We start from the raw sequence: 55,728 nt of genomic DNA on the forward strand, positions 1-55,728 counted from the left end.
CTTGACGACCATAGAGCATTGGAACCACCTGATCCCATCCCGAACTCAGTAGTGAAACGATGCATCGCCGATGGTAGTGTGGGGTTTCCCCATGTGAGAGTAGGTCATCGTCAAGATTAAATTCCAACCCCCCTGTCTGCTCACGCAGACAGGGGGTTTGTTTTTGTGCGCGAAAAAATATTAAGCAGCTTGTTATTATCTGACTTCAGATGGTCAGGTCCGCTAAAGGGGGCTGATTCACTTGCGGTTAATCATATTTTGGCCGTTGCTCGAATCGAAAATATAAAAAAACCACCTCAAAAGGTGGTTTTTTTTATGGTGCTTCTTAATCACCGTAGTAAATACAGCCACTTGTGCAAGTTTCATGGATGCGAATTGCAGACAACTCTGGAAGCAGTGGCTTGAGTTGTTGCCAAATCCATTTTGCCAGTACTTCGCTGGTCGGATTTTCCAATCCAGGAATATCGTTTAGATAGTTATGATCAAGTCGCTCGTATAGCGGTTTGAAAATGGCTTTAATTTCCGAGAAATCACGTATCCAGCCAGTGGCAGGATCAACGTCGCCGCTTAAATGGATCGCAACCTTGAACGAATGGCCGTGTAAACGGCCGCATTTATGACCTTCTGGGACGTAAGGTAGCTTGTGCGCCGATTCGAAGGTGAATTCTTTGAAAATTTCCACAGTGTTGATTGCTCTTGAAAAGGTGGCTATCGCCTAAGGGACGAATGCAGGCCTGCAGTTTAGCAGCTAACCCCATAGGTGCGGAATTCGCCCTTACGGTCACGTTGTTACCAGGCTTGTAAATTCAGTTTCATTTAAGCCTGCATCGCTATGATCAAATGTTTGCGATACTGCAAGCAGGTGATCAGGCGGAGGCCAGCGAGACAAGTGATGACAGTGAATGTGCAAGTTGGCAGGGTTGCTGCGCTGATGCTTTGTGTATTCTGCTCTTTGGCCTCTGCACGTGATTTGGGGCAGGACGAAGCCTTGCGTTTACGTCAGCAAGGCGCGATTTTGCCATTGGAGCAACTCTTGCAACAGGTTCTTCAGCGTTACCCGGGCTCAAAGCTTCTGGAGGCCGAGCTGGAGGAAAAGCACGATGTTTATGTTTATGAAGTCGAGTTGTTAACTTCGGCTGGAATTGTGCGTGAAATAAAGCTTGATGCCAGTGATGGCCGTTTGCTCAAAGATGAGGAAGATGATTAATGAGGCTGCTGTTGGTAGAGGATCATGTTCCCTTGGCTGATCAACTGATGGCGAGTCTCTCTCGCCAGGGTTACGCGGTTGATTGGTTGGCCGATGGCCGTGATGCTCTTTATCAGGGTAAAAGTGAACCTTATGATTTAATTATTCTCGATCTTGGACTGCCCGGGCTGTCAGGAATCGAGGTGCTCAAACAGTGGCGCACTGAAGGTCTGTCTATACCAGTACTCATTTTAACCGCGCGAAGTTCTTGGTCAGAGCGCATTGACGGTCTGAAAGCAGGTGCTGATGACTATGTCACCAAACCTTTTCATCCTGAAGAGCTGCAATTGCGTGTGCAGGCCTTATTGCGGCGCTCTCACGGCCAAGTGAATCAACCGCTTCTGAAATCAGCGGGCCTTCAGCTCGATGAGTCCCGTCAATGCGCAATCAATCATGGCGAAGAAGTGCAATTGACGGCTTCCGAGTTTCGCCTGCTGCGTTATTTTATGCTCCATCCTCAGCAAATTCTTTCCAAAAGTCATCTGGCAGAACACCTTTACGATGGTGAGACGGAGCGTGACTCTAACGTTCTGGAAGTCCATGTTAATCACTTGCGTCGCAAGCTCGGTCGAGCGGTAATAGAAACACGCCGTGGGCAAGGGTATATTTTTGGCGCTGGTGATCAGTGAAGTCCATTCAGCGGCGTTTGAGCCTGGGTTTAATCAGTGCGCTGTTGATTGCCGGCCTGGTGGTGGGGCAAGTCAGCATCTGGCTATTTGAAAGCGGTCTTCAGCGCTATTTGGAGTCAGGTCTGCAAAACGACAGTGAAAACCTGTTGATTGCGTTGAGCCGAACGCCTCAAGGCTTGCAGTTGGATGAGCGTCGAATATCACCTGCCTATCAACGGCCTTTTTCAGGCCATTACTTCAGTATTGCCTTCGGTGATACACATTGGCGTTCCCGCTCGTTGTGGGATGCACAGTTACCTCAACCCAGCCATCCGGGATTGGATCGAGCGCTGGAGCCTGGGCCGGACGGTCAGATGCTGCTTGTTTTAAACAGCATTTATCAGCGCTTTGGTCAAACAGTCTCCATCACAGTGGCTCAGGACTACACACCCATTCGAGAAAGCTTCCAGCAAGTTCAGCGGGTGGGTTTAAGCATTTGGGTAGTTGCCCTGATCGTTATCTTGCTACTTCAAAGGTTGACGGTGCGAACGGCGTTACGGCCATTGGAAACTGCCCGAAAACAGATTGTCCAATTACAGGCGGGGCAGCGTTCGCAGCTTGATGAACAGGTTCCTCAGGAGCTTGAGCCGTTGGTGACGCAGATAAATCACTTGTTGATCCACACTGAAGACAACTTGAAACGCTCGCGTAATGCCATTGGCAATTTAGGGCACGCATTAAAGACGCCATTGGCAGTGTTGTTCAGTCTGGCGAAGGACCCGCGCCTTGCTGCTTACCCCCAGATCCAGAGCACCCTGAGCGAGCAGCTTGAATACATACAGCAACGCATGAGCCGCGAGCTGAATCGTGCTCGCCTGGCGGGTGATGCGCTTCCAGGCGCTCATTTTGAGGTGGATGCTGAACTGCCCGGCTTGATGGCCACACTTGGCATGATTTACGGCGAGCATCTCGATCTGAAATTTAATGTCCCTTCAGGTCTTCACATGCCATGGGATCGTGAGGACATGCTCGAATTGCTCGGTAATTTATTGGATAACGCCTGCAAATGGGCAGACGCTCAGGTTGAGCTAAGAATCGTCCAGAGAGAAAACGAGTTTGAAATTGAGGTACAGGACGATGGCCCAGGCATTCCCGAATCAGAGCGAGACCAGGTGTTCAGTCGAGGAACTCGGCTAGACGAGCAAACCGATGGTCATGGTTTGGGGTTGGGCATTGTGAGGGATGTCGTAGAAGCTTGGGGAGGGCAGATGCAGCTGTCTACGGGGGCATTGGGCGGGTTGTCAGTGTTGATCAAGTTGCAGATGCGCCCCCGATAACGGTGACGGGTCATACAAGACCAGTCACCGTTTACGCTGATCGTATTGCTTAGACGCGAAATTGATCCATCAAAGTCTGCTGTTGATTCGCCAGAGTGTTCAGAGACTGGCTGACCCGTGCAGATTCGTTGGCCTGCTCGGACAAAGACTCCGTAACATCACGGATAGTGGCCACATTGCTATTGATCTCTTCGGCCACTGCACTTTGTTCTTCCGCGGCGCTGGCAATCTGCAGGTTCATGTCCGTAATGACCGTGACGGCTTGACCGATCTGTTGCAGAGCCGTTACCGCCTGACTCACTTGCTCAACGCTGCCTTGGGCTTGGCGATGGCTGTTGCTCATTGAGCTGACGACTTCCTGAGTGCCTACTTGCAACTGTTCGATCACTTGCCGAGTTTCTTCGACCGACTCTTGTGTTCGGCGGGCCAGGTTGCGAACTTCGTCAGCTACTACCGCGAAACCTCGGCCAGCCTCACCTGCACGCGCTGCTTCAATGGCCGCATTCAATGCCAGTAAATTGGTCTGCTCGGCAATGGCACGAATGACTTCCAGTACCGAACCAATTTTTTCACTATTAGCCGCCAGCCCTTCAACTTGAGTCATGGCCACGTTCATGTCTGCAGCCAGAACATCAATGCTTGATGTGGTTCGATCAATGATGGTCAGCCCTTGACGCGTTGCTTCGTCTGCATCCCGCGCAGCTTGTGCGGCTTGGGCCGCGCTGCGGGCAACATCTTGTGCTGTGGCACTCATTTCATGGGATGCAGTGGCAGCCTGATCAACCTGACGGTACTGCTGCTCCATGCCTGCGCTGGTCTGGGTAGCGATGGCTGCTGACTGATCAGCCGTGTTGCGAGCATCCTGCACTGAACGCTTAACCTCAGCAATAATGGGTTGTAACTTGTCGAGGAAGCGGTTGAACCAGCCGGCCAATTGGCCCAATTCGTCCTTTTTGTCATAGGCCAGACGTCGTGTCAGGTCGCCTTCACCGCTGGCAATGTCTTCCAGCATATTCGCAACGCCCAGAATCGGACGTGTGACACTGCGAGCCATCAGCCATATCAATAGCAAGCCGATGACCGCAGCAAGCGATCCCAAACTGAGTTCAATCAGTGCGCCATCGCGATTTCGTGTTTCTAGTTCGACTTGCAACGCTTGGGCGGGGCCTACCAGCACTTTTTCAGGCACGTCCAGCAATACGCCCCATGGCTTGCTGCCGGGAATAGGTTTAAACGGTGTCAGTATTTTAAGGCGTTCATGCGCATGCAGGCTTTGCGGCTGATCGCCAGTGGCCATCAACTTTATCAGTTGTGCGCCATCCTCGACGTCTACTTGATCAAGGCGCTGTGCCAGTTTGCTCGCATCCTTGCTGAATCCGGCCACTATGCCTGCCGAACTGACAATACTGACATTGGTTTGCCCGTCATACAGCTTTTGACTCGCCAGTTTGCTAATGGCTTGCAGGCTATTGAGGTTGATATCAACCGAAAGCGAAGCGATCAGCTTGCCGTTGACCAGCAGTGGAAAAACGATGCTGGTCATCAACACGTTCTGACCATCGATCTCGTAAAAATAAGGCTCGATAATGCACGGTTTCAGTGTCTCTCGAGGGCAAGTGAACCACGAGTTATTAGCTTGCCCGCTAGGGCCGGTGCTGGTGTCTGCCAGATCGGCTTCCGGCAAGGCCATCGATGTCAGTGTGCCGGGCGTTGGCTGCGACCAATAGAGAGAAAAGCGGCCTTTATCATTGCTGCCTAGCTCTTTTTGATGGTCAAACAACGCATCCTTGCTATCCAGTGCGTTGGCTTCAAACACCAGGGACAAGCCAAGCAAATCAGGGTTGGCTTGTAATGCCGCCTTTACCTGACGCGTCAGGTCTTCACGCAGGTCAAATGCATCCAGAAAACGCTTTTCCGATTGCTCACGCAAAAACAGGACCTGGCGTGCGAAACCATTGCCGTATTGATAGGCATCCATAAACTGGCGGCTGATTGCCAGCGCCTGAGCTTCACCTTGGGCTTCAATGCGTGCCTTGGCCGCCTCATTGAGCATCTGTGTGCTCGAAGCCTCTACAAGCTGTGTGGTGTAATCCATGCGATAAAGCGAAAGTCCTACCAGCAGAGCTACGATACTGAGGAGGCAAAGACCGGAGAGGAGGGAGATTTTCCACTGGATGGAAAGCTGTCGGACCGACATGGAGACATCCTAAATAGAGGCTTTGACTGTTAGCGGCCGCCAGCGGTTTTTCTTTACTGCAATCTCTGCTTTTAAGCGTCTGCATTCATCGTTGATAAAATCCTTAAACTTCCGGGATTCAGGGGTCAGGACTCCTTGGCGAACATGCGGTGGAGGCCTTCAGGCTTCACTTTGACAAGGCGTCCATGCTGCTGCAAAGTGTGCGCCCTCAAATAAGTCCTTCCTTCAGATCCGGCGACTGAAACAGCAGTCTTGCGTCCGGAGTTTCCCGCTTTACGGTGTTTTATCGTGGTGCGCTCTATGAGGTTGTAAAGATGAATGCAGTAATTGCAGCGGTTGGCATCATGCTTGTGCTCAGCCTGTCCCGTGTGCATGTGGTGATTGCTCTGATCGTGGGGGCAGTCGTTGGCGGCCTCGTGGGCGGCTTAGGCATTGAGGCAACCCTCAATGCGTTCAATAGCGGACTTGGCGGTGGGGCTCAAGTCGCTTTGTCTTACGCCATGTTGGGAGCTTTCGCGGTCGCTATCGCTAAATCAGGTCTGGCTCATGCCTTGGCCGATAAAGCCCTGCTCATGGTCAACAAGCAGCACGCTACCGGTGGTAACCGGATCAAATGGCTTTTGATCGGCTTATTGCTGGTGGTTGCGATTTGCTCGCAGAACATCCTGCCGATACATATCGCATTTATTCCTTTGCTGGTTCCGCCTCTACTGTACGTGTTGACCAAATTAAAAATTGACCGGCGCTTGATCGCCTGCGTGATGACGTTTGGTTTGATCACGCCTTATATGTTTTTACCCGTAGGCTTTGGCAACATCTTCCTCAATCAGATTTTGCTCGCGAACGTGCGCAATAGTGGTGTGGATGTCAGTCAGGTCAATGTCACCCACGCGATGGCCATTCCTGCGCTTGGCATGTTATTTGGCTTGTTGGTAGCGGTGTTTATCAGCTATCGCAAAAAACGCGAGTATGACCTGGTCAAGATTGAGCAGGTCGAGCAGGTCGCGGTCAGGTACAACCCGCTGACACTGATTGTGGCTGGGGTTGCTATTGCCTCCGCATTTATCATCCAGCTGTGGCTGGGTTCTATGATCATCGGTGCTCTGGCGGGTTTTTTGATTTTCTCGGCTTCAGGAATTGTGCGGTGGCGTGAGACTGACGACCTGTTCACTGAAGGTATGAAAATGATGGCCATGATTGGTTTTATCATGATCGCGGCCTCAGGTTTTGCCGAGGTAATGAAGGCGACGGGTGAAGTTAAGTCTTTGGTAGAGACTTCCGCCGGCTGGATGAATCACAACAAGGGAATTGGCGCACTGTTGATGTTGCTGGTCGGGCTTCTGGTGACCATGGGCATTGGTTCGTCGTTTTCGACTGTGCCCATTCTGGCGGCGATTTTTGTGCCCTTGTGCGTGCAGTTGGGGTTTAGCCCGATGGCCATTGTTTGTATCGTCGGTACGGCAGGTGCCTTGGGTGACGCGGGTTCACCTGCGTCAGACTCTACCTTGGGGCCGACCTCCGGCCTGAACATTGACGGCCAGCATCACCATATCTGGGACACCGTCGTGCCTACATTCCTGCATTACAACTTGCCGCTCCTGGCCTTTGGCTGGGTGGCGGCAATGGTTTTGTAAAAAAGCGAGCTGCAGCAAGCTTTCACGGCAGCTGTATCCGACCGTTCTCACCAGGAACGGTCGGCCAATCTCCGGCCGCCCAGCGCGCTCTGGCCTGATCTATCAGCGCCGGATTACTGGCCACAAAATTCCAGTTCATGCGCCTCCGGCCCTCCAGTGCAGCGCCTCCAATCAAGACCAGATGGCAATCACTCTCTGCGAATAATGTAATTTCCTTCGCAGAGGGCAGTAGCACCAGGCAGTGGGGCTCGATAGCTTGGTCGTCCAGTAGAACATCACCTTCCAGTACATAGAGCGCTTGCTCAGCATGTTCCGTCGGGATGAGGAGCGTGGTGGCTGTCTGCATATGCACCTCGGCGTACAGAGTAGGCGAGAGCACGGGTACAGGTGAAATCAGACCAAACCCGGTGCCTGCGATCAGACAAATCTGGACACCTGAGCGGTCACTGACGGGCAAACTGTCGGCAGTGTGATGGCTGTAGAGCCCCGGGCCTTGTTCATCTTTTTTGGGGGAGGCCAGCCATACTTGCAATCCATGTAAGGTTGAACCTTGAGCCCTCAATGCGCAGGGTGTTCGTTCAATGTGGGCAATCGCGGCACCTGCCGTCATCCAGCTGACTTCGCCAGGGTTGACGAGCTGGTCCGAACCCAAGCTGTCCTTGTGTTGGAGTTGCCCTTCAAATAAATAGGTCAGGGTCGACAGGCCGATATGTGGATGCTGCCGAATATTCATCCCTTGGCCAGGCCAATAGTGTGTTTGAAGCATATGATCGAAAAATACGAAAGGCCCAACGCTGCGGCATTTGGCTGAGGGCAGGGGGCGCAGGATCGGTTGGCCTTCGACTTCTTCAGCTCGGGGGCGAATCACGGTCAAGGAATCCATCGTGCATTTCCGGCAGAGGGGGGCGTTGAGCATAACCCAACGCCTTACGACCCTGTTTCTGGATTACTGACTGAAAGCACCCTCAGACAGATGAGTCTCAATGGTAATTTCGGCGGTGGTCATCAGTTTATGCACTGGACACTTGTCAGCCACTCTGTGCAGCTCTTCGCGTTGAGCATCGGTCAAAACGCCTTTAAGTGTCAGTTTGACATGCAGCGCGTATTTGCCCTGCTGCTCCTCACTGGCGTCGTGTTTGACTTCCACCGTGACCCCGGTCAGCGGAATATCCTTCTTTTGCGCATAGAGCTTGACCGTCAGTGCTTTGCACGCGCCCAGAGCGGCATCGAAATAATCATGGGGAGAGGGGGCCGAGCTTTCGCCGCCCATTGTTTTGGGCAAATCAGTGAACACTTCGTGCTCGTCAATCTTGATGCTGTGGCGAAAGCTGTCGTGAGACACGGTATTTACGGTAACAGTCATGGCAAACCTCACAGTGGCAGAGATAAAGGTCCTGATCTTTATAGAGCATGTTGCGCGTTGTGCGTTCCCTTTGATCGCTTGCTGAACCTGTAAGCCTCGCCGCAGGTCTACAGAGACTACGGGAGAGGAGAGTTAAGGTGCGATTGAAACACTCTGTGCTGGCTTTGGCGCTGTTGACTGCAAGTGCATGGGTTCAAGCCAGGGACTATGCCTACAGTGATGCCCACCTTCACTACGTCGACTTCTTCCAGGAAACCGAGGGCATGAGTACGTTACTTAAGGCCATGGCCAAAAATCGCATTGATCATGTGATGATTTCCGGTATTCCGGTCGCCAAAAAATGGCACGAGGACGAACCCAAGCGTCCACGTTATTACGCCGGCGACGATGCTGATGCCTATTGGTATAGCGCAACGGATGTTTGGGTTGCGACGGCGGTCAGGCAGTTGACTGCTGAGCAGCGGGAGCATTTTCATCCGTTTTTGTCAGGGTTTAATCCAAATGACAAAAACTCGGCGGCTCACATACAGCGCATGCTCGATCTGGATCCTGGGTTGTGGCAGGGCATCGGTGAAGTCTTCACGCGCCATGACGACCTGACGGCCCTCATTTCCGGTGATACTCCGCGCGCTAACAATGAAGCGCTGAGCAAGGTCTACGCACTGGCCGCCAAGTATGATCTACCCGTTTTAGTGCATTCCAACATTACGTCCAAGCGAGAGCGCAATCCGCTGTATCTGGCCGAGATTGAGGAGCCGCTGACCTTGCATCCTGATACCCGATTCATTTGGGCACATGCCGGCACCAGCGCCGAAATTCATCGGCACCAGACGCAAATGCCGTTTTTGCTGCCCGAGCTGACACGTCTATTGGCTAAATACCCAAACCTGTATATAGACCTTTCCTGGAGCATGCTCACTCCGTATCTGCTGGATGAAAACGGTAAGGCCAGGCCTGAATGGGTCACGCTGGTAAAGCGCTTCCCGGACCGATTTATGCTGGGGTCAGATGTGGTGGGCCGCTTTGACAAACTGGGTGAGGAATTAAAGAGTTTTAATCCCTTTCTCGATGCTTTGCCTGAAAGCGTCGCACATAAAGTAGCCAAGGATAATTTCGTGTCCGTGCTGCCAAAGCAGCGCTAACCGGTTTTTTACAGACCAAAAAAAAGCCCCGAATAGTCGGGGCTTTTTCATGTCGCGAGCGGACGGCTTATTGGCCAGTCCAGCGCTTCAGTACCAGAGTGGCGTTAGTCCCGCCGAAACCAAAGCTGTTGCTCATCACATTGTTCAACGTGACGTCTTCGCGAGTTTTGGTCAGGATCGGCATATCGGCAACGACCGGATCCAGTTCTTCGATGTTGGCAGAACCGGCAATGAAGTTGCCTTCCATCATCAGCAAGCAGTAGATCGCTTCGTGAACGCCTGCGGCGCCCAGGGAGTGACCCGACAGGCTTTTGGTCGAGCTGATGGCAGGCGCTTTGTCGCCAAACACCGCACGAACACCTTCCATTTCCTTGGCGTCGCCTACCGGAGTAGAGGTGCCATGAGTATTGAGGTAGTCGATCGGGCCATCAACAGTGGCCATTGCCATCTGCATGCAGCGGATAGCGCCTTCGCCGCTTGGGGCCACCATGTCGTAGCCGTCGGACGTTGCGCCGTAGCCAACGATCTCAGCATAGATTTTGGCGCCGCGAGCCAGGGCGTGTTCCAGTTCTTCAACGACAACCATGCCGCCGCCACCGGCAATAACAAAACCGTCACGGTTTTTGTCATAAGCACGGGATGCTTTTTCAGGCGTGTCGTTATATTGAGTGGACAGGGCGCCCATGGCGTCGAACAGGAACGATTGGCTCCAATGTTCTTCTTCGCCGCCGCCGGCAAAAACGATGTCTTGTTTGCCTAGCTGGATTTGTTCAACTGCGGTGCCGATGCAGTGAGCACTGGTAGCGCAGGCAGAAGAGATCGAGTAGTTCACGCCCTTGATCTTGAAGGGCGTGGCCAGGCAGGCGGACACGGTGCTGCCCATGGTCCGCGTTACGCGGTACGGGCCAACACGCTTGACGCCTTTTTCACGCAGGATGTCCAACGCTTCCATCTGGTTCAAGGTTGATGCGCCGCCGGAACCGGCGATCAGGCCGGTACGCGGGTTGGAGACTTGCTCCTCGGTCAGACCCGAATCAGTAATGGCGTCTTTCATGGCCAGGTAAGCGTAAGCCGCTGCGTGGCCGACGAAGCGATAAATCTTGCGATCGATCAGCTCTTCGAGAGGCAGGTCAATGGAGCCGGAAACCTGGCTACGCAGACCCATTTCAGCATATTCCGGATTGAATCGGATGCCAGGTCGACTTGCACGCAGGTTAGCGGAGACGGTCTCTTTGTCATTGCCCAAGCACGAAACAATGCCCAGACCAGTGATAACGACACGACGCATGCGGATAACCCTTAGAAGTTTTCAGTGGAAGTAAAAACGCCGACTCGAAGGCCTTCGGCGGTATAGATCTCGCGACCATCTACGCTCACCGAACCATCGGCAATGGCCAGGTTCAGCTTGCCGCGCAGAACGCGTTTGATATGAATGTTGTAGGTGATCTTTTTGGCGGTTGGCAACACTTGGCCGAAGAACTTCACTTCGCCTGAACCCAGTGCGCGACCGCGGCCCGGCAAACCTTGCCAGCCGAGGAAAAAGCCAACCAGCTGCCACATGGCATCAAGGCCCAGGCAGCCCGGCATGACTGGATCGCCTTCAAAGTGGCAAGCAAAGAACCACAGGTCTGGATTGATATCCAGCTCGGCGACCAATTCACCTTTGCCGTACTTGCCACCCTCGTCACTGATATGGGTGATGCGATCAACCATCAGCATGTTAGGGGCGGGCAGTTGCGCGTTACCCGGGCCAAAAAGTTCGCCGCGGCTACAGCGCAGCAGATCTTCCCGAGTAAAGGCGTTTTGTTTGGTCATGCGAGCTCCTCAATAATCCCATGCGGCAGGTGGGGCAATTCTTCCCGACCAACTGAAACGTGCATGTTTCAGTTCGCCAGCCTACACATAGACTATTGCGTTGTAGTGAAAGTCACAGCGTCAAGGACAAGAATGTACACTTGTTCACTGAAAATTTAAATCAGGCCGGTTCAGGGGCCCATCAGGGTGCCTAAGACTGCCGCACTTTTGTATTTAACGCCAGTAATTAGCCATAAATCACTGGACCCAGCGTTGCAGAATTTGTTCAAGATCAGCCCGTTTGAACGGCTTGGCGAGGTAATCGTTCATTCCGGCTTCCAGGCAGGCTTCTCTATCCCCCTGTAAAGCGTTGGCCGTCAGGGCGATGATAGGAACAGTGGCGCAGCCCGGTAATTGGCGAATTTGCCGGGTTGCTTCATACCCGTCAATGATCGGCAGCCGGCAATCCATCAAAATAGCGGCGTAGCGCTCTGTGTTCGCGCAATGAATGGCCTGGGCGCCGTCACTGACCACGCGCACCTCGTAGCCCAGCCCGACCAGTACAGCCTCAATGACGGTTTGATTGACCCGATTATCTTCGACCAGCAGGATGGTGCGGCCCGCCATTTGCCTTGCCTGGGCCGTTAAATCGGGCCGGTTGGTCAATGGTGCAGAGTGGTGAAGCTCCAGCGGAATTTCCAGCGTGAACACGGAGCCTTGAGCTTTTTCACTCTTGGCATGCAGAGTGCCACCCATGCGCTCTGCCAGCGTACGAGCAATGGGCAGCCCCAGTCCGGTCCCGCCATAGCGACGTGAAATGGAACTGTCCGCCTGCTGGAATGCGTTAAACATCGATTCGAGCTTGTCGGTACTGATGCCGATACCGCTGTCGCGCACCGTACAGCTAAACCAGATCAGCTCATGGTCCAACGGCTGCCAGTGCGGTTCGATGCTGATCTGACCCTGCTCGGTAAACTTCAACGCATTGCCGATCAGATTGACCAGGATTTGCCGAATACGGGTGGGGTCACCCAGAACGTGCAGGTCGTGCAAGCCCTCGGGAAGGGTTAACTGCAACTGCAAACCGCGTTGCCCGGCTGTGTGCTGGAATGCTTGAGCACAGTTGCTGACCAGTTCTGCGAGATTAAACGGAATGTTTTCGAGCTCAAGTGCCGAACGCTCGATTCTCGAGAAATCGAGGATGTCGTTGATGACTTTTAGCAGGTGTTCGGTTGATTCCGAGGCTAGGGCAGCGTACTCGGCCTGCTCCTCGGTCATTTCAGTGGTTTCCATTAATTGAAGCATCCCAAGTACGCCATTCATTGGGGTGCGTAATTCGTGGCTCATCATTGCCAGAAAGTCAGTTTTCGCGCTGTTGGCTCGTTCGGCTTCTTCGCGTGCCTGAATCAATTGAGAAATAGCGGATTGTTGTTCGCGGCTGGCTTTGGCCAGGCCGTCGGCCAAATTGTTGATATGTTGGGCCAAGCTGCCTAACTCGCCGTCATCGACCACGGGCAAGGGTGTTTTGTAGTCTCCTCGCTGGATGGCATTGACGGCGTTGCTCATGGCCATGATGGGGCGGGACAGATTGGAGGCCAGACGGCGTGCGAGTAAATAGGTAAAGCCAAGGGCAAAAAGGGCCAGAATCACGGCCTTCAGCAGAATCTCCTGCTGACGCTTGCTGAATGCCTGGTTGGACATGCCCACCCGTACCTTGCCCAAGTAATCCTCGTCCGGCGCCGAAGCCTGCCGGTTGCTCAATACAAAAGCGTTACCCGCGGCGTTTCTTTGCAAACGAACCGGGGCCTGAAAGACTTCTGTCGGTGCGGCTTGCTCCTGAGGTAACAGGGGTTGCTCAGCATGGACCAGTACATTGTTGTTACGGTCCTGTACCTGCACAAATTGCACATGCGGTGTGTTGAGCGAGGCTTTTACCAAGGTATCCAGTACTTGTGCGTTACCGGTGATTACGCCGTATTCCGTTGCAGGCGCCAACTGGTTGGCTATCAATTGGCCGGTATGGTTCATCTCTTGGCGCAAGTCTTGAATGCGCACAAAAGTAAAAAAACTGATCAATAGCAACGTCAGTAGAAGCGCCGGCCCGAGGCTCATCATTTGTGTACGGGTGTGAATGTCCCAACGGCGGCGACTGATCATTTACACAGCGCCCCATCAGTCTTGCGCATGGCCCCGGATGTATTGCCCATGTGTTCGCTCATCCTTGACGATGAAGTCAGCCAATTTCGTGGGCAGGACGGCTGCCTCACTCTGTTAAGTTGCTGGCAGCATGGTAACTGAGCTGACTCACTTTTCCAGCCAAAACCCTTCATTTACAGTATCTGAAACGTTCAAACTCTCGCCTTGCAGGATGTGCTCCGTATAATGCGGCCATTGCCAACGGCTAGATAGATGACGGGACTACAGATGACTGAACAGCGCTCTATTGCGGTCTTGGGAGGCGGAAGCTTTGGCACCGCCGTGGCCAACTTGCTGGCAGAAAATGGCCATCGCGTACGTCAATGGATGCGCGATCCTGCACAGGCCGAAGCCATCCGGCTTAATCGAGAAAACCCCCGTTACCTTAAAGGCATCAAAATTCATCCTGGGGTTGAGCCGGTTACAGACCTGCAAGCGACACTCGATGAATGTGATCTGTGTTTTGTGGCGTTGCCTTCCAGTGCCTTGCGCAATGTGCTGGCCGAGCATGCCGAGCGCTTGAGCGGAAAAATGCTGATCAGTCTGACCAAAGGGATTGAAGCACACAGTTTTAAACTGATGAGTGAAATTCTCGAGGAAATAGCCCCGCAAGCCCGAATCGGCGTTTTGTCCGGGCCTAATCTGGCGCGTGAGGTGGCGGAACACGCACTGACAGCAACCGTGGTGGCCAGTGCTGACGAAGCGCTGTGCACGTGTGTTCAGTCGGCACTGCATGGCCGTACTTTCCGGGTATACGCCAGTGCTGACCGATTTGGTGTGGAGTTGGGCGGGGCGTTAAAAAACGTTTACGCGATTATGGCCGGTATGGCCGTGGCGCTGGGTATGGGTGAAAACACCAAAAGCATGCTGATTACCCGCGCGCTGGCAGAAATGACCCGATTTGCGGTCAGCCAGGGGGCCAATCCGATGACTTTCCTGGGGCTGGCCGGTGTCGGTGATTTGATAGTGACCTGTTCATCCCCCAAAAGTCGTAATTATCAAGTGGGTTTTGCCTTGGGGCAGGGCTTGAGTCTTGAAGAAGCTGTCACGCGTTTGGGTGAAGTCGCTGAGGGTGTCAATACGCTCAAGGTGCTCAAGGTGAAAGCGCAGGAATTGAATGTTTACATGCCACTGGTTGCCGGCTTGCACGCAGTCCTTTTTGAAGGCCGCACACTTGCGCAAGTCATCGAGTTACTGATGCGCGCAGAGCCCAAGACCGATGTCGACTTTATCTCTCCGAGTGGTTTTAACTAAGCGAAGGAGCAGCACATGAATGATTCCAAAATTGCCCCGAAGTACGAGCCCATTGTTTTGCGTGTGCTGTGGATGCTGGTCTTCCTTTTGGTCTGGCAAGTCGCACAGTTGGTGCTTGGCGGGCTGGTGCTGGGGCAACTGATATTCCGTCTGGTTTACGGTGCTCCCAATGGCGGGCTGATGAGCTTTGGCGACAGCCTGAGCCAGTACCTTGCGCAAATAGGCCGTTTTGGCAGTTTTCACACTGAGCAAAAACCTTGGCCGTTCGCTGATTGGCCGACTGCGCGTGCGCCAGAAGGCGAGGCACCTTATGTGGCCAGCACCGAGAGCAAGCCATGAAACTGTGGGTATTACGTCATGGAGAAGCTGAGCCATACGCCCGACGAGATGCTGAGCGCGAACTGACTGCCCGAGGGCGTGAACAGGTGCGGCGCAGTGCGGCTCAACTAGTGGGCAAGCCACTGGATCGCATCTGGGTCAGTCCCTATGTGCGGGCGCAGCAAACCGCCGCGCTGGTGTGTGAAGTGCTGGGGTTTACGGGGGAGGTGCAAACCGTGCCGTGGCTGACCCCGGACAGCGAACCCAAATATGCCGCCAGCCGACTCCCTGATGATGGGCATGTACTTTTGGTGAGTCATCAGCCTTTCGTGGGCGATCTGATCAGCCTGCTTCAGTTCGGTCATTTACGTCAGCCACAGCCCATGCAAACAGCCAGCCTTGCAGAACTTGAAGGTGAGTGGCCCTTGGCCGGCAGCATGACATTGCGGGGAGTGGTTAATCCCTGACATTCCCACAAGGAGCCAAAGACAGGTTCCAGTACGGGGTGGTTGCATAAAGGGCGGGGAGTGAAACATAGTTCAGGTCATGCCGCCCCTAGCACTCTCTGACCAAGGAATGCCCTATGAGTATGTGGACACGCCCGCCCGATCTGGCACACCTCAACGCGATGCGTAAAAACACCATTTGCGACGTGCTCGATATCACGTTTGATGCGTACGACGATGAGTCAATCACGGCCAGCATGGTGGTTGACCATCGCACTCATCAGCCTTTCGGCTTGCTGCATGGTGGCGCGTCCGTGGTTCTGGCTGAAACCTTGGGTTCGATGGCCAGTTATCTGTGTATCGATCCCCAGAAGTTTTATTGCGTGGGACTTGAGGTCAACGCCAACCATCTACGCGGTGTGCGCAGCGGTCGGGTCAGTGCTGTTGCTCGGCCGGTCCATATGGGCCGCACGACCCATGTGTGGGACATTCGCCTGACAGATGAGAGCGGCAAACTCAACTGCATCTCCCGACTGACCATAGCGGTAGTGCCGTTGGGTGATGCGCCGCCAGCGCGGTGATAATGGTCATGTCGTGGCCGGAGTGGCGTCACTCATGGCGTATCTATAAGTTGTTATAAAGAAATTTCCTACAGACAATAAGGCGTACTCCTACATATGGACGCCTTGTATGTCTCGGCAGGTTTTTTTCGCCCACGCCAACGGCTTTCCATCGGCCACCTACGCTAAATTGTTCGATGCCCTCGCTCCGGACTATGCCGTCACTCATTTACCGGTGCATGGGCATGATCCACGCTTTCCCGTAGACAACAATTGGCACAACCTGGTGGATGAGCTGATTTTTCATCTGCAACAGCAAAGCGGTCCAGTATTGGGTGTAGGCCATTCACTGGGCGGGATGCTGCACCTACACGCGGCTTTGCGCTGTCCGCATTTGTACAAAGGTGTGGTCATGCTGGACTCACCGGTTCTGACCTTGATGGATCAGTGGGTGATTCGCGCTGCCAAGCGATTTGGTTTTATCGACCGTTTGACTCCAGCCGGTCGTACCTTGGGGCGTCGTGAGGAGTTTTCCGATCACGCGGCGGCCAGGGACTACTTTGCCAGCAAGTCGCTGTTTCGCAGTTTCGACCCCGATTGTTTTGAGGCGTATCTGGCGCATGGCCTGCACCCGGTTGCAGATCGCTTGCGCTTGCGCTTTGACCCTGCAACAGAAATTAACATCTACCGGGGGGTTCCTCACACCAGTCCCGGCAGAGCGCGCTCCCTGCAAGTGCCCTTGACGGTGGTATCCGGTCGAGACAGCCGTGTGGTCATGCGGCATCATGCCAAGGCCGTAGCGCGCATGCCCAACGGCGAGTCAATGAGTGTGCCCGGCGGGCATATGTTCCCGCTGGAGCAACCCCATGCCACTGCGGCCTTGCTAAAAGACATTTTTGCCCGCTGGGCGCTTCGCCATTCTGGACATTAAAGAGCCTATTGCATGAGTTTTGTGGTTGAAGAAATTCGCTTGAGCCTGCCGCATATCGAGCTTGCTGCGCATATTTTTGGCCCCGAAGACGGGTTGCCCGTCATCGCCCTGCATGGCTGGCTGGACAACGCCAACAGCTTTGCGCGGTTGGCACCCAAGCTTGAGGGGCTACGTATCGTCGCACTGGACTTCGCCGGGCATGGTCATTCCGATCACCGGCCCTGCGGAGCAGGCTATACCCTGGCGGACTACGCCTTTGATGTATTGCGTGTGGCAGAGCAACTGGGCTGGAAGCGTTTTGCTCTCTTGGGGCACTCTCTGGGGGCGATTGTGTCTGTCGTCATTGCTGGCGCATTCCCCGAGCGCATCACGCATTTGGCACTGATTGACGGCATTTTGCTGCGTAGCGGCCCTGCAGAGGATGCAGCCCAGCAAATGGGCAAAGCACTGCAGGCGCAGCTTAACCTCAACAATAAGCACAAATCGGTGCACCCAACACTGGAGCGGGCGATTGAAGCGCGAATGAAAGGCATGGTCGCGGTCAGTCGAGAAGCGGCAGAGCTTTTGGCCTTGCGTGGGCTGATGCCCGTCCCCGGCGGCTATAGCTGGCGTAGCGACAGTCGCCTGACCTTACCATCGCCTGTACGCATGACTGACGAACAGGCCATGTCGTTTGTTCTGCGAGTGGCGTGCCCGGCGACATTGATCGTAGCTGAACAGGGCATGCTGATTGATCATCCCGAGTTGCTGGATCGTCTACCCTTCACCCTTGAACGGTTAGCCGGGGGGCACCATTTGCACCTGAATGACGAGGCGGGCGCCATCCTTGTTGCAGACTGTTTCAATCGGTTCTTCGCTGCTCCTTGACTTGCGGCAACCAACTGCCGAGGCTTGGCGGGTTGAAATGGGAGACAACCATGATAGATCTCTATACCGCTGCGACCTCGAAAGGCCATCCGGTCTCTATCGCATGGATGCACAATGACACGCCAGCACTGCGTGGCATGCGCCGATGAAACATTCTGCCCGCCTCATCCTGACGCTGGGTTTGGCCTGTTCAAGTCCTCTACTGTGGGCCGCTGATGTTCCCGGCAGCCTTGACTTGCCGGGTATACCGCGCCTGGCCGACGCACAAATCGTTGATTACACCGTTCGCCCTGATGTTGAGCGTATCTACCCGATGGGCTCAATTCGTAAAATCAGTGGTCGATTGCGCTTTGAAGCACAACTCAACACCCGCGGTCAGACCACCGCAGTAACTTACGAATTGCCAGCTGAACACAGTGCAACCGAAGCGTTCACCGCTGCGCGTGAAGCCCTGCAAGCACAAGGTGCCGAATTGCTGTTCTGGTGCCAGGCACGGGATTGTGGTGAAAGCAGCCTGTGGGCAAATGAGGTGTTCGGTAACTCAAAACTGACGGGTTCAGATGAGCAGCAAACCTATTTGTTGTTGCGTCGGGCTGCCCCCGAGCAGAACCAATTGATTGCCTTGTATGGCATCGATCGGGGCAACCGCAAAGCCTATCTGCATGTCGAACAAATGCAGGCGAGCACCGACCTCGGTGAGCTGTTGCCTACCTCGGCCACCTTGCAACGTCAGTTGAAAAGCACGGGCGAGCTGGACTTTCCTAAACTGACAGGTGAGCCAGATGCGCAGTGGCTGACCTTGATTTCACGCGCATTGAACCTTGATACCACCGTTAGAGTCAGTTTGACTGGCAGCCAAGCCTCTGTATGGCGCGATGCACTGATCAACAAAGGTGTACGGGCCGCTCGTATGGAGTTGGGCAACAGTCAGGCCAAAGGCTTGCATATCGAGTTACTGCGCTAGTCATACCGCTACGACGGCTGCACTTGGCGTAGCCGTCGCTTCTTAATTTCACGTTGTATTTTCTGCGGAACACACATGGTCAATAACGATCGCCTGCTGGTGCAGATCCTGCTTCTGGTGTTGTTTGGTGCCAGTCTGTGGGTGATGGCACCGTTTTGGTCGGCTTTGTTCTGGGGCGCGGTGCTGGCGTTTGCCAGTTGGCCGTTGATGCGTTTGCTGACACGCGCCCTTGGGGGGCGAGAGTCAATGGCGGCGGGTATCCTGACGTTAGGCTGGATGCTACTGGTTGCGGGGCCCCTGGTGTGGTTGGGGTTGAACCTGGCCGACCACGTGCGCGATGCCACTACCTTTGTGAAGGACGTTCAGCTCGAAGGTCTGCCTGAAGCGCCAACATGGCTGGCCGGTATTCCTTTGATTGGCGAACGTCTGGTGGGCATGTGGGACACCATCGACGAGCAGGGCGCAGCCTTGTTGGTGACCATCAAGCCTTATCTGGGGCAGGTGGGTAATTGGTTGCTGGCACGCAGTGCACAGATTGGGGGTGGCATTCTGGAGCTGACGCTCAGTATTGTTTTTGTCTTCTTCTTCTACCGTGACGGCCCACGTCTGGCCGCTTTTGTTCACGGGCTGCTCGAGCGCCTGATCGGCGAGCGCGCTGATTACTATCAGGAATTGGTGGCGGGAACGGTCCAGCGTGTTGTTAATGGTGTCATCGGTACGGCTGCTGCCCAGGCCTTGCTGGCGCTGATCGGCTTTCTGATTGCCGGCGTGCCGGGGGCACTGGTGCTGGGGCTGGCCACCTTTTTGCTGAGCCTGATTCCCATGGGGCCGCCGCTGATCTGGATTCCAGCCACGGCATGGCTGGCCTGGAAAGGCGACTACGGGATGGCAATATTCCTGGGTATTTGGGGCACGCTGATCATTAGCGGTGTCGACAACGTACTCAAGCCTTACCTGATCAGTCGAGGCGGTAACTTGCCTTTGGTCATTGTCTTGCTGGGAGTATTCGGCGGTTTGATCGCGTTTGGCTTTATTGGCCTGTTTATCGGCCCGACCTTACTGGCCATCGCCTATAGCCTGCTGGTGGACTGGAGCGCCAGCCAGCAGAATAAAGACAAGGTGTAACTTAGCCGAATTTGGGGCCGGAGCGGGTGTTGTTACCCTTGGCCAATCGGTCGTAAAGCACCACATTGACCGTGGCTGCGAGATTCATGCAGCCATTGGTCGGGATATAAATAACGTCTTCGCACCACTCCAGCACGTCTTTGCCCAGAGACCCGTCTTCCGGACCGAAAATATAAATTGCCCGATCCGGGTGAGTGTACTCAGGCAGTGAGCGCGCCCCTTCAACCATTTCGACCGCGACCGGAATGCAGCCCAGAGGAATGATCTTTTTAAGGTCATCAATGCCGATCAGGGGAATATCCTGATGGACTTTCTTTGTATCGGTGATGAAATCCCGGGCGCGTTCATAGCGCTTGCCTGTGTAAAACACGGACGCCACGTTATAGCAGCCAGCCGCGCGCATCACCGAACCGACGTTTTCCGGTGATTTGGGGTTGTATAAACCAATGCAGCTGTACCTTTTGTTTGCCACGTGCCGTTGCCCTTCATAAAAAAGACGGGAGTATAACGGCACAGCGTCGACAGTCGTCCCGATTCAGATCAAATAGGCACACAGTACGTCGTGAAAATACGGGTCAAGCGGCCCTAATCCGTTTTTTTGCCGTGCGCATCAGGCGTAGGCCCAGCATCAGCGCAGCGCAGGTCAGGCCCACAATCAGCCCTTGCCAAAGACCACTTGGACCATTGGCCTGGCCAAGCCAGTCAGTCAACCCCAGCGCGTAACCGACCGGCAAGCCAATGCCCCAATAGGCAAACAGCGTCAGGATCATGGTCACGCGGGTATCCTGATAACCGCGTAGCGCGCCGGCGGCGGTCACTTGAATGACATCGGAGAACTGATACAGCGCAGCAAACATCAACAGCATGCTCGCCACTTCAATCACCTTTGGGTCGGCCGTGTACACCGTCGCAATTTGGCCGCGTAACAACACAATCAGGCTCGCAGAAATGCACGCCCATACTAGCGCCGTGCCCATGCCTGCACCGGCGACAAAGCGCGCCTCTCTAGGCTGCCCGCGGCCCAAAGCCTGGCCTACGCGCACGGTGATTGCCATGCCTAGCGAATACGGAATCATAAACACAAGCGAGCTGAAGTTGAGCGCAATCTGATGGCCCGCCACAACGGTAGCGCCCAAGCTACCGATCAGCAGCGCAATCACGGCAAAAATGCTGGATTCGGCAAAAACCGCGATGCCGATGGGCAGACCCACATTGAGCAAACGCTTGATAACTGCCCATTGTGGCCATTCAAAGCGGCTGTACACCTCACTCGATTGATAAATCGTTCCGCGAAAAGTCCACACCACCATGCCCAGCGCCATAAACCACATGACAATGGCCGTCGCCCATCCGCAGCCCACGCCACCCATGGGCGATACGCCAAAATGTCCGTAAATGAAGATGTAGTTGAGCGGGATGTTCAGGGCTAGCCCACAGAGGCCGAGTACCATGCTTGGCCGGGTTTTGCCCAGGCCATCACTGAAGTTACGCAACACGCAATAGAGGCCTACGGCTGGCATACCGCTGGCAATGCCGTGTAAATAGCCCATGCACGGCTCAATCAAGTCAGGGGCGACGTTCATCACATGCAGCAGCGGCTCTGCGCCGATCAACACAAAGGCTGCGCACAGCCCGGTCATCACCGCCAGCCAGAGGGCCTGACGCACGATGGGTCCAATATCACTGTGAGTGTCAGCGCCGAAGCGCTGAGCGACTTTTGGCGTAGTCGCGAGCAAGATGCCTGACATCAACAGAAACACCGGCACCCAGATTGAGTTGCCCAATGCTACGGCAGCCAGATCGCGAGGCCCGACACGGCCCGCCATAACGGCATCGACAAAACCCATCGCGGTGGTGGCGACTTGGGAAACGATGATTGGCAACGCTAGCGCCAATAGCGCGCGCACCTCGGTTGTAACCCGGATCACCCGGTTGGCGCCCTTGGAAGGCAGGTTATGTGTTACAGAATTCACAAGCGAGTATCCACAGTATTTAACGCACAAAACCGACAATTCTACGCCTGCCTGGACGGTCGGCAAGTCTTGAGTTCAGGGGGTGAATACTCCTGTGCTTAAGGCGCAAGCCCATAGCGCAAGCGGGCCTTGGATTTAGGATTGGTGATGCGCGCAATGATGGCGCACTGGGGGCACCAGTGGTTGCTGCGAATCGTCGCCAGCGCAGCCCTCCAAAAATGGCCCCGATGGCAGACCCACTCCAGGGGCGTCGAATTATTGGTGTAAGCGGTCGACAAACATTGACCGCCTCTTTTTCTTGCATCGGCTTGCGCCGTCTCAAGGGTCAGGCGCTTTTTATCGTTTGCGCAAAGAGGGCACCAGCCGCCACGTACTACACGCTTGCCCAATGCTTGCCACTCATGGCCTTGTTTGCAACGGAAGCCATAACGCTCACCCACGCCTCGGTAGGCACCTTGACTCAAGCATTCGCCGCCGTGGCTGGCAGCTATGGCGTGCAGTCGTTCGAGGCCATTGGGCATCAGGTATTGTTCGCTTCTTTGCAACCAGGAACACCGCTTGCACCAGCTGCCGCGCAACACTTCATGACCTTGAGCGTTCCACTCGTGGCCCTTGGCGCAACGAAAAGGGTAAAAGTGAGCACTGTTTTCATACACATGGGCCAAACATTCGCCACCGCGGGCGGCAGCGGCCTGGCGAATCTTGTCCATTCCGTCTTGCAGACGCAGGCGATGGCTGTGGGCACGACGCATGCATAAGGGGCAGGCAGGAGATTTGGCAACGTGACGCCCCCTGCGTTGCCATTGGTGCCCACAGCTGCATTTGAACGAATACAGCGCTTGCTCTCCCTCCCATTGAGTCGACAGGCACGTTGCTCCGACCGACTGTGCAGCCAGATGTACTGCCTGCAAGCGCGCTTCCCCGGCACACTGTTTGCAACCCGTCACATTAGCCCGCAGCAGAGCAGACGGGGGCGTAGAAATCACATGGCCCTGCTTGCAGTTAAAACAATGCGCCACGTGCCAGCCGCGCCACGTCGTTTCGGGGCTGGAATAACCCAATCGGTCAACCACCTGACGCAAGCGTTGGGAATGGTCTAAAACAGCATGTAATGGATTCAAGTCGTTCATAGTGTTTATTGTTTTTGGTTATTTACGTTATACACACGGCATGTAGTACGGCTGCACATGTGAGCGGGAAGGCGCATGTAAGAGCACCCGTGGTCGGGATATTTACAGGGTGGAGGAGGGCTTGATTCTGAAGAAATCGTATAAAACCAATACGCAGATGTTTATGGCAAATGAAAGGGTGAACAAAAACGCAAACAGGCGGGCCATGCCCTTGTAAAGAGTGGCTAAGGGCACACCAAAAATGATGATGGTCACGTTATGGAAATAGAATTCCACTGTGTAGACTGCGGCAAAAATACAGCCCAGCAATAAAGAAGTCCCCGCTGTCGAGCCCCAGTTGTTTCTAAGGGATACGAAATATTTTCGCTCGTGGCGAAATAAAAGTATCGGGATAAGTATCGTGCAGGCCGCGATTAATGCCGTGTCAGTGATCTTGCCGGACGGGAAGAAATAATTGGTTGCGATCACCAGTGCAGTGTAAAGAATCACAAACAGAGTCTTGGTAGGCATCAGTGTCGCTCTCTTTTTTATTAGGGTGGCGATGGAGGATAAAGTTGTCGGATGGGTAATGGGTTATCAATTCCTGTTGTTGCGTAGCGCCCTAATAAAGTCATAGGCGAAGAAAACACAGGCTGTTGCGACAACAGAGGTGCATAGCCAGATGGCGACCAGTTTTCCTATCTGTAAGTCATCGGTTGCATGAGGCGACCCCGTAATGCTGACGGCAAGGATGTAAACAAAGGCTTTGGCTGTGAAGAGGGCGGTGATCAACACACCCATAAAAACAGAACATCCCAGTGTGGAAACCCAGTTTTCGCTGATTGGCCTGAATTTTTTTTGATGTCGTCCAGCTATTAGCATTGGAATGAGTGCCGCAATAGCTGCGCAAAACGCCATGCCCATCATTGAGGGTAAAGGAATAAACACAATGATTATTATGCTCATGGCCAAATGCAGAATGTAAAACAGGAAGTTGGTTTTCATAGGCTTTCGCAAGGGAAATAATGGATTGTTGCGTCTGGGTAGACGTTCTAGTGTTTAAGTGCGCGTTTAGGGCCGCTATTGCTCAGGCTTCCAGCCTGGTCTGTCTGCGTCATAACCTTGTGTTGGATGGGGCGGGAGCGGGTGGTCTTGCATTAGGGTGGGGAAGCGTAAGTCTGAATTAATTAGGAGTTGCTGATAGAGGTTGTTATATATCGTGTACAGTTGCTCGCTGGGTTTATACCACATAGCGTTATGAGGTGAAGTCTTTGCATTAAAGACTCGTCGCATAATACGTCCTGAGGTGTTGTGGCCTTGTGAAAGAGCAATTTGGTAGTGTTTTAGTGCTTTAGGGAAGTTTGGTTTAATTAGTTCGTGGTAGGTAGCGAGCTCGTAGTTGGCTTGGCCATATCCTTGATCGGCAGCACATTGTGTGAGCTGTAACCCTAATGGTTTATTTTTTCCTATATATATGTATAGTTTTCCAAGCTCTGTAAGTGCAGCCGGATTACCCATTCTTGCGGCCTTGTCTAGAAATGTCAGACCATCTGTGGCTGGATTTTTTACACCCGCCTTATTTCCAATGATTGCCCCCATATTGTAAAAGCCTTGTGGGATATTGAGTTCAATCATGCGCTGATAAAGGTCGATAGCCTTTTGGGTGTCTTTTTCTACACCTCCGGGCCAATCGGTTCGATAGAGGGCGGCCAAGTTATGCATAGCCTTCCAGTGATCGCGCTCTACAGCTTTGCTATACAACTCAACGATGCGATCCCATGGTCGCAAAGTGTCCGGCTTTGCCAGTAGTGCGGCTTCTTGATACCAAGCCTCCGCTAAAGGGTCGAGTGAAGGTAAATAGTCCTTTTCATGAGTGCATACAAAAGGGCGTAATTCTGCCATTACAGGAATGCCTGTAATTAAAAGCAAGAAAAGCATAAAGACACTGAATAGTTGCATGACTATTCCTTAAGGTGGTCGCAGTATTTTGGGTGTTTCATGGATATTCTTTCTCTATTGGTAGTGTTGTTGAATTCGACTATCTTATGAATCAGTTTGCAGAGGAGCTATGAGTTAGGCTTCCAGTTAGGTCTCTCTGCGTCATAACCTTGGGTTGGATGGGGCGGAAGAGGATGGTCTTTCATTAGGGTAGGGAAGCGTAAGTCAGGTTCATTTTGGAGTTGTTGGTAAAGATCGTTATAAATTCTATTCAGATCATCGTTGGGTTCATACCACATCGCAAATTGTGGCTTTGTTTTACGGTTGAATATTCGTTTCATTAAAAATGCGGCGCCATCATGACCTTGCGCAAGCGCTTTTTGGTAATGGAGTATGGCTACTGGAAAGTTTCTTTTCACTATTTTATAGTATGCAGCAAGCTCATAATTTGCGTGGCCATATCCTTGCTCAGCAGCACACTGTGTATACAGCAGTCCAAGTTCGTCTTTGTTGCCTATATATATGAGTTGCTTGCCGAGTTCTGTGAGTGCAGCAGGATTGCCCATTCTCGCAGCCTTGTCCAAAAAAGTCAGACCATCTGTGGCTGGATTTTTAACACCAGCCTTATTGCCAATGATTGCCCCCATATTATAAAAGCCTTGTGGGATATCAAGATCAATCATGCGCTGATATAGGTCGATGGTTTTTTGTGTGTCTTTCTCAATACCTCCGGGCCACCCTGTTCGATAGAGGGCGGCCAAGTTATGCATGGCTTTCCAGTGATCTCGCTTTATAGCTTTGCTATATAATTCCACTATGCGATCCCAAGGTCGCAAAGTGTCCGGTTTCGCCAGCAGTACGGCCTCTCGATACCAAGCATCTGCTAAAGGGTCAAGTGGAGGTAAGTAGTTCTTTTCATGGGCGCACACAAAAGTTTTGGAATCAGCCATCACTTGAACTCCGCAAGTTAATAAGAGAATCAGGGCGATATTTTTTAATGAGCGCATTAGTCCACCGTAAATGCAGGACTGTAGGGTGTGGCTATGTCCCAGAAACGTTGTAGATGCGAATTAAGAGGGATGCCTTTTATCTGAGCTCGCCAGTTTGCATCCATTTGTTCAGTCCAGAACTTGAAGTTTTCAGAAGTTGATGTGTCAACCTCACCCGCATGCATCCCCCACAACTTCTCCCGCAACGACTTCGCCAACACCGGATGAGGATGCGCAATCCCCAATTCCGAGTCGCTGTGCATACTGCGGATATTGATATTGGCGGAACTGAGCAAGGTATAAACGTCATCCACCAACATCAGTTTTGAATGCACGTAGATGTTTTTATATCGAGCTTTAGTTACTGGCGCGTTGAGCTGTACTTCGGCCTCGGCCGACATGGGCAGAGGCGGTGCACTTCCCGGAGCCGGGTCGCTGGTGGCGAGGGTCGCAATGATGATTTTCAGGCCGGGGATTTCCCTGAGTTCGTACGGCTTTTTGTCCGCATCCGTTTTGGCGGCCAGTTCGGCGATCTGTTCCGGGGTCAGGCCGTCCAGTCGTTCACCTACTTCAGGTGTAATGCCCTGCTCAAGCAAGGCGTCGACCTTGGCTTGCAGTTTCTGGATTTTCTCCTGGTGGGCAGGGAGCTGGTAGGGCTGGAAAGGCGGAGTGTTTTTCAGGTGTTCGAGGTCTTCCAGATGCTCCGTCAGGCCTTGAGCCAGATCCCGTTGAACCTGGGGCATGAGCTGTTCCTGGCCCAGCGCCTGAAGCATTTCGTAGGTGGTGCCCGAGGCGGTCTTTGTGTCGGGTGTGTTGGTGACCACGAACAGGTAGATGTCGCCCTTTGCGCCCCGGTTTTTGCGGGTTTTGGCGATGGTGCTCAAGCGCTTGGCAAAGTCGCTGTAACGGAAATACTGGTTTTCCATGTACACGTAGTCGCGGGCGTTGCCAATGGCCTTGATGTAGTGCTCAAGAATGGATTTTTCGCCGTACTGCGGCTGGGTGCGGCACACCTGCGCCACGCTGTGGGCGGTGGTGGTGACTACGTCGGGGATGGGCAGGGCGTCGCGTTCTTTTCGCAGCGATGTATCGGCAAACCAGCGCGTGTACCACGGGTTTTCGAGGTCCCAGGCTTGTGCGAAGTTGTGGCTCAGGTCGACCAGTACCGGGCCGGTGACCTTCATCGAGATGTCTTGCCAAGGGCCGAAGCCCTTGTCGCGACCGGCCTTGAGGTCATCAAACAGGTGGGCGTCGGTGTCCCAGTAGTTACGGTGCAGGTTATGGCCCATCACAAAGCCGATGGCCTGCGGCGTGCCGTAGTCCACCAGCACCATTTTTTGATGATGACTGGCGAACTGGGTCAATAACCCCATCTGGCCGATGCTCAGGTCGCTGATGCCTTCGGCATTGAGCAGGTCGCGCAGGATGGCGAAGCGGCCCCGCACGATGCTGCTTTGTTCGTCATTCATGACGGTTTCGGTGGTGCTGTCGAAGTCGCGGGTGCGGAACTCGACGTTGTTCATGCGCGAGCTATTGACGTTCTTGAACCAGTCTCGTGTGTAGATCTGCCCCCAGGGGTCGTGTTGGGTGCCGCCGGAACCGGAGATTTTGTTGTAACCCTGTGCGCTCTCCTGTTCTTCAGCCAGGCGGTTTATTTCGGCGTTTTCGTCTTGCCATTCTTTTAGGCGCAGGGCGGCTTTTGCCACGAAAACCGGGTCGTAGCTGGGGGATTTGTTTTGGCGCAGGTACTCAGCCAGCAGCAGGTCTTGACCGAGCAAGCCGATTTTTTGCAGATTTTGGGTGCGGCGTTTATCCAGGCGAAACACTTCGTTGTCGGCGGCGCTGCCGTTCATGATCCCCGAACCCAAGGCAGTGCCGCCTGAGCCGCCGAGGCCGATGCCGGGCAGGGTTTTTTCAACGAAATCGGCCAGCACATTACGCCACACCAGCACCCGCACAGTGAGGCCTTGCTTGCCTTTGGCCGCTAGTAAGTCACCCACTCGCAAGCCGCCGGGGCGCTTGAGGCGCATGGCCGGGTCAAAACCCCAGGTGATGATGTCGACACTGTGCCGGGCGTTCTCGATGGCGTCATGAACTGCGCCAAAGGCGGCTTGGCCATTGACCAGCGGCTCGGTCAGCACTCCGGCGCGGGGCGGGTAATAGGAGGTGTTGGCGAACCAGTCCATCGTCAGGTTGATAGGTTGGTTGGGATCGAATTTGAAAGATTCGGGGGAGTAGGGATAGCTCATGCGTCCGGCTCCTCGTTAGGTTTTCTGGGTAGCGCGGCGTGCCCCCTATAGTCTTCGGGCAAGTTGCGGGCTCTATGCTGAGGATCGGCGCTCGTCGGATAAGCGCGATGGCCTTGTTGGGCCAAGTACGGATCAACCGGCAACTCTATGGATGGGGAGTCGAGGCTCATGCTGAAATGATGGCCGTTGTCGAGCTCAACCCTGTAGGTCACGCAGTTGGCGACCGGCTTGAACTCGACGAGCCCGTCAGGCCCGGTTATGCCTTCTTGTATCTGAACTCCGTCAGCCAGCAGTCGGTAAGGCTCGCTCTCATACCCCGGTAAGTCGGGCATCGGTCTGAGGTTGATACTCAACCCCTGATTCTTCTCTGAGTTAAACGTACTTTTGCCTGTCTTTTGGCCCGGTAGGGCGCTCAACGGAGAAGACGGGGTTGAAAGCGGCAGCTGCAGTACGCTGGCCAAAGCTTCGACGGTCATGGGCGTAAGAGGGTTGGCGGCAGTGCCCGGTAGAGGAGCACCTCCCAACTGAATCGGTGTGCTGCTGAATATGCCGCCTGAATTGATCACAATGTGCTGCCCTGCGGCCATCAATGTGAGCGTGGCGCCTGCTGTCACCACCAGGTTGGCGCCTGATTTGAGGGTGATTTCCTGGCCGGCTTCGATGGCGATGAGCTTGCCGGCCAAGGTATGACTGCTGTTGGCGACTTCGCAATGGTCGTTGGCCAGCAGTTGCACCTTGCGATCTCCGCTCACGGTGAGTTGATCTTCGGCTTTGAGCATCAACACGCTGTTGCCGGTGATGAGCTGGTGGCGTTCGCCCTCAATCTGCTCCCGCCAATCGTTGTTGATACGTTGCTCCATATCGCGCTGGGCATGCAGGTAGATCCGTTCCTGGCCTTTGCGGTCTTCCAGATGGAGTTCGTTATAACCGGTGCTGTCCGGGGTACTGCGGCTGCGCAATACGCTACGGGTTTTGTTGGCTGGCAATGGGTAGGGCGGGGGGGTCAAGCTGTTTGACAGGCACGCATTGATGACCGGGCGGTCAGGGTCGGCCTGCAAAAATAAAACCAGTACTTCCATGCCGACTCTCGGCACCGTGACCGCGCCAAACGTGTCACCGGCCCAAGACGAGGCCACCCGCAACCAGCAACTGCTATGATCGTTGTATTGTCCTTGGCGGTCCCAGTGAAATTGAACTTTCACCCGGCCATATTCATCGCAGTGGATCTCATCGGTTTGCGGGCCGGTCACGCGGGCGGTTTGCATACCCAGAACGCGGGGTTTCGGGTGTTTTAAGGCGGGGCGAAAAGGCACGTCCCACGGGGTGGCGATAAAGTCGTTGCGATAGCCCTGATCAAAGCCGTCCGCAGACGGTTTGGCTGCGGCCGTGCCATAGGCGCGCAGCACTTGAGGCTGTTTGCCTTGATGGGTGATTTCGTTTAGCAGCCACAGGTTGTTGTTGAGGGGGTTGGGATGCCCGCCTAGCGCCATTAAATGGCCGGTTGCGAAGGCCGGCTGATCACTTTTGCCGGTGGCCTGGCGACAGTCGATCCGGTGACGTTCAAGTGTGCGCTGGCTGAGCAGTCTGCCGCGCGTTTGCAGCTTGAAATGGCCGGGGTAAACATAGTCTTCCAAGTCCGGGCCACGGCGTTGGTTGTCAGGATGGCTGTCTGCCTTTACCTCCCGACTGGCAGTTTCAAAGTTGTAATCGCGCAGTGTGCTGCGAGTCGGGCGGGTTTTCAGCGCCACTTTGAAGCTATTGACCACCCGCTCTTCGGCAACCATGCCGCTGTCCGGGTGGTAAAGCACAGGCTCATCAAGTTTTGGAAACGCTCTCTGGCCGTCACCAAAAACCAGGCGGTGGCCTTGCGGGCTGTGCTGGAAGTGGTAGTGAATGCCTTCCTCTTCGCACAGACGCTGGATGAAGTGCAGATCGGATTCCTGATACTGCACGCAGTAATTACGCGGTTGATACTGCACATCCAGCGTAAACGCGTAAGCGTCACTGAAAATGCCATGTTCTTCGAGCAGCTGACTGATGATTTGCTCAACCGTCAGTTGCTGGAAAATACGCTGATTTGTGCGCAGATCAAGTAAGGCCAGTTGCGGCACCAGCGTGATGATCAGGTGCGTCAGAGGTGCGTGTTCATCACTGAAGGTAACGGCGTATACATGCCCGTGAATACCGCCGCCCGGTGCCCCGAAAGCCAGAAACCCCGGTCTGTGCAACAGGCCTTCAGGGTCCAGGCTAGGGTTTTCGCTGATCAGTTCAATGTCAAAGGCATAGGGTGTGCTGATGGCCTCTTTGCCTTGGAAGGCCAGTACGTGCAAGTCGTCGGTCAGGCCGTCTAGGCTGAAGTGAAAACGGGGTAGAACGCTTGCCATGAGCGACTCCTTACGCGAAGGCGAACTGACTCGCGTCAGAACAATGAGTCGCGAAAGGTAACAATCCTGATTACATTCTGGATGTAGGATGCGTCCCGTGATTTCAAGGTTAATAACGGTAGTTGCGTAGGACTAATCAACTTTCATGCGAAACATATGAGCCACAGCCTGCTGGCTCATGACGTACAACAAGGCCTACACTGCTTCTCCGCGAAAGGAGCCTGCCATGTTGATTGTTGCTGACGAAAATATTCCGCTGATCGAAGCGTTCTTTGCTGGATTCGGTGAAATACGCCGGTTGCCGGGGCGCCAGATTACCCGCACCGATGTGCATGATGCGGATGTGCTGCTGGTGCGCTCGGTGACAAAAGTCGATCGTGAGTTACTGGAAGGCAGCGCGGTGAGGTTTGTTGGCACCTGCACCATCGGCACCGATCACTTGGCGCTGGATTATTTTGATCAGGCAGGCGTTCAGTGGGCCAGTGCTCCGGGTTGTAATGCCCGTGGCGTGGTGGACTATGTGCTCGGCAGCCTCCTGACATTGGCCGAAATCGAAGGCGTTGACCTGGTACAGCGTACTTATGGCGTGGTGGGGGCCGGTGAGGTTGGCGGGCGTCTGGTCGAGGTGCTACGCGCATTGGGCTTCAAGGTACTGGTCTGTGATCCGCCGCGTCAGAGAGAGGAAGGCGGCGATTTTGCAAGCTTGGCCCACATCATCGAGCAGTGTGATGTGATCAGCCTGCATACCCCCTTAACTAAAAGCGCAAGTGATGCAACCTGGCATCTCTTGGATCTTGAACGCTTGAATCAGCTCAAGCCCGGTGCGTGGCTGATTAACGCCAGTCGTGGCGCTGTCGTGGATAACAGCGCATTGCGTGATGTGCTGACCCGGCGCGATGACCTGCAAGCCGTTCTGGATGTCTGGGAAGGTGAGCCTGAGGTCGATGTCGAGCTGGCGGACTTGTGTGTGCTGGCAACCCCGCATATTGCGGGCTATAGCCTTGATGGCAAGCAGCGCGGAACGGCGCAGGTGTATAAGGCGCTGTGTGATTTTCTCGCTCGGCCCGCAGAGGTGCAGCTTGTCGACTTGCTGCCCGCACCGTGGTTGGCGAGTGTTCACTTGAGTGCCGACAGCGACCCGGCTTGGGCGCTGGCCATGCTGTGTCGTGGTGTCTACGATCCGCGTCGCGACGATGCAGACTTTCGCCGCAGTCTCGTGGGCAGCGCCCAAGAGCAAAAACTGGCCTTTGATGCTTTGCGCAAAAACTACCCGGTACGTCGTGAGATCGAGGGTTTGAGGGTGCACGTCGAAGGTGAGTCAGTCGCCTTGAAGCAATTGGTCAAGGCCTTGGGGGCTGTGCTGGTGTGAGGTGAAACGAACGCTGTAACGGCAGCCACTGTCAGGGTGAGGGCCGTTACAGCGTTAGATGAGAATCAGTCTTTACGAAAAGGCTTGACCAAGCGCTTGTCCAGTTCGTGGCAGGCGTCCTGAATCATTTTTTCCGTGATCAGAATTTCTTTTCCATGTTCATCAATCATCGCGCACCCCAGTGACTGCTGTGGTTGGGTTCGAATCACTGGAATCGCTTGAGCATTGTGTTGCAAATCCATGGCCTGTCTCCTCATCAGGGTGTAGCGCTAATGTAGTTCCGTTTAGTGACCAGGTTGTGACACAACTTGGCGGCCAACCCAGTCCAACAGAAATATCCTGAAACTTCCACCCTCACTTTAGAACATTAAGGCCTAGGCTTGGTTGTCATGGGTCATATTCAAAGCGAGTGAGAAATATTCCCTGACTCAGGCCTTAGACTTTTCACGCACATTCACCCTCTGGATGCCCCGAATGCTTTCATCTCGTCAACGCCGTGCCATTCGTCTGGCGGCTCATTTTGTATCGCCGTACCGTTGGCACGCTGTGGGTGCCTTGCTGGCGCTGGTCGTCACTGCAGGTATCACCCTGTCAATGGGGCAGGGCATCAAGCTGATGGTCGACAAGGGTTTCATGACCCAATCACCGCACTTGCTCAATCAGTCCATTGGCTTTTTTCTGTTGCTGGTTTTGGGGCTTTCGGTGGGGACGTTTGTGCGTTTCTATCTGGTGTCTTGGATTGGTGAGCGGGTTGTTGCTGATATTCGGCGACAGGTGTTTAACCACCTGATCGATCTGCATCCAGGGTTTTACGAGAACAATCGCAGTTCCGAAATCCAGTCCCGCCTGACCACCGACACCACACTGTTGCAGTCGGTGATTGGCTCGTCCCTGTCCTTGTTCTTGCGCAACAGTTTGATGGTGATTGGCGGTGTGGTGCTGCTGTTTGTTACCAACCCCAAGCTCACCAGCATTGTGGTGGTGGCGCTGCCGCTGGTACTGGCCCCCATTCTTATTTTCGGTCGACGGGTACGCAACCTCTCGCGCCAGAGTCAGGACCGAATCGCTGACGTTGGCAGTTATGTGGCCGAAGCCTTGGGCCAGATCAAAACGGTGCAAGCCTACAACCATCAGCAGCAAGACCAGCAGCGTTTTGCAGCCACTGTAGAAAGCGCTTTTGCCACCGCACGCAAGCGAATCGTGCAGCGGGCCTGGCTGATTACTCTGGTGATTTTGCTGGTGCTTGGTGCGGTCGGGGTGATGCTCTGGGTCGGCGGTATGGATGTCATTGCCGGGCGTATAACCGGCGGTGAATTGGCGGCGTTCGTGTTCTACAGCCTGGTGGTGGGGAGTGCGTTTGGCACCCTGAGTGAAGTGATTGGCGAATTGCAGCAGGCAGCCGGTGCGGCTCAACGGATTGATGAGTTGTTGCAATCGAAAAGCCTGATTGAGCCTCCCGCGAGTGATGTGCAGGTTTTGCCTGAGCGTGTGCAGGGCAACTTGCAGCTTGAAGACCTGTATTTCGCCTACCCTTCGCGCCCGGATAACCATGCGATTGAAGGGCTGAGCTTAACGATCAAAGCGGGTGAAACTCTGGCACTGGTCGGGCCTTCAGGGGCGGGTAAATCCACCTTGTTTGATTTGCTGCTGCGTTTCTATGACCCGCAGCGGGGCCAGATTCTGCTCGAAGGTCTGCCCATCGCCCGGCTAGACCCGCAAGACCTGCGGCGTTGTTTTGCCTGGGTGTCGCAAACCCCGGCGTTATTTTTTGGCACCATCGAAGACAACATCCGTTATGGCAATGCTCACGCCAGCGCCGACCAAGTTGAAGCCGCGGCGCGTATTGCCCATGCCCATGACTTTATTTTGCAAATGCCTGACGGCTATCAAACCCATTTGGGTGATGGCGGTCAGGGCTTGTCCGGTGGGCAGCGTCAACGGTTGGCGATAGCCCGGGCGCTGTTGGTGGATGCACCGATACTGTTGCTGGACGAAGCCACCAGTGCGCTGGATGCTCAGAGCGAACATTTGATCCAGCAAGCCTTGCCCAGCTTGATGAAAGGTCGCACAACGCTGGTCATTGCCCACCGTCTGGCGACAGTGCAGAACGCTGACAGGATTGCGGTCATGGACCAAGGCAAACTGGTCGCCATTGGCACCCACACGCAGTTGATCGCCAGTAATGCGCTGTATGCGCGGTTGGCGGCGTTGCAATTTAATGGCGGGGTGGCAGAGAGCGTATAAGCAGCTGCAGGCACCTATAACAACCTGTAGCCGCTGACGAGGCACGAAGGCTGCGATCGGCGGCAGAGCCGTCGTAAAAACCTGACACTGCGAAGTGGCATCGTTTGCGACCGCTTCGCGCTCGATCGCAGCCTTCGTGCCTTGGCAGCGGCTACATTGATGCTCTTTGCCTTATCTAATAACTCCCCAGTCAAAACTGACGGGGAGCAGGGCATGTCTGCTTCGTATTCCGAAGAGAGACACGAGGCGCCTTACCAGGCCAATCTGACCCCGGAAGATAGGCGCCGCTTGCTGAAGGCCGAGCAGCTTGAGGAAAGCAAACGCCAGTGGATTGAGCAGGCCAAAGCGGCCGTGAACAGGCTTTGACGCCTAGTAAAAGGTACGCTCGGCCTTGAAGGTCAGCAGTCCGTCGCACTGGCTGTTTTGCCCTGAATAGGCGGAACACTCGGCGCCATCGAGACTGGAGTCGCTGTAGATCACGTTCAGGTCAATGCCCATCCACGGGCGCGAGAAGGTCACCGACCAGTCATTGAACGCGCGCACGCTGCCACCTTCGGCGATGGACACGGGGGTGCCCAGTTGGTGGGTGGTGTATTTCATGCGCACCCCGACGCCAAACGGCTGATTGACGCCCAGGTCGGCAAACAGCGTGCTGTCGTGCCGGTCCGGGTCATTGCTGAAGGCCGCACCAAAGCGGGTGCCCAGCACGGTAAGCCCGGCAAAAATCTGCTGGCTGTCGAGCGAGGTAACTTTGGGGTAGCTGTAATGAATCAGCCCCAGCTCGTAGCTCAGGCTTTGGTCGAAAGGGTGTTTGTAGCCCAGGTAGGAGTCGACTTCGAGGTTGCTGCCGGGTTTTATGCCCATAGTCGGGGCCCATTGGCCCACATACCAGCCGCTTTCATGGGTCACATCCAGGCCGCCGTGAAAGGTCGAGCCGGGACTGGTGGGCTTCACCAGGCCCTGGGCCATGCTGCGGGTCGGTTGCGTGGCGAGCTTGAGGTCGAAATCACCCAGCTCGCGGGAAAACACTTGCGCATTCACTGCCGTGCTGGCCAGCAGCGTGCCGGTCAGCAGTAACGCCTTTGTGAGCATAGTGACCTCCTTGGCAGCTGGAAGGCTTGATTTAGACGCTTCAGAGCATACGGATGAATGCCGGCCGACGAACGCCGTTCGTCAGTTTTTTGTGTGATCAGAAGGTTTTGTGCGAAATAAACAGGGTCAGGCGAGAGTCCTAGCGCCTTGGGGGGCAAAGCGCATAAGGACCGGATGACGCGGGGAGTGTTACTTTTTGCCGAGCGTAATTTGCTTGGAAGGGCCGAAAGTTTGGCCGCTGACACCTTTGTTGATTTGCTGGATTTCGCCGCCGGACTTCAAGAATGCTTCGATTTGAGCATTGATGGAATCACTGGTTTCAACAGCGGGAGCTGGCTTTGCTTTGCTGGCGGATGCTTTTACGCGCATGGCGGCTATTGACCTGTAGAAAATAACTAGGTCGGTGATAGTACCTGAAAGGCTTGACAAATGCTTGTTAAATATCTTTCTAAAATAACTGGGGCGCGCGGTGAATACATATAGTCGTCCACCAGAGAGTTCTATAACTCGCTGTTTTAATTCATAACCCCATCACTTTTCAGACGCTTGCGGGGCTGGCTTCAACCCTTGCTGACCGGCCTTTGACTGACGAATGGCATCCAGGGTGCGACAAAAAGTCCTGATATATCAGGCGTCTCAGCGTTTTTTTGATGGCCGGGCGGCACCGCGCCAATGTGCCCACCTAAACTCGGGTAGAATGCGCCCACGTAATGAGGGTATTGGACATGGCTTTAATCGGTCGCTACAACAGTTTGCAAGTGGTTAAACATACAAACTTTGGTTTGTATCTGGATGGTGGGGCAGACGGCGAAATACTGTTGCCTAACCGATATATTCCTAAAGATATTCCAAGTGAAGATGAAGACTGGCTTAACGTCTTTGTTTATTTGGACAGTGCTGACAAGTTAATTGCCACCACTGAAAAACCTAAAGTTCAGGTCGGTGAATTTGCCAGCTTGAAAGTCGTGGAAGTTAATAGCATTGGCGTGTTCCTGGATTGGGGCCTGCCGAAAGATTTGCTGTTGCCGTACTCCGAAGAAAAACGCCAGATGACCGCCGGCGAATATGTCGTGGTTCACGTCTACCTCGACAAGCACACGCGCCGCATTACCGCGACGGCTCGTCTTGACCGTTACCTGGACAAAACCCCGGCCAACTATCAAGTGGGCCAGGAAGTGGATTTGTTGGTGGCAGAAGCCACGGACATGGGCTTTAAAGCCGTGATCAACAACAAGCACTGGGGCTTGATCCACAAGAACGAAATCTTCAAGTTCATGCGTGCGGGCAAGCAAGAGAAAGGCTATATCAAGGAGATTCGTGCTGACGGCAAAATCAGCCTGAGCTTGCAGCCGGTCGGGCAAGAAGCCTCCAGCAGCTTGAACTCCAAGATCCTCAGCCAGTTGCGTGACAACAACGGCGTGTTGCCGGTCAGCGACAAAAGTGCGCCTGAGGTCATCAGCAACCTGTTCGGTGTCAGCAAAGGCAATTTCAAAAAAGCCATTGGTGCGCTCTACAAGGAAGGCAAGATCGCGATCCACCCGGACCGCATCGAGTTGATCTGAATACAACCCAAGGAGGTCGGCATGAGCAAGGCAGTGTGGGCGTATAGCGGTGCGTTACTGGCTTTTCTGGTGCTCGACGGCCTGTGGTTGGGTGTGCTCATGAGCTCTACCTATAAAGAGCTGCTGGGTCCACTGATGCTGGCCCAGCCCAAGTGGGGGCCAGCCATTGTCTTCTACCTGATGTACGTATTGGGCGCAGTGTATTTTGTGGTACTCCCGGCCCTGAGCCGAGGCAGTGCGCGCAGAGCTGCACTGGGCGGTGCGTTCTTTGGGTTGGTGGCCTATGGCACTTACGACATGACCAACTGGGCGACGCTGCAAGGCTGGTCGGCCCAGTTGGCCTTGATGGATATGGCATGGGGCGGTTTATTGACCTGTCTCGCCTCACTCTCGGGTTATTGGACCGCTCGCAAAATGGCGGCTTGATCCGTTTTAATCCCTCCCGTTTACAACTGAGCTGTTGAGCTTTTTCAGGTAGTACTATGAGTGTTTCGCGGCGAGCACCGGATGCTTTCGCACTGCAGGTCATGTTGGGACTGTGCCTTATTTGGGGCGTGCAACAGGTCGTTATCAAAATTGCAGCCCCAGACATCGCGCCGGTGATGCAAGCAGCCGCGCGTTCCGGCATCGCCGCGCTGCTGGTGGCCGGGCTGATCTGCTGGAAAGGCGGCTGGGACCAAGTGCCTGCCACCTGGCGCGCAGGTTTGCTGGCGGGTTCGTTGTTTGGTCTGGAGTTCTTCTTTATCGCTCAAGGCCTGGCGTTGACCAGCGCCGCCCATATGTCGGTGTTCCTCTACACCGCGCCCATCTTTACCGCCCTTGGCGTCAACTGGCTGTTGCCCAGCGAACGCCTGCGGCCGTTGCAGTGGCTGGGGATTTTTCTAGCGTTTGTAGGCATCGCCTTCTCGTTTGCCGGGGGGATGTCTTTTGCTGATATGGATCGCAACATGTTGCTGGGTGATGCCTGCGGGATTCTGGCGGGCATGGCGTGGGGCGCAACCACCGTGGTGGTGAGGGGCTCGCGCTTGTCTGAGGCACCGGTCACGCTGACGTTGTTTTACCAATTGATGGTCGGTTTTATCGGGCTGCTGGTGATTGCTGCTATCACCGGTCAGATCAGCCATGTCAGCTTGACCGGTGTGGCGCTCGCCAGCGTGCTGTTTCAGGGGCTGGTGGTGTCCTTTTTCAGTTACTTGGTGTGGTTCTGGCTGCTCAAGCGTTATATGGCCTCCAACCTCGCGGTGTTCTCGTTTATGACGCCTATGTTCGGCGTCACGTTTGGCGTACTGGTGCTTAAAGAGCCCTTGAGCGCCAACTTCATAGCGGGCGCGGTATTGGTGTTGTTGGGTATTACCTGTGTCAGCGCCGAGCAGTGGATCCGTCGCAAGGTGCGAGCATTACTGGAGCGTTGACACGCTGTCCGGCCAGCAGCCCGGCTAGCACCAGTCCGCTGGCGGCGATCATCAATGCCGGCTGCAACCCGCCGCTGAAATGACTGCTGAGGGCCGCGAGCAATGGTCCGCAGAGTTGACCGACGGCGAAACAAGCGGTCAGCAGAGCGGCATTGCGCTGCGTGGCGTGGGGCGCCAACTCTCGCGAGCTTTGCATCACCAGCGGCATGCAGGCTAAAAATGGCGTGCCGCACAGGATCACACCCAGCGCCAGCCCGGCGCTGCTCGGCAGCAGGCAGGCCAACACGCCCAGCGCCTGAACCCATAAAGCGCCCATTAACCACCAGCGGGTGGTGCCCGGATGAGGGCGGCGCAGACTGATCAGCACCACCCCAATCGCTGCGCACAGCCCAAAGGCGGGCCAAAACAAGTCGGCTTGCCACTGGCCGTGAAACTGTGCGCTGGCCATCTGCGACAAAAAGGTGGCGGGGATGATATAGCCCAAGCCATACAGCCCATAAATGGCGCCCAACCGGCTGATGCCTGGTTGGCGGGCGCCGTGGGAGTGCACCTGCGCCTGAGTGGGGAGCACAGCCGGTTTGGGCAATAAAGGACTAATACCCAGCACCATGATCAGCGCCGCCGCAGCGTAAATCAGCCACAGCGTGGCCGAGCTTTGTCCGAGCAGGTTAGATCCCAGCGCCAGCAGGCCGGTGAGCAATACACCCGCGCCCGGCCCGGCAAACACCAGTGCACCCAGGCGGGGGCGATTGGCACTGATTGCCAGTTGCTGGCTCAGTGAGGTGATCATCACCATAACCCAGGCACTGGCGATACCCGCGCCGAAGCGCAGCAGCAGATGAGGCCAAAAGCCGTGCGCCCAGAATGACACCAGCGTCAGCCCGACACACAGCCACAAGCCGGTGTGCAAGCGTGCGCGCACTTGATCGGGACGTTTAGCGCGCATCGCATCCAATGCGCCGACTAAATACCCGAGGTAGTTGGCGGCTGCAATCAGGCCGGCACCGGTGAGGTCAATCTGGCCTTCGCTGATCAAATGGGGCAGTTGTGGGGTGAGTGAGAAACGGCCAATGCCCATCGCCATAACGAGCGCGATAAAGCTGGCGATCAAGCGTGAGAGGGGAGACATGGTTGCTGATTCCTGACTGAAGACAATGACCGTCAGGCTATCGAGCATTGACTTTCATTAAAAATGAATAATAGTGAGTGACTTATTCAGTTTTGGAGAATGCAATGGAGTTCAGCCAATTGCGGATTTTTCAGGCGGTGGCCGAAGAAGGCTCGATCACCCGTGCGGCTGAGCGCTTGCACCGTGTGCCCTCTAATCTGTCGACCCGTCTCAAGCAACTTGAAGAGCAGATGGGCGTTGATCTGTTTGTGCGAGAACGGCAACGCTTGCAGTTGTCGCCCGCGGGTAAAGTGCTGCTGGATTACACCGCGCGTCTTTTCGCCCTGCACGATGAGGCCTTGAGTGCCGTTCAAGGGGGTGTGCCGTCCGGCACGTTTACGTTGGGGACGATGTACAGCACGGCGGCTATTCATCTGCCCAGCCTGTTGGCGCACTATCACCGGACGTATCCGGCGGTGAACCTGCAGGTGCAGTCAGCACCCAGTGGCGAATTGCTCACCGGCCTGCTGACCGGAGAACTGGATGCTGCGCTGGTCGATGGCCCGCTGGAGTTGGCTGGTCTGGATGGCGTCGAGTTTTGCCAGGAACAACTGGTCTTGATCAGTGATCTTGACCGCCCTGCGATTTCCCGTGCTCTGGATGTACAGGGCAGCGAGGTGTTTGCCTTCCGCCAGGGATGCTCGTATCGGGCACGCCTTGAGGCCTGGTATGCCAGTGATCGGGCGGCGATGGGCCGGGTTATGGAAATCGAGTCTTATCAGGGTATGTTGGCGTGTGTGGTTGCCGGTTCAGGGGTCGCGTTGATGCCCGCGTCGATGCTGGCGAGCTTGCCGGGGCGCGAAAATGCGCGTGTACATCCTTTGCAACAACCTTTTGCCAGCGCCACCACGTGGCTGATGTGGCGAAAAGGGCGACTTGGCGCCAACCTGAACGCCTGGATCGAGCTCCAGCAGGCACGGCCCGACAGCGTTTCAGCGTTGCAACCTGGCGTTTCGGTGTAGCGCCTATATGTAGGAGATTAGCCTAAAGTTCATTGACCTTAAGCAAGCATCTTGTAGGACTTAGGACTATTATCTGTCTGAAGCGATCGCAGAATTAACGTCGCCAGCGTGACCCCAAGGGGGAAATATGAAAGACAAATTGCAAACCTGGCTCCATGACCTCGGCGTTGCCTTGGGTTTGCTCGAGCCGCCCATGCAGCCTGTGCCGATTCCGGTCGAAGATCCGCGCCGCCGGCCACAACGTCGTCGCTAAGTTGGCACCCTCCTGCAGAAGCAACACCCGGTTGCTCCTGCAGGTTGAGTTTCAGGCCGCGCTTGCCAACGTGGCAGGCCGTCGAGCCATCAGGCTGACCAGTACAAAACTGACCAAAGCCACACCCAGGCTGTAATAAATCGGTGTGTTGGCTTCCAGCCCATCCTTGAACATAAACACCAAGGCCGTGATAAAGCCCAGGCCCATGCTGGTAATGGCGCCGGCAGTGGTGGCGCGTTTCCAGAAAATCGCCCCGATCAATGGCACCAGCATACCGCCGACCAGCAGGTTATAGGCCAGGGTCAGGGCGCTGATCACGTCATTGACCACCAGTGCGATCCCCAGCACGACAAAGCCGGTCAACAAGGTAAACAACCGATTGATGGCCAGGCTTGATTGCTTCCCGCCGCGCAATTTGGGTAGCAGGTCTTCGGTCAGCACCGTGGAAGCCGCCAGCAAACCTGCGCTGGCGGTGGACATCATGGCGGCCAGTGCAGCAGCAATGACCAACCCGCGAATCCCGTCCGGCAGCGACACTTTGACGATGGCGGCAAAGGCGTTGTTGACGTTGCCCAGATCCGGAATCAGCACGTGGGCGGCCATACCGATCAAGGCGCAGGTCAGGCCATACACAATGCAATAGAGGCCTGCCACGGTGCCGGCATATTGGGCCACTTTTGGGGTTTTGGCGGTAAAGACGCGCTGCCAGATGTCTTGCCCGATCAGGATGCCGAAAAAGTAGATCATGAAGTACGTGATGATGGTGTCCCAGCCGATGCTGGTAAAGCTGAAGCTGGAAGCGGGCAGTTTGCTTACCAGTTCATCCCAGCCACCTACTCGGTACAGGCAGATAGGCAGCAGTACAAACATCAGGCCAACGGTCTTGATCACAAACTGCACGATGTCAGTCAAGGTCAGCGACCACATGCCGCCAATGGTCGAGTACACCACGACCACGCCGCCGCCCAGCAGAACAGACGCCCAGAAGGGTAGGCCGAACAGCACTTCCAGCACGGTGCCGATGGCCAGAATCGAGGTCACGCCGATCATCAGTGCGTAGGCCAGCATGATCACTGCGCTGGCCTGGCGGGCCATCGGGTTGTAACGCTTTTCAAGCACCTGGGTGACGGTGAAAATCTTGAGCTTGAGCAGCGGCTTGGCCAGAAACAGGTTGAGCGCGATGATCCCGCAGCCCAGTGCAGCGCAGAGCCAAAAGCCGGAAATCCCGTGTACATAACCCAGGCGCACGGTGCCGACCGTTGAAGCACCGCCCAACACGGTGGCGGCCATGGTGCCCATATACAGCGTCGGGCCCAGGTTGCGACCTGCCACCAGATAGTCTTCGTGGGTTTTAGCCTTGCGCATGCCGTAGTAACCCAGCACCAGCATTGCCGCAGCGTAGATAAGAACGACCAGTAGATCTAAAGCCATGGGGGCGAGTCTCCAGTTTATTGTTATGAGGCGCTCAGGCGATGCGAGGCATCACGGCAGGTTCCAGGGCAGTGGTGCGCTGACGGCGCGGATCTTCAGGCGCAAACACTGCGCCGGGTTCCGGGAACAGGCTGAGCAGGGCCAGGTACATCAACGATGCCAAACCGAGGGTGACCGGCAGGCTGATGTCGATGCCTTGTGCCAGATTGCCCAGCGGCCCGACGAACTGGCCCGGCAAGTTGACGAAGCACAGACCCACCAGCGCGCTGGGAACCCAGGCGCCAAGGCCACGCCAGTTCCAGCCGTGCTTGAACCAGTAGCGCCCGCCTCGCTCGCCACGGGTGAACACTTGCAAGTCATCCGGGCAATAGAAGCCGCGCCGTGTGATCAGGCCGATAATCATGATCACCATCCACGGTGTGGTGCAGGTAATGATCAAGACGGCAAAGGTCGAGACGCTTTGCACCAGATTCGCGGCGAAGCGGCCGATAAAGATGAAGGCAATCGACATCACCCCGATCAGCAGCGTCGCCTTTACCCGCGACAGCAGCCGTGGAAACACGCTGGACAGATCCAGCCCGGTGCCATACAGCGAGGTTGTACCGGTGGACATGCCGCCGATCAGCGCGATCAGGCACACCGGCAGAAAGAACCAGCTCGGCGCCACAGCCAGCAGCCCACCGACGTAGTTGTTGGCGGCGATATAGTCCGGAGCTTTGCTGGCAACGATGGTGGCGGTGGCCAGTCCAAACACAAACGGGATCAGCGTTGCGAGCTGCGCTGCAATCACTGCCAGCATGATGCGGCGCTTGGGTGTGTGGCGGGGGATATAGCGTGACCAGTCGCCGAGGAACGCACCGAAGGAAATCGGATTGCTCATGGCTACCAGTGCAGCCCCAATAAAGGCGGCCCAAAAACCGGTTTGACCGAGAGCGACACTGCCAGCGAAATGGCTGTCGAAAGCCGGAGCAAACGCGAAAATCCCCAGCAGAAACAGCAGGCTTGCGGCCCACACTGCAATGCGGTTGACCCACAGCATAAAGCGGAAGCCGTAGATGCAGACGGTCAACACCAAGATCGCAAACACGCCATAGGCCAGGCCCAGACTGAGATCTGTTTCAGGTAGGCCGACCATGCGCTTGGCACCGCCGATCAAGGCATCCCCTGAACTCCACACCGAGAGTGAGAAGAAGGCAATTGCCGTCAGCAGCGACAGGAACGAGCCGACAATGCGCCCGTGTACGCCGAAATGCGCCCCGGAAGACACCGCATTACTGGTGCCATTGAGGGGGCCGAACAACCCCATCGGCGCCAGTATCAGCGAGCCCAGCACCACCCCGAGCACAATGGCCCAGAGCCCGGCTTCAAACGACAGGCCAAACAGCACGGGAAAACTGCCCAGCACCGCTGTGGCAAAGGTATTGGCGCCGCCGAAAATCAAACGAAACAAATCGCCCGGTCCGGCACTGCGCTCGTTGTCCGGGATCTGTTCGACCCCGTGGGTTTCTATCTGACGCACATTCTTATGGTTATTTTTATTATTCATGATCAGCTCCGATCACATTGGCTAATGGGGCGGCAGCCCTTCCGGCATTGCGGATAAATGTTCATGACAGGCCAGCCACAGGCCTTGTTGTTCTTGTGCGCTCGATGCTTGTCTCTTGAAGACAATGGTCTCGCGTTCCTGGCTAAAAAGTTGCTCCCCGTGCATGCGCAGCTCGGTGGCCACGTCATGCACAAACACCGCCATGTCACCGTGCAGGCTGACAAAGGCGTTGCTCGAGGTGCAGCTGAGCACCTCGAAGCCCTCGTCCCGACGCCAGCTGTCCCACAGTGCCTGATAGGCGTCGCGGTTCAGCAAAGGCTGGGGCAGGGTGTAAAACACGAAGCTGGCATCGGCGCTAAACGCGCCGAAATAGGCTTCGCGCTCGTTGCGCGCAAACGCTGAAACCAAATCTGCCGCAGCGCCAAGCACCTCATCGCGATCGCTCATGTTCAACCCTCAGCGGTGCGTCACGCCGGGAAGCACACAGAGCATTTCGTAGAGCAAATTGGCCCCCAGCAACGAGGTGTTGCCGGTGGTGTCGTAAGGCGGCGAGACTTCTACCAGATCGCAGCCCACCAGGTCGAGGCCCTGGCAGCCGCGAATCACTTCAATGGCCTGGATGGTGGTCAGGCCGCCGATTTCCGGGGTGCCGGTGCCTGGGGCCCACGCCGGGTCAATGCCGTCGATGTCGAAGCTGAGGTACACCGGGCCGTCCCCTACTTTTTCGCGGACTTCGGCCATCAGTGGGGCGAGGGATTTGTGCCAGCACTCTTCTGCCTGCACCACGCGGAAGCCTTGTTTGCGGCTCCAGTTGAAATCTTCAGCGGTATATCCCTGAGCGCGCAGACCGATTTGCACGACACGGTCGCAATCAAGCAGGCCTTCTTCCACAGCGCGGCGGAAGGTGGTGCCGTGAGCGATTTTTTCGCCAAACATATGGTCGTTGACGTCGGCGTGGGCATCGATGTGCACCAGCCCGACCTTGCCGTGTTTTTTATGGATCGCGCGCAGGATCGGCAGGGTGATGGTGTGGTCGCCGCCCAGTGTCATCGGGATCACATTGTGCTCAAGGATTTCATCGTAGGCTTCTTCGATGATGCGCACGGCGTCCAGCAGATTGAAGGTGTTGATGGCCACATCGCCGATATCGGCGACCGACAGCGAGTCGAAGGGGGCGGCGCCGGTGGCCATGTTGTAGGGGCGGATCATCACGGATTCGGCGCGGATTTCGCGGGGGCCGAAGCGGGTGCCGGCGCGCAGCGACGTACCGATGTCCAGAGGCACACCGATAAAGGCAGCGTCCAGCCCGGCGGCGGATTGCAAATGAGGCAAACGCATCATGGTGGCGATGCCGGCGAAGCGTGGCATTTCATTGCCACCCAGTGGTTGATGAAGAATTTTGTCCACGGTAAGGGCCTCGTCGTTTGTTGTGGTTATGGCGGCCGATTCTGCGAAAGGTACGAGGCGGAAAGAATCGCTGTGGGCAAATACTTAGTTCAGGTTTTTCTAAACTAATGGGCGGGATCTGGGTAGACTTTGCGCCTTTGCCCTCACCCTAACCCTCTCCCGGAGGGAGAGGGGACTGACCGCACGCGGCTTCAAGAACGCCTCAAATCAGCCCCCTCTCCCTCTGGGAGAGGGTCGGGGTGAGGGTAAGCCACACCGCCGACCTGAAATCAGCCCGGAGCCCTTATGGCCAACGCTTTGCCCGACTTGAAACTATTGCGAATATTTACCAGCGTTGTTCGCCATCAGGGTTTTGCCAATGCACAGCAGGCCCTCAACTTGTCCACTTCGGCCATCAGCACCTACATGAGTCAACTGGAGTCCAGTCTGGGTCTGGTGTTATGCCATCGTGGCCGGGGTGGCTTTAGTCTGACCAGCAAAGGTGAGCTGTTCCATCAGGAGACCTTGCGCCTGTTGGGCGAGCTGGAAGGCTTTGAACAGTACGCGGCGGCGCTCAAGGGCGAACTGCGTGGCACGTTGAACCTGGGTGTCATCGACTCAACGGTGAGCGACAAAGCGTTGCCTTTTGCTCAGGCGATTGGTGCCTACAGCCAGGAACACCCGGCCGTTCACTTGCATTTGTCGGTGATGAGCCCCTATGAGCTGCAACTGGGGGTACAGGACAACCGCCTGGATTTAGCGATTGGCGCGTTTTCGTCGCGAATGAGCGGGCTGGTCTATCAGCCGCTGTACCGCGAACAGCACTGGTTATATTGCAGTTCGCGGCATCCGCTGTTTACTGAGCGTCGCATCCCCGAGCCCGTAATCACCCAGCAGCGTATGGTCGGCCGGGGTTACTGGAGTCAGGCCGAGCTGGCGCGACATGGTTTCAAGCACAGCGCCGCCACGGTCGACAGCATGGAAGCACAGCTGATTTTGGTGCTGTCAGGTGCTTATATTGGTTACTTGCCCGAACACTACGCCGAGCCTTGGGTAGAAAAGGGCGACTTGCGCGTGCTGTTGCCTGCGACCTTTGGCTATCAGGCGCCGTTTTCAATGATCGTGCGCCGAGGCCGTAGCCGTGAGCCGCTGATCCAGACGTTCCGCGACCTTTTGAAAGCGCAACTCAACCCACTTTGATCGAGAGTTTTACTCCCATGTCCCGAGCTCAATGCTCTCGTTGCATGCGCCCGCAGACTCACTGCTTGTGTGCCTTGATCCCGCAACTGGATAGCCGCACACGGGTGTTGCTGTTGCAGCACCCCAGTGAAGTCAGTCATGCGCTGAACACGGCGCGACTGGCCGCATTGGGATTAACCAATGCGCAATTGCGCGTTGGCGAAGTGTTCGATGATCTTGATGAGTTGATTAACGTGCCGGGGTATCAGGCGCGATTGCTGTTTCCGGGTGATGACGCGCAGGTGCTCCTTGCGCATGAATCAGCTGAGGCAAGCCTGCCGCTGTTGTTAGTGGTGCCTGATGGCACCTGGCGTAAGGTGCGCAAGCTGCTGCACCTCAACTCGTTGCTGGCGCAATTGCCTCGAGTCACGTTGCCGCAAGGCGCGGTGTCGCGTTATCGGCTGCGCAAGGCACCAGGGCCGGGTGCGCTGTCGACGCTGGAAGCAATCGTGCAAGCGTTGGAAATCCTTGAAGCGCCGACGTCGTTTGCACCGCTGCTGCGCCCGTTTGAAGCGTTGATCGAGGGTCAGATTGAGGCCATGGGCGCTGAGACTTATGAACGCAATCATGGCGATAAAGCCTGATAGCTCGTTATTTCCGTAGCAGCTGTCGAGCTCTGCGAGGCTGCGTTCGAGGACGAAGTCCTCGTGATGCACAGGGTCGAGTCAGAGCTGAAAAACTGCGAAACAGGTTTTACGGCTGCTTCGCACCCGAACGCGGCCTCGTTTCACTCGTCCGCTGCTACGAATGGGGGAGGGTCAAGGCTTTTCGAGGGTTTTCTGGCGCAGGATGTAGATCGTGACACACACGGCACTGGTCAGCATGAAGCCTCGCGCCCATAACAGCGGCACCAGGTAGCAAGACAGCCCGATACTCAGCCACATCAGACCAATGGCATAGACCTTGCCCTTGAGAGGGATGCCATTGCCGTCCAGGTAATCGCGGATCCAGGGGCCCAGACGCGGGTGGTCGACCAGCCACTGATAAAAACGCGGCGAACTGCGCGCAAAACAGGCGGCGGCCAGTAACAGAAAGGGGGTGGTGGGTAAAACCGGAAGGAAGATGCCAATCACCCCCAGCGTTACGCTCAGCCAGCCGATGGCAAACAGAACGTAACGCAGCAACCGCGAACGGTTGCCTGGAGAGGGCGGTGCCACAGAATCAGTGGTGACGTGGCTTGAGGATCGCCGGCTTCTCGTCAGGTGCCTGGCACAGCAGGAACAGGGCGGTCAGCGCTTCAGGGATTTGCACGATCATGTCGTCCATCAGGTTGGCGTCCTGAGCGATGTCGGCGAACTCAGGTTGATCGTCGAAAAGGCCCGAACCCACCATGATTGGCAGCAGCATTTCGCTGACTTCTTCTTCGGCGGTTTCAAACCAGGCGGCTTCGCGCATGAATACGCCTTCCATAAAGCCGATGCACCAGCCGCGCAGGTCGGAGTCATCCGGCTCGTCGCCCAGATCCAGGTCGCACGGCAGTTCGAACTCTTCGTCCGCCGCCAATTGACGGGCAATGTGCGCCTTGAGTTGAATCAGGGTCGCTTCGATCTCTTCGCGCTGGGCGTCGTCTTTGTAGTGCGGGGTTTCGGAGAAGATTGCATCAATCCACTCGCGCTCCGGCACTTCTTCAGAGCAGATGGACAAGGCAGTCAGGAAGCCGTGAGTGGCCACGTAGTCCAGCGCCTCGTCATGCAGCTCGTCGGCGTCGAGGAAGACTTGCAGGCGGGTTAGTTGCTCAGCGAAGGACATTAAAGGACTACCTAGTAAATAAACAATGCCGAATTCTAGGCTTTCTTGAGCGTTCAAGCCAGTCGCAGCGCACATTTGCTGTGACTTCCCGGCGATCGGCAGGGCAATTACAGCGCCCTGCATGCAGGAGCGCTCGGGTATACTGCCGCGTTTTGTGATGCCCTGCGATCAATCCGGCATACCCCGCGTCTCGTGCCCGAGCTTTTAACAGGGCTTGCGGCCGGCCGGGTCGCCTGTTTGCAGGGGTGTTTCGGCGATTTCTGGAGTTTCTATGCTCGAACAGGCTCAACGCGTACTCAAAGACATCTTCGGCTACGACAGTTTCCGTGGCCGTCAGGGTGACATCATTGAGCGCGTGGCCAACGGTGGCGACGCCTTGGTGTTAATGCCCACCGGCGGCGGCAAATCCTTGTGCTTCCAGGTGCCGGCGCTGTTGCGCGACGGCCTGGCCGTCGTGGTCTCGCCGCTGATTGCCTTGATGGACGATCAAGTGGCCACGCTGGAAGAGTTGGGGGTGGCTGCGGCCGCTTTGAATTCGACGCTGAGTGCCGAACAGCAGCGAGACCTGGCCAGCCGGATCAAGCGCGGTGAAGTCAAAATGCTCTATCTGGCGCCCGAGCGTCTGGTGCAACCGCGCATGATGGCTTTTTTGCAGAGCCTGGATATTGCCTTGTTCGCCATCGACGAAGCTCACTGTGTGTCTCAGTGGGGGCATGACTTCCGTCCTGAGTATTTGCAACTGGGCCAGTTGGCTGAGGTTTTCCCCACGGTTCCGCGTATCGCCCTGACCGCTACCGCCGACAAGCGTACCCGCGAAGAAATCGTAACCCGGTTGCACTTGCAAAACGCCGAGCGCTTTTTGTCGAGCTTTGACCGTCCCAATATTTTTTACCGCATCGTGCCTAAAGAGCAGCCGCGCAAACAGTTGCTGGCTTTTCTGTCGGAGCGGCGCAGCGATGCGGGCATTGTGTACTGCCTGTCGCGTAAAAAAGTCGACGAAGTGGCGCAATTTCTCTGCGCCCAGGGCTTCCCGGCGTTGCCTTATCACGCAGGCCTGCCCAGCGAAACCCGTGCGGCCAACCAGAAGCGCTTCCTCAATGAGGAAGGGCTGATCATGGTGGCCACCATTGCGTTCGGTATGGGCATCGACAAATCCAACGTGCGCTTTGTCGCGCACCTCGACTTGCCAAAATCCCTTGAAGCTTATTACCAGGAAACCGGCCGGGCAGGGCGTGATGGCTTGCCCGCCGATGCGTGGATGGCTTACGGCCTGCAAGACGTGGTGATGCTCAAGCAAATGCTGCAAAACTCCGAAGGCGACGAGCGACACAAGCGCCTGGAGCACCATAAGCTCGATGCCATGCTGGCGTTGTGCGAAGAGACCCGCTGTCGCCGTCAGACCTTGCTCGCCTATTTCGATGAAGAAATGCCGCAACCTTGTGGTCATTGCGACAACTGTGTCGATGGCGTGCAAACCTGGGACGCCACCGAGCCGGCGCGTCAGGCATTGTCAGCGGTTTACCGCACAGGTCAGCGTTATGGCACCGGCCACCTGATCGATGTGTTATTGGGCCGCGAAAACGAAAAAATCCGCAGCATGGGCCATGAGCGTTTGGCTGTTTTCGGTGTCGGCAAAGCTCGTGCCGAAGGTGAGTGGCGCACCTTGTTCCGCCAATTGGTGGCCCGCGGTCTGGCTGATATTGATATAGAAGGCTATGGCGGTTTGCGCCTGAGCGACAGCTGCCGGCCGTTGTTGCGCGGCGAAGTCAGCCTTGAGCTGCGCCGCGAGCTTAAACCGCAAACATCGGTTAAAAGCACCTCCGCCAGCCCGGCCAGCCAACTGGTACGTGGTGAAGAGCGCGAACAATGGGAAGCCCTGCGCGCCTTGCGCCGCAAGCTGGCCGAAGAGCACGGCGTGCCGCCTTACGTCATCTTCCCTGACTCGACCTTGCTCGAAATGTTGCGCAGCCAACCCGGCACGCTGTCCCAAATGGCCACCGTCAGCGGTGTGGGCGCGCGCAAACTGGAACGATACGGCGAGGCGTTCCTCGAAGTGCTGGCCGGTCAGGCCGAAACGCCGAAAGTCGTGGCCGATATCCGTCACGAATTGATCAGCCTGGCCCGCGCCGGTATGACCCCCCTGCAAATTTCCGGGCAATTGCAGTGTTCTGAAAAGAACGTTTACACGATGTTGGCTGAGGCCATCGGGCGTCAGGAGTTGTCGTTGGAACAGGCGCTGGACTTGCCGGAAGAGCTGATGGCTGAAGTTCAAGATGCCTTCCTGGATGGGGAGGGTGAACTGCCAAGCGTTGCCAGCATTGCAGAGCAATTCAAGGGGCGCGTACCGGAAGGTGTGCTGTATTGCGTGCGTGCTGCCCTGCAAGCCGAGTTTGAGATGTAAAGATTTAGTGATTTGTAACGAATCATTGACTTGCGGGCCTTGCCTATGAACAAACTCCATGCTTAGCTGGCTAATAATTAGTTTCAATCAATTTTTAGTCTAATCATTGAGTTTTTTATGCCTTTAACCGATCAACACCGCTTTGGCATGCAGCTGGCCCAAATGTCCCGTGGCTGGCGTGCCGAACTCGATCGACGTCTAGCCGGTCTGGGTTTGTCGCAGGCTCGCTGGTTAGTGCTGTTGCACCTTGCGCGATTTGAAGAAGCCCCGACTCAGCGTGAGCTGGCACAAAGTGTCGGGGTGGAAGGCCCGACTTTGGCGCGCCTGCTCGACAGCCTTGAGGCTCAGGGGCTGGTTCAGCGTCATGCCGTGGCTGAAGACCGCCGCGCTAAAAAAATCGTTCTGAGTGATTCCGCGCGGCCTTTGATCGCCCAGATCGAAGCCATTGCTTCAGCATTGCGTGAAGAGCTGTTTGTGGGCGTTGATGAAGAAGAACAGCGCATCTGCCAGCGTGTTCACAAGCGCATTCTGGAAAACCTCGAAAAGCATTGATCGGCTGCTGCAAGCCAGCGCCGCTCTGGCAAGAGCGGCGCATATCAAGCCGTATTAGAACGTCTGGCCCAAATTCAGGTACAGCGCTTTTTGATCATCATCGTTGAACCCGTAGCTGAAATTGAGCGGGCCCAGCGGTGTGTCGAAACCGATAAAAATACTCGCCGCATTGATATAGCCGCTGTCGAAGTCGTTATCGTTGTTCCATGCCCGTCCGCGTTCCAGTGAGGCCCCGGCATACAACGGGAAATCAAACGGCAGGTATGAACGCGGTGTCAGGCGACGGTAATACACGGCCCTCATCAGGCTGATGTTTTGTCCGGAGATTGCGTCTTGCCTGAACCCTGACAGCTGCCGTGCGCCACCCAACAGGAAACTGGAGGTCACGACTTCGGCCTTGTCCAGCGTGCGCCCGTAACGGCCGCCCAGAATCCAGGTGTCGGGGCCGTAGCTCAAGGCTTTGTCCAGATGAAATTCCCATTGTCGGTAACGATCGTCGGAACCCAGCGCCGGGTCGAATTGGCGCACACTCAGACCGATGTCATAGCCCGAGTGCGGGAAATAGACGTTATCCAGCGAATCGAATGAGTATTTGATGTCATAAAACCCCTCATTGAAGCTGGTGCTCGGCAAATCATGATCGCCAATGCGTACGTCGGCCTTGCCCCACGCCTCGCCAATGCCCACCCGGATCTCACCGCTATTGCCGATCTGGCGTCCCAGATTCAACCCGAACCCGTAACGCTCCAGCCGGTATTCAGCGATGGGGTCGTTGTCGAGGATGGATTCGACGTTCTGTGATTGTGCATTGATGTACGGCGCCACAAAGTAGCGTGAACCCACATCCAGGGGTTGATAGAACTCGCTGTACAGTTCTTGTTTGTCGCCGATCTGCACCCGCGTCAGCCACTCTGCGCCGAGCCGATTGATACCATTGACCCGGTAACTGGCGCCCAGGTTAAACGCACTGTCGCCGCGCATGTCGTCCGACAGGTTGAGCCCCAGGCGCAGAAAGTCGGTGCCGCTGCGTTTGGCCCGGGCGCTGATCACCAGCGTGCGCTCCTTGCCCTTGTGCACGACGCGGTACTGCACCTGATCAAAGTAGTCGAGGCCGTACAGGGTGCCCATGTCCCGTTGCAAGCGGCCCAGATCCAGCGGTTCGCCCACGGGTTGGCGAATGTAATAGCGAATCACCGCGTCGTCGATTTTCGAGTCATTCTCAATCTTGATCTGGGTAATCACCGGGGTGCGTTCTTCCGCTGTGCGGGCAATGTCGAGTTGCACGTCAGCCGGGTGACGCAAATCGGCCAGGCGCGGTGCCAGCGCCTGTGTCGCGCGATAACCGGCGCTGATGATGTCTTGCGAGCGGCCAAAGTCTGTCGCGCCAATACTGCTCAACGCCGGCTGGATCAAAATATCGTCAGGCGTCAGCGAGGCCAATTGCACCTCGGAGTTGCTGCGGGTCATCAAGGTGGTGGACTGGTTGAGGATGTCGAATACCGTGGTGAGTTGCTTGCGCGGGCGCAGCGGGGTACCGATATCCACCACAATCACTCGGTCTACCCCCATTTCGCGGGCCACGTCCACCGGGATGTTGTCGACCATGCCGCCGTCAACCAGTAACTGGCCGTTTATTTCCACTGGCGCAAACACCGCCGGGATCGACATGCTGGCCCTTATCACTTGGGGCAGGTGACCTTTGCGGAACACCACTTTGTCGCCGTTGACGATATCGGTCGCTACGGCACGAAAGGGAATGGGCAGTTTATCGAAGTCGCGAATGTCACTGCTGTGGGCCAACAAGCTTTCAAGCAACAGCGACAGATTTTGCCCTTGAATGACCCCCAATGGCAGGCCGAGGCTGCCATCGTCGCGGAAACTCAGTTTTTGCCTGACCAGAAAGTCGCGGTCATCCTGCTTGCGTCGGAAGGGAATGTCTTCGCGAGGCGGATCGTCTGACAGGGCTTCTTGCCAGTCGATGCCCAGTGCGAGTTTTTCCAGTTCGTCGATCTTGTAGCCCGAGGCATACAGACCGCCGATCACCGCGCCCATGCTGGTGCCCGCGATGGCATCGACACGGATGCCTTGCTCTTCAAGAGCCTTGAGCACGCCGACGTGGGCCAGACCACGGGCTGCGCCTCCGGAGAGCACCAGGCCGATTTTCGGCTGAGGCTTTTCGACGGCAAACAGTGCCATAGGGCATAAACACAGAAGCAGGCAACTCAGCAGGCGGCGCATCATGAATCTCTGGGCAAGCGACAAAGGCGGCTATTATAGCGGCGCCTTTCTTTCAGGAGCCTGTGAAATGATGCCCGTGAGCAAACCCGAAATCGTGATTACCTACTGCACCCAGTGCCAATGGCTACTGCGTGCGGCCTGGCTGGCGCAGGAGCTGCTTAGCACCTTTGCCGAAGACTTGGGTCGGGTCGCGCTGGAACCCGCGACGGGCGGAGCTTTTCGCATTACCTGTGATGGCGTGCAAATCTGGGAGCGCAAAACCGATGGCGGCTTCCCTGAAGCCAAGGTGCTCAAGCAGCGGGTGCGCGACCAGATAGACCCACAACGTGACCTTGGGCACAACGACCGGGTTCAGTGAGCGCCAGCGTCCAGCACCGGTTTGGCAGGCGCGCCGCTGCCCATGCGGCTCGATGCCACAATGGCCGCAATGATCAGCACGCCGCCCAGCAGCATGCGTACAGTCGGGGTTTCGTGGAACAACAACCAGGCTAATGTGATGCCGTACACCGGCTCCATGGCGAACACGACAGCGGCGGTGCGCGCCTTGATCACCGCCAGGCTGGCGACAAACAGGCTATGGGCCACGCCAGTGCAAAAGATGCCGAGCAGGCCGATCCACACCCAGTCCAGCGGGCGCACCTCTGTCAGGCCGGGTGCCGCGAAGGGCAGTAGGCAGAGCGCAACCACGGCGTTTTGCCACAGGGCTGCCTGCACGGCAGGCAAACGTCCCGAGTTGGCGCGATTGTTCAGCGACAGCAGCGAAAACAATAAGCCTGAAGCCACGGCCCACAACAGACCTTCAGTGGCCTGACTGGCGATGTCAAAGGTCGGGGTGACGAGAATCAGCCCGGCACTGACCGCCAGCACCAGCAGGATTTCGTTGGCGCGGATGCGTTCGCGAAAAATCAGCCCTTCAAGAACCACGGTGAACGCTGGAAAGCTGGCAAACCCCAAGGTAGCAATGGCCACCCCGGCCACTTTGACCGATACAAAAAAACTGACCCAGTGCCCGGCCAGCAACAGCCCGCTGATCAGCAAGCCACGAGCATCGCGCAGTGAGGGCCTTTGCCAGCGCGTCTGTTTGGCCAGTGCGCCAAAGCACGCCAGTGCCAGTACCGCGAACCCGGCGCGACCAAACACAATAATCGAGGCTGAGGCGGCGGCCAGTTTGCCGAATACGCCGGTGAGGCCAAACATCAACGCGCCAATATGCAGGGCGCCCAGTGCGGTACGCGGAGTCATTGCAATCCTTAAATCGATACAGGCAAGGCAAGCAGTCTAAAGCGCGGGGAGGGCGGCTGTCTGTCGCGAGACTGGCGTCAGTTGTCGCCAGACTCGCGGCGCAACACGCTGGGCGAGGCCCCGAACTCACGCAGCATGGCCGCAGCAAAGGCGCTTTGCGAAGCGTATCCGACCCGGCTGGCGACTTCACCAATGGGCAGTGTGCTCTGGCGCAGTAGCGTCAAGGCGCTGCGCAGGCGGCGCTGACGGAGGTAGTCCATGGGTGTTTGCGCGCATTCGCTGATAAAGCGACTGTGTAAGCGGGCGCAGGACAAGCCGGCAATACGGGCCAGATCAGCGACCTGCAAGGGGTAAGCGGCGTTTTGCTCGATGTAGGCATCCAGCGCGGCAAAGGGCAGGCGTTTCGGTTGCGCCTGTTCAGTGGCCAGGTTGTTGAGACTGGCCAGCAACAGAATCGCGCCTTGGCGGGCAATCAGCGGATCACTTACCGGGCTGCTGGCGAGCCAGTTGACCAGCGTGTGTTGCCCATGATCGAGGGGCAAGTGGCCGGGGGTATCGAGCAGGCGGCGGCTGGCCTGCGCATGGGCTCCCAGGGATTGACCGAGCCAGTTCTCGCCTGGCACATCGAGCACCAGGCAGCGGCTGCCTTGAGGGCTGCCGCAGGTATGGTGAGCGCCTGCGGGGATGACCATCAGGTGTTGCTGTTGCAGCACGCTGGCGCGACCTTCCACCTCGAAATCCAGTTTGCCGGACAGACTGATCACCACCTGCGCATGCTCATGGCTGTGGGTTAAAACGTCATGACGGTAATTGCGCAGTGACAGTATTGAGCCCATGGTGATCTCGCCGCCCTTGAATTAGTGCCGCCAAAACGCCGGTATACACAGCACGAACACGGTAATGATTTCCAGACGTCCGAGCAGCATGCCCAGTGACAGAATCCATTTGGCCGCATCCGGCAGGCTGGCGAAATTGCCAGACGGGCCGATGGTTTCGCCCAACCCTGGCCCTACACCTGACACCGTACTGGCCGCGCCCGTCAGGGCGGTCATCCAGTCCAGACCCAGCAGCGACAGCGCCAGCGCAATCACACAGATGGTGATGGCGAAGAAGAACGAGAACGTCAGAATCGAGCGCACGATTTCTTCATCGAGGCGGTGGCCGTTGTACTTCTGTTTGATCACGGCACGGGGGTGGATCAGTTGGTTAAGGTTAGCCTTGAGCAGGATATAAGCGACTTGAAAGCGGAAAATCTTGA

General features: G+C 55.9%; 56 protein-coding genes, 1 rRNA gene and 1 pseudogene (1 of these 58 only partly in view). 27 read left to right on the top strand and 31 right to left on the bottom strand.

Going from position 1 to position 55,728, the window contains the following annotated elements; translation table 11 throughout:
* Window positions 1-116, top strand: a 5S ribosomal RNA gene (gene rrf / locus EQV93_RS20040).
* 209 nt (window positions 117-325) lie between these two features.
* On the opposite strand, the gene queD is transcribed toward rrf, so the two are convergent.
* On the bottom strand, window positions 326-682 hold the full coding sequence (gene queD, locus EQV93_RS20045; RefSeq protein ID WP_122783895.1) for a 6-carboxytetrahydropterin synthase QueD: 357 nt from the start codon (window positions 680-682) through the stop codon (window positions 326-328).
* 210 nt (window positions 683-892) lie between these two features.
* Between queD and EQV93_RS20050 the strand changes: the two genes are divergently transcribed.
* The 3 genes from EQV93_RS20050 to EQV93_RS20060 are packed head-to-tail and all read left to right on the top strand — an operon-like array spanning window position 893 to window position 3,191.
* A complete protein-coding gene (locus EQV93_RS20050) occupies window positions 893-1,207 on the top strand; it encodes a PepSY domain-containing protein (RefSeq protein ID WP_122783894.1) in 315 nt (104 codons plus the stop codon).
* Window positions 1,207-1,875 carry a response regulator transcription factor gene (locus EQV93_RS20055; protein WP_146387958.1) on the top strand — a complete coding sequence of 223 codons (669 nt, stop codon included), beginning with the start codon at window positions 1,207-1,209 and terminating at the stop codon, window positions 1,873-1,875. Before EQV93_RS20050 ends, EQV93_RS20055 begins: the two co-directional genes overlap by 1 nt.
* Window positions 1,872-3,191, top strand: a complete 1,320-nt coding sequence (locus EQV93_RS20060; protein ID WP_240892307.1) for an ATP-binding protein — start codon at window positions 1,872-1,874, stop codon at window positions 3,189-3,191. The genes EQV93_RS20055 and EQV93_RS20060 overlap by 4 nt, the downstream gene beginning before the upstream one ends.
* Before the next feature lie 49 nt (window positions 3,192-3,240).
* Here the strand turns inward: EQV93_RS20060 and EQV93_RS22570 are convergent, their stop codons facing one another.
* Together EQV93_RS22570 and EQV93_RS22575 are read right to left on the bottom strand one after the other, a co-directional pair.
* A complete protein-coding gene (locus tag EQV93_RS22570) occupies window positions 3,241-3,996 on the bottom strand; it encodes a methyl-accepting chemotaxis protein (RefSeq protein ID WP_411736500.1) in 756 nt (251 codons plus the stop codon).
* Window positions 3,997-4,098: 102 nt separating this feature from the next.
* Window positions 4,099-5,388, bottom strand: a pseudogene (locus tag EQV93_RS22575) (HAMP domain-containing protein); the annotation flags it as partial.
* A 314-nt stretch (window positions 5,389-5,702) separates the two neighbouring features.
* Here EQV93_RS22575 and EQV93_RS20070 point away from each other — a divergent pair.
* Window positions 5,703-7,022, top strand: coding sequence for a Na+/H+ antiporter family protein (locus EQV93_RS20070; RefSeq protein WP_122783890.1), 1,320 nt, complete (start codon window positions 5,703-5,705; stop codon window positions 7,020-7,022).
* Between the two features lie 22 nt (window positions 7,023-7,044).
* Here EQV93_RS20070 and EQV93_RS20075 read toward each other — a convergent pair whose 3' ends face one another.
* On the bottom strand, window positions 7,045-7,905 hold the full coding sequence (locus EQV93_RS20075) for a pirin family protein (RefSeq protein ID WP_240892308.1): 861 nt from the start codon (window positions 7,903-7,905) through the stop codon (window positions 7,045-7,047).
* Between the two features lie 63 nt (window positions 7,906-7,968).
* Complete coding sequence (locus EQV93_RS20080) at window positions 7,969-8,385, bottom strand: OsmC family protein (protein ID WP_122783888.1); 417 nt, start codon at window positions 8,383-8,385, stop codon at window positions 7,969-7,971.
* Between the two features lie 158 nt (window positions 8,386-8,543).
* Here EQV93_RS20080 and EQV93_RS20085 point away from each other — a divergent pair, with 158 nt between their 5' ends.
* Complete coding sequence (locus EQV93_RS20085) at window positions 8,544-9,527, top strand: amidohydrolase family protein (RefSeq protein WP_240892350.1); 984 nt, start codon at window positions 8,544-8,546, stop codon at window positions 9,525-9,527.
* A gap of 67 nt (window positions 9,528-9,594) precedes the next feature.
* On the opposite strand, the gene fabB is transcribed toward EQV93_RS20085, so the two are convergent.
* From fabB to EQV93_RS20100, 3 genes are all read right to left on the bottom strand, one after another.
* On the bottom strand, window positions 9,595-10,815 hold the full coding sequence (gene fabB, locus EQV93_RS20090) for a beta-ketoacyl-ACP synthase I (protein WP_122783887.1): 1,221 nt from the start codon (window positions 10,813-10,815) through the stop codon (window positions 9,595-9,597).
* A gap of 11 nt (window positions 10,816-10,826) precedes the next feature.
* Window positions 10,827-11,342: a 3-hydroxyacyl-[acyl-carrier-protein] dehydratase FabA gene (fabA, locus tag EQV93_RS20095; RefSeq protein WP_122783886.1), complete on the bottom strand. Its 516-nt coding sequence runs from the start codon at window positions 11,340-11,342 to the stop codon at window positions 10,827-10,829.
* Between the two features lie 237 nt (window positions 11,343-11,579).
* Window positions 11,580-13,478, bottom strand: a complete 1,899-nt coding sequence (locus EQV93_RS20100) for an ATP-binding protein (RefSeq protein ID WP_122783885.1) — start codon at window positions 13,476-13,478, stop codon at window positions 11,580-11,582.
* A 267-nt stretch (window positions 13,479-13,745) separates the two neighbouring features.
* Between EQV93_RS20100 and EQV93_RS20105 the strand changes: the two genes are divergently transcribed.
* From EQV93_RS20105 to EQV93_RS20140, 8 genes are all read left to right on the top strand, one after another.
* Entirely contained in the window at window positions 13,746-14,771 is a 1,026-nt protein-coding gene (locus EQV93_RS20105) for an NAD(P)H-dependent glycerol-3-phosphate dehydrogenase (protein WP_240892309.1), read from the top strand.
* A 15-nt stretch (window positions 14,772-14,786) separates the two neighbouring features.
* Window positions 14,787-15,110 carry a DUF4389 domain-containing protein gene (locus EQV93_RS20110; RefSeq protein ID WP_122783883.1) on the top strand — a complete coding sequence of 108 codons (324 nt, stop codon included), beginning with the start codon at window positions 14,787-14,789 and terminating at the stop codon, window positions 15,108-15,110.
* The gene (sixA, locus tag EQV93_RS20115) at window positions 15,107-15,556 is read left to right on the top strand and encodes a phosphohistidine phosphatase SixA (RefSeq protein ID WP_146424609.1); all 450 of its coding nucleotides are present in this window, start codon (window positions 15,107-15,109) and stop codon (window positions 15,554-15,556) included. The genes EQV93_RS20110 and sixA overlap by 4 nt, the downstream gene beginning before the upstream one ends.
* 116 nt (window positions 15,557-15,672) lie before the next feature.
* Window positions 15,673-16,116 carry a hotdog fold thioesterase gene (locus EQV93_RS20120; RefSeq protein WP_240892310.1) on the top strand — a complete coding sequence of 148 codons (444 nt, stop codon included), beginning with the start codon at window positions 15,673-15,675 and terminating at the stop codon, window positions 16,114-16,116.
* 109 nt (window positions 16,117-16,225) lie between these two features.
* Window positions 16,226-17,026 (top strand): alpha/beta fold hydrolase, encoded by an 801-nt coding sequence (locus tag EQV93_RS20125; protein WP_146424607.1) that lies wholly within the window; start codon window positions 16,226-16,228, stop codon window positions 17,024-17,026.
* 12 nt (window positions 17,027-17,038) lie between these two features.
* Window positions 17,039-17,893, top strand: a complete 855-nt coding sequence (locus EQV93_RS20130; protein ID WP_240892311.1) for an alpha/beta hydrolase — start codon at window positions 17,039-17,041, stop codon at window positions 17,891-17,893.
* Between the two features lie 145 nt (window positions 17,894-18,038).
* Window positions 18,039-18,857, top strand: a complete 819-nt coding sequence (locus tag EQV93_RS20135) for a DUF4892 domain-containing protein (RefSeq protein ID WP_240892312.1) — start codon at window positions 18,039-18,041, stop codon at window positions 18,855-18,857.
* A gap of 75 nt (window positions 18,858-18,932) precedes the next feature.
* Window positions 18,933-19,982 carry an AI-2E family transporter gene (locus EQV93_RS20140; protein WP_122783877.1) on the top strand — a complete coding sequence of 350 codons (1,050 nt, stop codon included), beginning with the start codon at window positions 18,933-18,935 and terminating at the stop codon, window positions 19,980-19,982.
* Window position 19,983: 1 nt separating this feature from the next.
* On the opposite strand, the gene EQV93_RS20145 is transcribed toward EQV93_RS20140, so the two are convergent.
* The 9 genes from EQV93_RS20145 to tssI form a co-directional block, all read right to left on the bottom strand.
* Window positions 19,984-20,454 carry an RNA methyltransferase gene (locus tag EQV93_RS20145; RefSeq protein ID WP_122783876.1) on the bottom strand — a complete coding sequence of 157 codons (471 nt, stop codon included), beginning with the start codon at window positions 20,452-20,454 and terminating at the stop codon, window positions 19,984-19,986.
* Between the two features lie 103 nt (window positions 20,455-20,557).
* The gene (locus EQV93_RS20150) at window positions 20,558-21,955 is read right to left on the bottom strand and encodes an MATE family efflux transporter (RefSeq protein ID WP_442968927.1); all 1,398 of its coding nucleotides are present in this window, start codon (window positions 21,953-21,955) and stop codon (window positions 20,558-20,560) included.
* Between the two features lie 98 nt (window positions 21,956-22,053).
* Window positions 22,054-22,707 (bottom strand): hypothetical protein, encoded by a 654-nt coding sequence (locus EQV93_RS20155; protein WP_122783874.1) that lies wholly within the window; start codon window positions 22,705-22,707, stop codon window positions 22,054-22,056.
* A 480-nt stretch (window positions 22,708-23,187) separates the two neighbouring features.
* The gene (locus EQV93_RS20160) at window positions 23,188-23,595 is read right to left on the bottom strand and encodes a hypothetical protein (protein ID WP_240892313.1); all 408 of its coding nucleotides are present in this window, start codon (window positions 23,593-23,595) and stop codon (window positions 23,188-23,190) included.
* A gap of 66 nt (window positions 23,596-23,661) precedes the next feature.
* The gene (locus EQV93_RS20165; protein WP_240892314.1) at window positions 23,662-24,069 is read right to left on the bottom strand and encodes a hypothetical protein; all 408 of its coding nucleotides are present in this window, start codon (window positions 24,067-24,069) and stop codon (window positions 23,662-23,664) included.
* Window positions 24,070-24,144: 75 nt separating this feature from the next.
* Window positions 24,145-25,023 (bottom strand): tetratricopeptide repeat protein, encoded by an 879-nt coding sequence (locus EQV93_RS20170; protein WP_240892315.1) that lies wholly within the window; start codon window positions 25,021-25,023, stop codon window positions 24,145-24,147.
* A 107-nt stretch (window positions 25,024-25,130) separates the two neighbouring features.
* A complete protein-coding gene (locus tag EQV93_RS20175) occupies window positions 25,131-26,009 on the bottom strand; it encodes a tetratricopeptide repeat protein (protein WP_240892316.1) in 879 nt (292 codons plus the stop codon).
* Window positions 26,009-28,240 (bottom strand): phospholipase D-like domain-containing protein, encoded by a 2,232-nt coding sequence (locus EQV93_RS20180; protein ID WP_240892317.1) that lies wholly within the window; start codon window positions 28,238-28,240, stop codon window positions 26,009-26,011. The genes EQV93_RS20175 and EQV93_RS20180 overlap by 1 nt, the downstream gene beginning before the upstream one ends.
* Window positions 28,237-30,624: a type VI secretion system tip protein TssI/VgrG gene (tssI, locus tag EQV93_RS20185; RefSeq protein ID WP_240892318.1), complete on the bottom strand. Its 2,388-nt coding sequence runs from the start codon at window positions 30,622-30,624 to the stop codon at window positions 28,237-28,239. Before tssI ends, EQV93_RS20180 begins: the two co-directional genes overlap by 4 nt.
* A 226-nt stretch (window positions 30,625-30,850) precedes the next feature.
* Between tssI and pdxB the strand changes: the two genes are divergently transcribed.
* Window positions 30,851-31,993, top strand: coding sequence for a 4-phosphoerythronate dehydrogenase PdxB (pdxB, locus tag EQV93_RS20190; RefSeq protein ID WP_240892319.1), 1,143 nt, complete (start codon window positions 30,851-30,853; stop codon window positions 31,991-31,993).
* Window positions 31,994-32,058: 65 nt separating this feature from the next.
* Here the strand turns inward: pdxB and EQV93_RS20195 are convergent, their stop codons facing one another.
* The gene (locus EQV93_RS20195; protein WP_240892320.1) at window positions 32,059-32,235 is read right to left on the bottom strand and encodes a PA1571 family protein; all 177 of its coding nucleotides are present in this window, start codon (window positions 32,233-32,235) and stop codon (window positions 32,059-32,061) included.
* Window positions 32,236-32,458: 223 nt separating this feature from the next.
* On the opposite strand from EQV93_RS20195, the gene EQV93_RS20200 reads away from it, so the two are divergent.
* On the top strand, window positions 32,459-34,237 hold the full coding sequence (locus tag EQV93_RS20200; protein WP_240892321.1) for an ABC transporter transmembrane domain-containing protein: 1,779 nt from the start codon (window positions 32,459-32,461) through the stop codon (window positions 34,235-34,237).
* 213 nt (window positions 34,238-34,450) lie between these two features.
* The gene (locus tag EQV93_RS20205) at window positions 34,451-34,603 is read left to right on the top strand and encodes a hypothetical protein (protein ID WP_240892322.1); all 153 of its coding nucleotides are present in this window, start codon (window positions 34,451-34,453) and stop codon (window positions 34,601-34,603) included.
* 3 nt (window positions 34,604-34,606) lie between these two features.
* On the opposite strand, the gene EQV93_RS20210 is transcribed toward EQV93_RS20205, so the two are convergent.
* Window positions 34,607-35,329: a TorF family putative porin gene (locus tag EQV93_RS20210; RefSeq protein ID WP_122783866.1), complete on the bottom strand. Its 723-nt coding sequence runs from the start codon at window positions 35,327-35,329 to the stop codon at window positions 34,607-34,609.
* Between the two features lie 189 nt (window positions 35,330-35,518).
* Window positions 35,519-35,698: a hypothetical protein gene (locus EQV93_RS20215; protein ID WP_003441690.1), complete on the bottom strand. Its 180-nt coding sequence runs from the start codon at window positions 35,696-35,698 to the stop codon at window positions 35,519-35,521.
* Between the two features lie 356 nt (window positions 35,699-36,054).
* On the opposite strand from EQV93_RS20215, the gene EQV93_RS20220 reads away from it, so the two are divergent.
* Genes EQV93_RS20220 through EQV93_RS20230 form a run of 3 tightly spaced genes read left to right on the top strand, consistent with a single transcriptional unit; the run spans window position 36,055 to window position 38,303 of the window.
* Window positions 36,055-36,891 (top strand): CvfB family protein, encoded by an 837-nt coding sequence (locus EQV93_RS20220; protein WP_122783865.1) that lies wholly within the window; start codon window positions 36,055-36,057, stop codon window positions 36,889-36,891.
* Between the two features lie 21 nt (window positions 36,892-36,912).
* The gene (locus EQV93_RS20225; RefSeq protein ID WP_146386399.1) at window positions 36,913-37,317 is read left to right on the top strand and encodes a DUF2177 family protein; all 405 of its coding nucleotides are present in this window, start codon (window positions 36,913-36,915) and stop codon (window positions 37,315-37,317) included.
* 56 nt (window positions 37,318-37,373) lie between these two features.
* Window positions 37,374-38,303, top strand: a complete 930-nt coding sequence (locus EQV93_RS20230) for a DMT family transporter (protein ID WP_122783863.1) — start codon at window positions 37,374-37,376, stop codon at window positions 38,301-38,303.
* On the opposite strand, the gene EQV93_RS20235 is transcribed toward EQV93_RS20230, so the two are convergent.
* On the bottom strand, window positions 38,251-39,432 hold the full coding sequence (locus tag EQV93_RS20235) for an MFS transporter (RefSeq protein ID WP_240892323.1): 1,182 nt from the start codon (window positions 39,430-39,432) through the stop codon (window positions 38,251-38,253). The two genes, EQV93_RS20230 and EQV93_RS20235, sit on opposite strands and share 53 nt — an antisense overlap.
* 104 nt (window positions 39,433-39,536) lie before the next feature.
* On the opposite strand from EQV93_RS20235, the gene ptrR reads away from it, so the two are divergent.
* Window positions 39,537-40,433 (top strand): putrescine utilization regulator PtrR, encoded by an 897-nt coding sequence (gene ptrR, locus EQV93_RS20240; protein ID WP_122783862.1) that lies wholly within the window; start codon window positions 39,537-39,539, stop codon window positions 40,431-40,433.
* Between the two features lie 127 nt (window positions 40,434-40,560).
* Window positions 40,561-40,686, top strand: coding sequence for a PA1414 family protein (locus EQV93_RS22430; RefSeq protein ID WP_267129116.1), 126 nt, complete (start codon window positions 40,561-40,563; stop codon window positions 40,684-40,686).
* Between the two features lie 51 nt (window positions 40,687-40,737).
* Here the strand turns inward: EQV93_RS22430 and EQV93_RS20245 are convergent, their stop codons facing one another.
* Genes EQV93_RS20245 through speB form a run of 4 tightly spaced genes read right to left on the bottom strand, consistent with a single transcriptional unit; the run spans window position 40,738 to window position 45,070 of the window.
* On the bottom strand, window positions 40,738-42,117 hold the full coding sequence (locus EQV93_RS20245; protein ID WP_240892324.1) for a sodium:solute symporter: 1,380 nt from the start codon (window positions 42,115-42,117) through the stop codon (window positions 40,738-40,740).
* Window positions 42,118-42,151: 34 nt separating this feature from the next.
* Entirely contained in the window at window positions 42,152-43,663 is a 1,512-nt protein-coding gene (locus EQV93_RS20250) for a purine-cytosine permease family protein (RefSeq protein WP_122783860.1), read from the bottom strand.
* Window positions 43,664-43,684: 21 nt separating this feature from the next.
* On the bottom strand, window positions 43,685-44,110 hold the full coding sequence (locus tag EQV93_RS20255; RefSeq protein ID WP_240892325.1) for a YybH family protein: 426 nt from the start codon (window positions 44,108-44,110) through the stop codon (window positions 43,685-43,687).
* Between the two features lie 9 nt (window positions 44,111-44,119).
* On the bottom strand, window positions 44,120-45,070 hold the full coding sequence (gene speB, locus EQV93_RS20260; protein ID WP_122783858.1) for an agmatinase: 951 nt from the start codon (window positions 45,068-45,070) through the stop codon (window positions 44,120-44,122).
* Window positions 45,071-45,355: 285 nt separating this feature from the next.
* On the opposite strand from speB, the gene EQV93_RS20265 reads away from it, so the two are divergent.
* Both EQV93_RS20265 and EQV93_RS20270 read left to right on the top strand, forming a co-directional pair.
* Window positions 45,356-46,249 (top strand): LysR family transcriptional regulator, encoded by an 894-nt coding sequence (locus EQV93_RS20265; RefSeq protein ID WP_122783857.1) that lies wholly within the window; start codon window positions 45,356-45,358, stop codon window positions 46,247-46,249.
* 17 nt (window positions 46,250-46,266) lie between these two features.
* Window positions 46,267-46,872: a tRNA-uridine aminocarboxypropyltransferase gene (locus EQV93_RS20270; RefSeq protein WP_240892326.1), complete on the top strand. Its 606-nt coding sequence runs from the start codon at window positions 46,267-46,269 to the stop codon at window positions 46,870-46,872.
* Window positions 46,873-47,046: 174 nt separating this feature from the next.
* Here EQV93_RS20270 and EQV93_RS20275 read toward each other — a convergent pair whose 3' ends face one another.
* Window positions 47,047-47,445: a YbaN family protein gene (locus EQV93_RS20275; protein WP_146386408.1), complete on the bottom strand. Its 399-nt coding sequence runs from the start codon at window positions 47,443-47,445 to the stop codon at window positions 47,047-47,049.
* Between the two features lie 4 nt (window positions 47,446-47,449).
* Window positions 47,450-48,037 carry a UPF0149 family protein gene (locus EQV93_RS20280; RefSeq protein WP_122783854.1) on the bottom strand — a complete coding sequence of 196 codons (588 nt, stop codon included), beginning with the start codon at window positions 48,035-48,037 and terminating at the stop codon, window positions 47,450-47,452.
* A 271-nt stretch (window positions 48,038-48,308) separates the two neighbouring features.
* On the opposite strand from EQV93_RS20280, the gene recQ reads away from it, so the two are divergent.
* Together recQ and EQV93_RS20290 are read left to right on the top strand one after the other, a co-directional pair.
* Complete coding sequence (gene recQ, locus EQV93_RS20285; RefSeq protein ID WP_122783853.1) at window positions 48,309-50,438, top strand: DNA helicase RecQ; 2,130 nt, start codon at window positions 48,309-48,311, stop codon at window positions 50,436-50,438.
* A 117-nt stretch (window positions 50,439-50,555) separates the two neighbouring features.
* A complete protein-coding gene (locus tag EQV93_RS20290) occupies window positions 50,556-50,990 on the top strand; it encodes a MarR family transcriptional regulator (protein ID WP_122783852.1) in 435 nt (144 codons plus the stop codon).
* A 54-nt stretch (window positions 50,991-51,044) separates the two neighbouring features.
* Here EQV93_RS20290 and EQV93_RS20295 read toward each other — a convergent pair whose 3' ends face one another.
* A complete protein-coding gene (locus EQV93_RS20295; RefSeq protein WP_122783851.1) occupies window positions 51,045-53,228 on the bottom strand; it encodes a patatin-like phospholipase family protein in 2,184 nt (727 codons plus the stop codon).
* A 70-nt stretch (window positions 53,229-53,298) separates the two neighbouring features.
* Between EQV93_RS20295 and EQV93_RS20300 the strand changes: the two genes are divergently transcribed.
* Complete coding sequence (locus EQV93_RS20300) at window positions 53,299-53,586, top strand: SelT/SelW/SelH family protein (RefSeq protein ID WP_122783896.1); 288 nt, start codon at window positions 53,299-53,301, stop codon at window positions 53,584-53,586.
* Here the strand turns inward: EQV93_RS20300 and EQV93_RS20305 are convergent.
* The 3 genes from EQV93_RS20305 to EQV93_RS20315 all read right to left on the bottom strand — a co-directional run.
* Window positions 53,580-54,470 (bottom strand): DMT family transporter, encoded by an 891-nt coding sequence (locus EQV93_RS20305; RefSeq protein WP_122783850.1) that lies wholly within the window; start codon window positions 54,468-54,470, stop codon window positions 53,580-53,582. The genes EQV93_RS20300 and EQV93_RS20305 overlap by 7 nt on opposite strands.
* A 77-nt stretch (window positions 54,471-54,547) precedes the next feature.
* A complete protein-coding gene (locus EQV93_RS20310; protein WP_240892327.1) occupies window positions 54,548-55,306 on the bottom strand; it encodes an AraC family transcriptional regulator in 759 nt (252 codons plus the stop codon).
* Between the two features lie 21 nt (window positions 55,307-55,327).
* Window positions 55,328-55,728 carry the 3' portion of a TrkH family potassium uptake protein gene (locus tag EQV93_RS20315; protein WP_122783848.1) on the bottom strand. Its footprint extends 1,054 nt past the window's final position, so the window shows 401 of its 1,455 coding nt (coding positions 1,055-1,455); its start codon lies off the right edge, out of view; the stop codon is at window positions 55,328-55,330.

The sequence above is a fragment of the Pseudomonas sp. TMW22091 genome (assembly GCF_022496705.1).
Taxonomy (GTDB): domain Bacteria; phylum Pseudomonadota; class Gammaproteobacteria; order Pseudomonadales; family Pseudomonadaceae; genus Aquipseudomonas; species Aquipseudomonas saxonica.

Bases quoted from the DNA above. Each gene is read 5' to 3' on its own strand.
- EQV93_RS20050 (WP_122783894.1), top strand. From the start codon at position 893: ATGACAGTGAATGTGCAAGTTGGCAGGGTTGCTGCGCTGATGCTTTGT.
- EQV93_RS20055 (WP_146387958.1), top strand. From the start codon at position 1,207: ATGAGGCTGCTGTTGGTAGAGGATCATGTTCCCTTGGCTGATCAACTG.
- EQV93_RS22570 (WP_411736500.1), bottom strand. From the start codon at position 3,996: ATGGAGCAGCAGTACCGTCAGGTTGATCAGGCTGCCACTGCATCCCAT.
- EQV93_RS20070 (WP_122783890.1), top strand. From the start codon at position 5,703: ATGAATGCAGTAATTGCAGCGGTTGGCATCATGCTTGTGCTCAGCCTG.
- EQV93_RS20075 (WP_240892308.1), bottom strand. From the start codon at position 7,905: ATGGATTCCTTGACCGTGATTCGCCCCCGAGCTGAAGAAGTCGAAGGC.
- EQV93_RS20080 (WP_122783888.1), bottom strand. From the start codon at position 8,385: ATGACTGTTACCGTAAATACCGTGTCTCACGACAGCTTTCGCCACAGC.
- fabB (WP_122783887.1), bottom strand. From the start codon at position 10,815: ATGCGTCGTGTCGTTATCACTGGTCTGGGCATTGTTTCGTGCTTGGGC.
- fabA (WP_122783886.1), bottom strand. From the start codon at position 11,342: ATGACCAAACAAAACGCCTTTACTCGGGAAGATCTGCTGCGCTGTAGC.
- EQV93_RS20100 (WP_122783885.1), bottom strand. From the start codon at position 13,478: ATGATCAGTCGCCGCCGTTGGGACATTCACACCCGTACACAAATGATG.
- EQV93_RS20105 (WP_240892309.1), top strand. From the start codon at position 13,746: ATGACTGAACAGCGCTCTATTGCGGTCTTGGGAGGCGGAAGCTTTGGC.
- EQV93_RS20110 (WP_122783883.1), top strand. From the start codon at position 14,787: ATGAATGATTCCAAAATTGCCCCGAAGTACGAGCCCATTGTTTTGCGT.
- sixA (WP_146424609.1), top strand. From the start codon at position 15,107: ATGAAACTGTGGGTATTACGTCATGGAGAAGCTGAGCCATACGCCCGA.
- EQV93_RS20120 (WP_240892310.1), top strand. From the start codon at position 15,673: ATGAGTATGTGGACACGCCCGCCCGATCTGGCACACCTCAACGCGATG.
- EQV93_RS20125 (WP_146424607.1), top strand. From the start codon at position 16,226: ATGTCTCGGCAGGTTTTTTTCGCCCACGCCAACGGCTTTCCATCGGCC.
- EQV93_RS20130 (WP_240892311.1), top strand. From the start codon at position 17,039: ATGAGTTTTGTGGTTGAAGAAATTCGCTTGAGCCTGCCGCATATCGAG.
- EQV93_RS20135 (WP_240892312.1), top strand. From the start codon at position 18,039: ATGAAACATTCTGCCCGCCTCATCCTGACGCTGGGTTTGGCCTGTTCA.
- EQV93_RS20140 (WP_122783877.1), top strand. From the start codon at position 18,933: ATGGTCAATAACGATCGCCTGCTGGTGCAGATCCTGCTTCTGGTGTTG.
- EQV93_RS20155 (WP_122783874.1), bottom strand. From the start codon at position 22,707: ATGCGTCGTGCCCACAGCCATCGCCTGCGTCTGCAAGACGGAATGGAC.
- EQV93_RS20160 (WP_240892313.1), bottom strand. From the start codon at position 23,595: ATGCCTACCAAGACTCTGTTTGTGATTCTTTACACTGCACTGGTGATC.
- EQV93_RS20165 (WP_240892314.1), bottom strand. From the start codon at position 24,069: ATGAAAACCAACTTCCTGTTTTACATTCTGCATTTGGCCATGAGCATA.
- EQV93_RS20170 (WP_240892315.1), bottom strand. From the start codon at position 25,023: ATGCAACTATTCAGTGTCTTTATGCTTTTCTTGCTTTTAATTACAGGC.
- EQV93_RS20175 (WP_240892316.1), bottom strand. From the start codon at position 26,009: ATGCGCTCATTAAAAAATATCGCCCTGATTCTCTTATTAACTTGCGGA.
- EQV93_RS20180 (WP_240892317.1), bottom strand. From the start codon at position 28,240: ATGAGCTATCCCTACTCCCCCGAATCTTTCAAATTCGATCCCAACCAA.
- tssI (WP_240892318.1), bottom strand. From the start codon at position 30,624: ATGGCAAGCGTTCTACCCCGTTTTCACTTCAGCCTAGACGGCCTGACC.
- pdxB (WP_240892319.1), top strand. From the start codon at position 30,851: ATGTTGATTGTTGCTGACGAAAATATTCCGCTGATCGAAGCGTTCTTT.
- EQV93_RS20195 (WP_240892320.1), bottom strand. From the start codon at position 32,235: ATGGATTTGCAACACAATGCTCAAGCGATTCCAGTGATTCGAACCCAA.
- EQV93_RS20200 (WP_240892321.1), top strand. From the start codon at position 32,459: ATGCCCCGAATGCTTTCATCTCGTCAACGCCGTGCCATTCGTCTGGCG.
- EQV93_RS20205 (WP_240892322.1), top strand. From the start codon at position 34,451: ATGTCTGCTTCGTATTCCGAAGAGAGACACGAGGCGCCTTACCAGGCC.
- EQV93_RS20210 (WP_122783866.1), bottom strand. From the start codon at position 35,329: ATGCTCACAAAGGCGTTACTGCTGACCGGCACGCTGCTGGCCAGCACG.
- EQV93_RS20215 (WP_003441690.1), bottom strand. From the start codon at position 35,698: ATGCGCGTAAAAGCATCCGCCAGCAAAGCAAAGCCAGCTCCCGCTGTT.
- EQV93_RS20220 (WP_122783865.1), top strand. From the start codon at position 36,055: ATGGCTTTAATCGGTCGCTACAACAGTTTGCAAGTGGTTAAACATACA.
- EQV93_RS20225 (WP_146386399.1), top strand. From the start codon at position 36,913: ATGAGCAAGGCAGTGTGGGCGTATAGCGGTGCGTTACTGGCTTTTCTG.
- EQV93_RS20230 (WP_122783863.1), top strand. From the start codon at position 37,374: ATGAGTGTTTCGCGGCGAGCACCGGATGCTTTCGCACTGCAGGTCATG.
- EQV93_RS20235 (WP_240892323.1), bottom strand. From the start codon at position 39,432: ATGTCTCCCCTCTCACGCTTGATCGCCAGCTTTATCGCGCTCGTTATG.
- ptrR (WP_122783862.1), top strand. From the start codon at position 39,537: ATGGAGTTCAGCCAATTGCGGATTTTTCAGGCGGTGGCCGAAGAAGGC.
- EQV93_RS22430 (WP_267129116.1), top strand. From the start codon at position 40,561: ATGAAAGACAAATTGCAAACCTGGCTCCATGACCTCGGCGTTGCCTTG.
- EQV93_RS20245 (WP_240892324.1), bottom strand. From the start codon at position 42,117: ATGGCTTTAGATCTACTGGTCGTTCTTATCTACGCTGCGGCAATGCTG.
- EQV93_RS20250 (WP_122783860.1), bottom strand. From the start codon at position 43,663: ATGAATAATAAAAATAACCATAAGAATGTGCGTCAGATAGAAACCCAC.
- EQV93_RS20255 (WP_240892325.1), bottom strand. From the start codon at position 44,110: ATGAGCGATCGCGATGAGGTGCTTGGCGCTGCGGCAGATTTGGTTTCA.
- EQV93_RS20265 (WP_122783857.1), top strand. From the start codon at position 45,356: ATGGCCAACGCTTTGCCCGACTTGAAACTATTGCGAATATTTACCAGC.
- EQV93_RS20270 (WP_240892326.1), top strand. From the start codon at position 46,267: ATGTCCCGAGCTCAATGCTCTCGTTGCATGCGCCCGCAGACTCACTGC.
- EQV93_RS20280 (WP_122783854.1), bottom strand. From the start codon at position 48,037: ATGTCCTTCGCTGAGCAACTAACCCGCCTGCAAGTCTTCCTCGACGCC.
- recQ (WP_122783853.1), top strand. From the start codon at position 48,309: ATGCTCGAACAGGCTCAACGCGTACTCAAAGACATCTTCGGCTACGAC.
- EQV93_RS20290 (WP_122783852.1), top strand. From the start codon at position 50,556: ATGCCTTTAACCGATCAACACCGCTTTGGCATGCAGCTGGCCCAAATG.
- EQV93_RS20295 (WP_122783851.1), bottom strand. From the start codon at position 53,228: ATGCGCCGCCTGCTGAGTTGCCTGCTTCTGTGTTTATGCCCTATGGCA.
- EQV93_RS20300 (WP_122783896.1), top strand. From the start codon at position 53,299: ATGCCCGTGAGCAAACCCGAAATCGTGATTACCTACTGCACCCAGTGC.
- EQV93_RS20305 (WP_122783850.1), bottom strand. From the start codon at position 54,470: ATGACTCCGCGTACCGCACTGGGCGCCCTGCATATTGGCGCGTTGATG.
- EQV93_RS20310 (WP_240892327.1), bottom strand. From the start codon at position 55,306: ATGGGCTCAATACTGTCACTGCGCAATTACCGTCATGACGTTTTAACC.